Here is a 56045-nt window from a genome sequence, read left to right as displayed (position 1 = left end):
ACCAGGACATTTTTCACCCGCCGTTTCTTTTGTGCGGCAATTTCGCAAGCTGCGTCGGTATTTGCCTTGAGCGGAATGGTCCTGCCGCCGCGCAAGCCTTCATCCGCGGTGATGACGTAGCTGGATTTGCAGTCGATGATGCGCTGGGCAAGGGCATCCGGCGAGAAGCCGCCAAAGACGATCGAGTGGACGGCGCCGATGCGGGCGCAGGCGAGCATGGCGTAGGCAGCCTCCGGAATCATCGGCATGTAGATGGTGACCCGGTCGCCCTTCCTGACGCCGTGGGACTTCATCACATTGGAGAGACGGCAAACCTTGTCATAGAGTTCGTTGTAAGTGATCTTCTTGTCGTCGAAGGGATTGTCGCCTTCCCAGATGATGGCGGTCTGGTCGCCGCGTTTTTTCAGATGGCGGTCGATGCAGTTGTAGGCGACGTTGGTAACGCCGTCCTCGAACCATTTGATCGACACATTGCCGGAGAAATTGGTGTTTTTCACCTTCTTGTACGGTTTGAACCAGTCAATGCGCTTGCCATGCCTGGCCCAGAATTTCTCAGGGTTCTTAACGCTCTGATTGTACCATTTAAGGTAAGTATCGTTGTCGATCAGGGCATTCTTCTTCCATGCCGCCTTTACCTTGTGCTTCTTGACTTCAAACATGTTTTTCTCCCCGACCATCACCCGCAACCGGGCATCTCAGTGTTTCCTCGGTATTCAAACGGATAATCTGCTTTGAATGCAAGCCCGATTGGATTTCCGCGCAACCTATTGCCTGTCAGCCGGTGCGTCCATAAGACAATCGCAGAATACGGGCGCAGAATACGGGCGCAGAATACGGGCGCAGAATACGGGCGCAGAATACGGGCGCAGAATACGGGCGCAGAATTGCCTGCCCAGGATCTGCAGGCCGGCGTATCGGAATTACAGCCTAGCCTTCGTTCCTACCAGTTGCTTCCCACAAGTCTTAATCCAATCTTAACGCGGTTGTTCCAAAATGGCCGCGTCTGTTAACCGGCTGCAAACCTGCCGGCCTGTTTGTATTGCGTAAGGACCGGGCATGACGACTTTCTCCGTCAAATGGCCCTGCGGGGGCATTTCCCGAGCGATTATACTGGTGCTGCTTGCAGTGATGCTGAGCGGCTGCGCCCTGTTTCGCCCCGCTCCCATCACATGGAACGATACCCGCTGGTGCGTGCCGCCGAGGCTGAAGGTCGTTCTGCGTCAGGTGGCGCGCAAATTCGGGCCTGTGCGGGTCCATTCCACCCATCGCTGGCCATTGGAAAACCGGCGCAAGGGCGGCAAACCCAAGTCATATCATTTGACCTGCCGGGCGGTCGACTTCAGTGTCAGGGGCGATCCGGGCGGCGTGCTGGCGTTCGTCCGCGGCCACCGCAATGTGGGCGGTTATGCGCGGTATCCCCAAGGCTTCTACCACATCGATACCGGTCCCAAGCGAACCTGGTAACCTGCTTTGCCTTACAATCCCATCACGGCCATGACGAGTGCCTGAATCAGCATCACGCCGAGCCAGTGCCCGCTGTCGATTAGGGTCAGCGACCATGGTTTCATGGAATAGCGGTGGTTGATCGTCTGGGTTGTGAACACGAAACCCAGCCAGAGAATGAACGCTGCCACCAATGCGCTTGCCAGGCTGAAGGAACCGTCGGAGGTGTGCAGCAGCAACACGGCCAGCACATAGGCCATGATGAATTCGAGTATGAACGAGATGATGAAGGGAGAAGGATCGACCTTTCCGCTCTTTCCCTTGATGTCTTCCTCGCTCAGGCCGGAAGCTGCCATCCAGCGTTTGCCAAGCGCCCCGTACCATATGGAGCCGAATATCCAACTGGCGATGGTTGCGACCAGAATGGTGACAAGGCTTGCGCCCATAGCTGCCTGCATTTTTCTCCTCCTGATTTTTCTGCCGGACGGTGCATTGTGGGCAATGTCGCGGTTCATCGCAAGCCGGTCACCCGCCAGACCCGCGTTTGCTTGATTGAATTGTCCTCCAGTGCCCGGGTGACGGGAACCTGGTATTCCGCCAACAGGCTCAAGCCTTCTTTGGGCAGGTAGGTACGGCCGGGATCTCCGGCCAGGATTTCAATGCCCGCCTCTGCAGCCGTGCAGAACAATGGCCACAGGCGATGTGCCATCTGCCGGTCGTAGAAAACGTCACCGGCAAGGATGCAATCGAACTTTGCCAGCCATGCGGCGCCTGCCTCAGGTTCCAGAGCCAGCAGGTCGCGGTCCGTATAGGCAATTTCAACCCCGTTCAATGCGCTGTTCAGTGCGATGGCGTCTTTGCAGAAAGGATCAATGTCCATGGCGAGTGCGCTGGATGCGCCGGCCTTCATTGCCGCTATTGATACCAGGCCGCTGCCGGCAGCAAAGTCGGCGATCCGCTTTCCCCGCACGGTTTGCGGATGATCCAGCACAAAACGTGACAGACCCTGGCCGCCTGCCCAGGCAAACGCCCAGAAGGGCGGCGGCAGGCCTATCGCCTCCAGTTCCTCTTCGGTTTTGTGCCAAAGCCCGTGTGCCTCGCCGGCCAGATGCAGGTCAAGTTCGGGCACATGGGGCGGCGAGGCTATCGTGGTGTTGGCGAGAATGAATGCACGCCTTGAAGCGGTGGTTATCACAATGGCTTCAGGGATTTCCCGTTTAGCCCGCCCATGCGGCAGACTTCCATCCATTCATCCTCGCGCACCGGCTGCACCGACAGCCGCATGGAGGTGACAAGCGCCATTTCCGAGAGTTTCGGATTGGCTTTTACGTCTTTCAGGGTGACGGGGTTGGGCAAGTCGCAAACGGCCTTGATGTCGACGCACTCCCAGCGCTCGTCGTCGGTGGTGGAATCGGGGTGCACGAGTGCGCAAACCTCGACGATGCCGACCACTTCAAGCCCTTCGTTGGAGTGGTAGAAAAAGCCGCGGTCACCAAGTTCCATCGCCTGCATGTTGTTGCGGGCCTGATAGTTGCGGATACCGTCCCATTCCTCGCCCTTGTCGCCCCGGGCCTTCTGGTCCTCCCAGGACCATTTGAACGGTTCGGACTTGAACAACCAGTACTGCATCATTCCTCGCTTTCGCTCCTAAGTGGCCGTGCGAGCAGTTCCCGCAACGCCTCTCCGGGAGTTATCGCGCCATCCACCAGTTTGGCAACCGTGGAAATCAACGGCGCCTCAATGTTGTTTTCAGCGGCGATTGTCGCTGCAACCCCGGCGGTAAAGGCGCCTTCGGCGAGTGCAAGTCCTGCAACACCCCTATCCTCGCCAAGAGCCAGGCCATAGGTAAAATTGCGCGACTGGGTGCCCGAGCAGGTCAACACCAGGTCGCCCAGGCCGGACAGTCCCATCAGGGTCTGCGGCTTTGCACCAAGATGGGTGGCCAAACGCGAAACTTCGGCAAACCCGCGTGCGGTAAGCGCGGCCTCCGCACTGGCGCCAAGCCCCATGCCCCGGCAGACACCAACGCCAACGGCAATCACGTTCTTCAATGCACCACCCAGTTCGACGCCCTTAAGATCGGTCGCGGCATAGACCCTGAAGGTTTCCGACGAGATGATGGCGGCAAGCTGTGCAGCTTTTTTACCATCGGTATGTGCAAGGGTGACAGCAGTCGGCAGGTCGCGGGCGACGTCATGAGCAAAGCTCGGGCCGGACAGGGCTGCCAGGGACTGACCCTCGAACCGTTCTGCTAGAATCTGGGCAGGCAGTTTGCCGGATTTGCGGTCTATGCCCTTGGCGCACAGGATAAGGGGCGTAGAGGGGCTGATCTTTCCGGCAAGCAATCCCGCCATTTCAGGAATGGTCTGTGCCGGCGTTGCCAGCAAAACGGTTTGAGCGCCTTCAAGGGCCCTGGCGATATCCCTGGTTGCCGCCAACCCTTCCGGCAGGTTTATGTCCGGCAGGTATCGCGGATTTTCCCCTCTGGTGTTGATGGTGTCCACCGTTTTTTGATCGCGTCCCCAAAGCTGGACATCGTGCCCCCTGCGGGCAAGCACGCTGGCCAGCGCCGTGCCCCAGGCACCCGCGCCCAATACGGCGATGCGGTGTAGAGCTTCGCTCATGCCTTCACTCCCCGTTTCCCCGAGCCGATCAATCCGGCGGCATCTTCATCGAGAGGCCAACGTGAGCGCGGCGCCAGATCGAAGCCAGAGGGCGAAAAGCGGTCGCTGCGTTCAATGGCCGCCCAGGCGATCATCGCTGCATTGTCTGTGCACAGTTGCGGTGGCGGTGCGACCAGGCTCCAGCCATGTTCATCCGTCAACTGTTCCAGCGCGAGCCGAATCGCCTTGTTGGCTGCAACGCCACCGGCGATGACCAGGGTGCGATCGTGTTTTCCATGGACGTTGTCGAACTGCCGTATCATTTTGGCTGTGCGGTCGAGCAGAATGTCGATGATAGCCTGCTGAAAGGAAGCGCAAATGTCGGCGGCGTCGTGATTGGAAAGGGGCGCCAGTTTGTTGGCGGTTTGCCGGATGGCTGTCTTCAAACCGGAAAAGGAGAAGTTGGTTTCCTCCTTTCCCGATAGCGGGCGCGGGAAATCGAAACGCCGCGGATTTCCTTCTTTCGCTGCCTGTTCCACCTGCGGGCCGCCGGGATAGCCGAGCGACAGCAGTTTGGCCGTCTTGTCGAAGGCTTCGCCAAGGGCGTCATCAATGGTGGTTGCAAGGCGCCGGTATTCGCCGGCGTCGCGAACCTCGACAAACTGGGTGTGGCCGCCGGAAACCAGCAGCAGCAAATAGGGAAATTCAAGGGCGTTGGTGAGGCGGGGCGTCAGGGCATGGCCTTCAAGGTGATTGATGCCGAAGAAGGGAAGCCCGGTCGATGCCGACAGTGCCTTGGCGGTCATCACGCCGGTCAGAAGACCGCCAACAAGGCCGGGTCCGGCAGTTACGGCGATGGCGTCCAGTCCGGACCAGTTGCAATCGGCTTCTTCCATGGCCTGTGTAATAAGCCCGTCGAGGCGGGCTAGGTGGGAGCGGGCGGCGATTTCCGGCACGACACCGCCGAAAGCTGCATGTTCGGCAATCTGGGAATGGATGCAGTTGGACAGGATGCTGCCGCCCTTTCCGGTTCGCTGCACTACCGCTGCCGCAGTTTCATCGCAACTGGTCTCAATGCCCAATACAAGCATGAAAATCTGACCCGCACCCTCGATCGGCCTGTCTGGCCTGTCTGGCCCGTTTGGATTGTACGTGCGATGAAAAACGACTACACCGGCACGCGCAAGGCCAGAGGCCTTTTTATAGCGGTTAACAGGAGTGGAGCGCAAAGCCAATGGCCGGCCAGAGGGCAGATGACAACGGCAAGACCGTTCGGATCGGGACTCGCGGCAGCCCGCTGGCGCTGGCCCAGGCGCATGAGGTGCGTGACCGGCTCGTTGCAGCGCACGGTGCGGATATTGCCGTGGAAATCGATGTCATCAGCACCAAGGGCGACCGTATCATCGACCGCTCCCTTTCGCAGATTGGCGGCAAGGGCCTGTTCACCGAAGAAATCGAGGAACGGCTGACAGATGGCCGGATCGATATCGCGGTACATTCATCCAAGGACATGCCGACAAAACTGCCGGAGGGTCTTGCGCTGTCCTGTTTTCTGGAACGCGAGGCGCCTGAAGATGCGTTTATTTCCCACAAAGTCTCAAAACTGTCTGAGCTGCCGAAGGGCGCGGTCATGGGAACCTCGTCTTTGCGGCGCAGGGCGATGCTGCTGCGCCTTCGGCCCGATCTTCAGATCGTGGAGTTTCGCGGCAATGTGCAGACCCGGCTGAGGAAGCTTGAAGAAGGTGTGGCAGAGGCGACCCTGCTCGCCGTGGCCGGGCTCAACCGGCTCGGTATGGCCGATGTGGCAGCCTCCGTGTTTGATCTGGAGGAATTTCTGCCGGCGCCGGGACAAGGCGCGATTTGTGTGGAAAGCCGTATCGGCGATGAACGGGTAGACAGGCTGCTTTCACCCCTGAACGATGCCGATACTGCAACAGCGCTGGCCTGTGAGCGGGCCTTTCTCGATGCGCTGGATGGCTCCTGTCGCACGCCGATTGCCGGCCATGCGGCAGTGGGCGCCGACCGGATTGATTTTCACGGCATGATCTTGAGCCCCGACGGAAAGCAATGGCATGCGTGCCGTGAAAGCGGGAGGCTTGATGATGCTGCAGCATTGGGGCGGGCCTGCGGCAACCGGTTGCGGGCAGAGGCGGGCGATGCCTTCTTTGCCGATTGGGGCGGGTCCGGCTGAGGAAGTGCGATGAAGGTACTGCTCACCCGCCGTCCGTCCGACAATGCCCGCATGGTGCCAATGCTCAAATCGGCCGGCCTTGAAGCGGTGCAACTTCCGCTGATCGAGCTGGAAGATACCGGGCACGACCTGCCCGGGGGCAGATTCGACTTCTCCGTTTTTACCTCCGCTGCTGCTGTCGAAGTGCTTTCTGCCCGGAACGAAGGCCGTTTGCTTGGCGTCCCCGCCTATGCAGTGGGGCCGCGTACGGCCGGCCTGTTGAAGGAAAATGCGTATCTTGATGTACGCCAAAGCTCGGGTGATGTGGAAAACCTCGCTGCTCGTATCTCGGCGGATTTTGGCGGGCGATCCGGCATTTGCGGCATCTATCCGTGCGGCGAGAAACGGGCCAGAGACCTTTCAGCAATGGTGGAACCTGCCGGCATTGCGCTTGAGAGCGTCGAGACATACCGGCTCAAGGAGAAAGAGGTCAGCCGCGATGCCCTTCGAGCTTCACTGAATGGCGCCGAGGGTGGCGCCGTGGCTGTTTTCTCCACTGAAAGCGGCAGAAGGTTGCTGGAACTGGTGCAACGCCACAGTCTGGAAAAGGCGCTCGCGAACCTTTCTGCCGCAGCGCTTTCGGAGGGAATTGCTGAAACGCTCGACGCGCGTCTGTTCCAAAACATACATGTGGCGGAACGCCCGGATGCTGAGGCCATGGTGAAATTGCTGGCTGAGCTCGACAGGCAGCACTAATCCAAAATCGTATTTGTATGTACGGTTTTGGCTTTCCTGCGCTGTGACGCAAAGTACCGTTGCGCGCCGGGGCAGGCTGTGCTTGTCTGTCGGGCGGATGTCCCAAGGTAAGGTTTGTACCTGCTGTCGCCAGCCAGGCAATAAAACGGGCTAAGGAATACAGATGGCCAATACAAGAAAGCCGCAGCCGCGCAAGAGAAGCCGGCGTCAAAAACAACCTGCCACCATCGATCTTGAAGCCAATCCGCCTGAGGAGGCGGAAAAGGAAATAAAAGCGCAATCAGTTTCCGGGGATGATCCCAAGAAAGGCCCCAAGGTTGATTCCAGGTCTGCCGACGTGTCCGTGCCCGCCGAAGAACCTGCGAAAGAAAAACCGGCCAAGGACGAAATGACCGAAGGCGCTTCAACCGCTGAAGACCCTGATGGTGCTGGGTTGCCGGAAGGTTCTGAAACCACCGAAACTCCACATAAGGATAAGCGCAGCGGCGCTGGTTCCCTCATTCAGGCGGGTATTGCTGCGGTGGTAGGCGGCGGGATTGCCCTTGGCGGCGCCAATCTGATGGGCAAGCTTGGGGCACCAACCCTGCCTGGCGGCGCCGATCCGGCGGCCCTTGCCCAATCGCAGGAAGAAATACAGTCACTAAAAGCGCAGCTCAATGCCTTGCAGCAGCGTGTTGCCGACGGCGTTCCCCAGACCGATGAAACCTTGTCGGCGCGCATTGAGGCGCTTGAGGCGGCATCGGGTAGTGGCGGTGACTTCAGCGGTGAATTGCAGGCGGCAAGATCCGCCGCCGATACCGCGCTTCAGCGCTCTGAGGAACTGGAAACGCGGCTGGAAGACATCAACGCGGCGCTCCTTGAGGGGGGTGCAGGCGATGGAGAAGGCGCGGCGGCGGCCTTGAGCGGTATCGATCAGCGGTTGGCCGCATTGGAAAGTGAAGCCGGAAAGCTGTCTGCCGATCTTGAAAGCAGGCTGGAACAGTTGGCGGCGCAAATGCCGGGCGGGGAGGAGATAGAAGCTGCCATCGACGCAAACCGTCAGGAGATTGCCGCACTCAAAACCGGTTTGACCGCAGCAACGGCGCAGATCAACGAAAAAATCCTGCCCGCCATGCAGCAGGTGGAAGCGGCTGCGCAAGCTGCCGTATCGGGCCAGAAGGTTGCCCGGTCGGTCAGTGCCCGTGCCCTTTCCAATGTTCTTGAGCAGGGCGGTACGTTTGCAGCCGAACTTGCCTCCGCCGAAGCGCTGACCGGTGGCGCGCCCGAGTTTGATCAGTTGCGCCCCCTTGCCGACAAGGGAATTCAGACTCCGGCGCAATTGCTGGGCGGATTCGATGAAACCGCCAACCGCATTCTGGCGGCAGAAAACCGGCCGCAGGAAGGCGCGGGCATCGTCGACCGCTTCATGGCGAGTGCCAAGTCGCTGGTCACCGTGCGCCCTGCCGGACCTGTTGATGGCGACAGCGTTGGGGCCATCCTGTCGCGGGTGGAAGCCGCTCTGGCGGCGGGCGATACGGCTGAAGCGCTTTCCCAGTGGGAGACGCTGCCGGAGACGGCACGGCTGATGGGAGCTGATTTCGAACAGGCCCTGCGCGAGCGCATCGAGGCCGAATCGCTGATTGGCAGCGTCGTCGGCAAGCTTTCCGCCGGTCAAAACTAACAGGAGAAATCAACATGTTGCGCATACTCCTGTTTCTTCTGCTGGTGTTTGCCGTTGGCTTCGGCTTTGCCTGGTTTGCCGACCGGCCCGGCGACGTGATGTTGCAATGGCAGGGCAATTCCTACCAGACCAGCCTGATGGTGGTGCTGGTGGGTGTGGTCGCGCTGGTCGCGCTGGTCATGATCACCTGGTGGCTGTTGAAGTCGGTGCTGGATTCACCGCGTCTTGTCAGCCGCTTTTTCCGCCGACGCAAACGGGACCAGGGCTATCAGGCACTAACGCGCGGCCTGATTGCCGCCAATTCCGGCGATGCGGGCACCGCCCGGCGCTACACCAAGGAGAGCGCCCGTCTGCTCGGCCGCGGCCCGCTGGTCGATCTGCTCGATGCACAATCTTCCCTGCTGGAAGGCAAGCGCGAGGATGCGCGGGCCCGGTTTGAAGCCATGCTGGAAGACGATGAAACGCGGCTGGTGGCATTGCGCGGCCTTTACCTGGAAGCAGAGCGCCAGGGTGCCAGCGAGGCAGCCCGGCATTACGCGACCGAGGCCCACAAGGCAGCGCCGACGCTTGCTTGGGCGGGCAATGCCAAGCTGCGCTATTCAAGCCTTGATGGTGACTGGGAAGGGGCGATTGCAACGCTGGAAGCCAACCGGTCCGCCGGTCTTGTCAGCAAGGAAGAGGCAAAGCGCCAGCGCGCCGTGCTGCTGACGGCACAGGCGATGTCGGAAGAACCGGCCGATCCGGTGAAGGCCGCCAAACTTGCCCGCGAGGCGCACAAGCTGGCGCCCGATCTTGTGCCTGCCGCGGTAATCGGTGCCAAGGCGCTTGCCCGAAACAGCGATATCGGCCGCGCAGCGGGCATGATCGAAACGGTCTGGAAGAAATCGCCGCACCCCGAACTTGCCGATGCCTATGTGCATTTGCGCATCGGCGATTCGGCAACCGACCGGCTGAAGCGGGCGAAGAAACTGGCAGCGCTCAGGCCAAATCATCCTGAAGGCAGTTTTGCGATTGCCGAATCAGCGATCGACGCCAAGGAGTGGAAACTGGCGCGCGACACCATGAAGGGCATTTTGTCGACCACGCCGAGCGAACGGGCCTGTCTGCTGATGGCGGAGATCGAGGAAGCGGAGTTTGGCGACAAGGGCCGCATGCGCGACTGGCTGTCACGGGCCGTGCGCGCACCAAAGGACGCGGTCTGGACGGCAGACGGCTATGTGTCGGAGAAATGGCTTCCGGTCTCGCCCCTGTCCGGCCGTATCGATGCCTTCGAATGGAAAGTTCCGGTCGAACAGCTTGGTGCGCCGCAGGCTGCCGCCCTCGATGCGGAAGGGCTGGAAGACCTGATCAACGAACCGCCGGTGGCACCGGTGGCAGAATCTGCCGAACCGGTGGAAGCTGCGGGCGAAGTGGCGGAAGAGGAAACAACCACGAGGCCTGATACCAAGGCGGATGAGAAAGCCGATGGAAGCGAGACGGCGGAGGATGAAGCCGGAAAGCCTGAGGAAGCAACCATTGGAGAACAGGCCGCTGCGGTGGAAGTTGAGGAAGCAAGCGCCGCACCAACCGATGCTGCAGCTGATGCTTCTGGGGAAGATGCCGGGCCCGCCTCAGGCGGTGGCAAGGCTGAGGAAGCGCAGGAAAGCAGCAAGGCCGCTGGAAAAACCGCCAGCGAAGCCGTTAATGGGAAAGCAGCACCGGACGAGGGCGGCACTGAAGCAGCCAAAGCCGATGTGGAGAAAGCGGCAGACAAGGATGATGGCGAAACGATTGTCTTTCCGCTTGACCGCCGGCCGGACGATCCCGGTGTTTTGGACGATGAACCTCAGCCGGAACGCAAAAAGCGGTTCGGGCTGTTCTAGGCTGTATTGACCTTCAGGTTTCGGACGCGGCGCGAGACGGATTTCATCTCTGGCAAGGCGAAAAATCCGCCGCGTTCTGCAAGAATAGGGTGAAAATCGCCCACTTCGGCGTCGCGGAACCTCGAAAGGATAGCGACCTGTCATCGGTCCCGCTCCTGGAATTGAACGATTTTTCCCCATACCGCGCTCCAAATCCTGAATGTCGATACGGCCTAGGTCAGGACCGTTTCCCCGTTTTGCTAAAACGGGACTACGATTTTAACCGCCGATTTCCTTCAGGCACTCCTACTCCGCCGCCACGCCGTCAAGCTCGCCATTGGCAATCTGTTCGGCTTCAATGGATTCAAACAGCGCCTTGAAATTGCCCTCTCCAAAACCGTCATCGCCCTTGCGCTGAATGAACTCGAAGAAAATCGGGCCAATCACGGTTTTGGAAAAAATCTGCAACAGGATTTTTGTCTCGCCGCCACCCACGACGCCCTCACCATCGATCAGGATGCCGTGTTTCATCATCCTGTCCTTGGGTTCGTCATGGCCCTTCACCCGCTCATAGCTCAAGTCGTAATAGGTTTCCGGCGGGCCGGGCATGAACTTCAGCCCCTGTTCGGCAATCGCATCGGTGGCGGCATAAATGTCGTCTGTGCCGACGGCGATATGCTGGATGCCTTCACCATTGTATTTTTTCAGATAGGCAACGATCTGGCCGTTTTCGCTGCGGTCTTCGTTGATCGGAATGCGGATTTTCCCGCAGGGCGATGTCAGCGCCCGGCTGTAGAGGCCGGTATATTTGCCCTCGATGTCAAAGAAGCGGATTTCCCTGAAATTGAACAAGTCACCATAGAAGTTGAACCAGACATCCATATTGCCCTGGTAAACATTGTGAGTGAGGTGATCGAGATAGTAAAAGCCAACCCCTTCCGGCTTCGGGTCAGGTTCGCCCAGCCATTCAAATTCCTCGGCATAAGGTGACCCCTTTTCGCCATAGGTATCGACAAAGTAGATCAGGGAGCCGCCAATGCCGGTGATGGCCGGAACGTTCAGGGTCTTGTCATCACCATCATAGGGCTTCGCGCCATTTGCTACCGCATGTTCAAACGCATGTTGAGCATCGACAACCCGCCAGGCCATCGACGGCGCACACGGGCCGTGTGCCTCGACGAAGCGTGAGGCAAAGGAGCCGGGCTCTGCATTGATGATGTAGTTGATGTCGCCCTGGCGCCAAACCGTAACGGCCCTGGTTTTGTGTCTTGCCACCGGTACGAAGCCCATGCGGGAAAAAAGCGCTTCCAGCTCTGCCGGTTCGCGATGGGAAAACTCGACGAACTCAAACCCGTCCGTGCCGGCCGGATTCTCCCTGGAAATCTTCGCCACTGGCGCGTCGTGTGGAAACGGTCCCATAATGCATCCTCCTGTTAGCAATGCCTCGCCCCCAAGATAGTGCATATGAAACGCATATTTCTTGCAAAGTCCTCGATCTTTTCATGCAGTATGCAGTCATCTTGCATTCATACCCACAAAATCGCATAGTTTGTGCACATGGATCATTTCGATATCAGGATATTGCAGGCGCTTCAGGAGGATGGCCGCCTGACCAATCAGGAACTCGCCAGCCGGGTCGGTCTGTCGGCCAGCCAATGCTCGAGGCGGCGGATGAAACTGGAGGCCGATGGCGTCATCACGGGCTATCGGGCCGTTATCGACCCCGGCAGCGTCGGTTTCGAGCTTCTGGTCTATATCGATGTCACGCTGAACACCCACAATCCCGACAATTCGAGGCATTTCACCGATCTCGTCAACCGGATTCCACAAGTGCGCGAAGCCGCGGCACTGACCGGAGAAATGGATTACCGGCTGAAAGTGCTGGTCAACGGGCTTTCCGATCTCAGCGGAATCATCAACGAGCGGCTGCTGCCGGACCCATCGGTGCAAACCGTCAAAAGCACCATCGCACTCAAACAGTTGAAAACGGCACCGGGCATTCCTCTGGAACTGCTCTGATTCTCCCTTGCCGGCAGTTGTCGGGACGCTCAGTCAGGAGGCTCTTTCAGGAAGCGGGCATCAGCGTTTCCACCAGCTTCGCCCAATAGGACGTGCCGTGCGGAATGGCCTCGTCGTTGAAGTCATAGGCAGGATGGTGCAGGCCTGCGGTATCGCCATTTCCCATGAAGATGTAGGCACCGGGACGGGCATTCAGCATGTAGGCGAAGTCCTCGCCGCCCAGCGTGGCGCGCACTTGCGGATCAACGCCGCTATCGCCTGCCACCTGCTTTGCCACCTCGATCGCCTTGCGCGTTGCCGCACCATCATTGACCGTCACAGGATAACCGGCCCTGAAATCCAGTTCGAAGCTGGCCCCCGCCATCTGTGTCACCAGGTCGATCATCGAGCGCAGGCGCTGCTCGGCAAACTTCCGCGTCTCGTTGTTCAGCGAACGGATCGTCCCGTTGATCATCGCGGTTTCAGGAATCACGTTATAGGTATTGCCGGCATGAAATTGCGTAACCGAAACGACCAGCCCGTCCAGGGGATGGACATTGCGCGAGGGGATGGTCTGGAATGCGTTGACCAGCTGCGCGCCGGCAACGATCGGGTCGACCCCCTGATGGGGCATGGCCGCATGCGAGCCCCGCCCCTTGATGGTGATGGTGAATTCATCCGTCGACGCCATGATCGGCCCTTCACAGATCGCGAATTTGCCAACATCCAGCCCCGGCATGTTGTGAAGCCCGTAGACTTCTTCAATGCCGAAGCGCTCCATCAGCCCGTCCTTGACCATGGCTTCACCCCCGGCGCCGCCTTCCTCCGCGGGCTGAAAGATGACGATTGCCGTCCCGGCAAAATTGCGCGTCTCCGCCAGGTACTGCGCAGCGCCCAGCAGCATCGCCGTATGGCCGTCATGGCCGCAGGCATGCATCTTGCCGTCATTCTTCGACGCATAGGGCAGGCCGGTTTCCTCCCGGATGGGAAGGGCGTCCATGTCAGCGCGCAGCCCGACCACCCGGCCGCCCGCCTGACTGCCGCGGATCACCCCGACCACCCCGGTTCTGCCGATGCCGGTTACCACCTCATCGCATCCGAACGCCTTCAGTTTTTCAGCAACATCGCCCGCCGTATCGTGAACGTCATACATCAGCTCCGGATTGGCGTGATAGGATCGGCGCCATGCCGTGATTTCATCATGAAGCTCTGCCATGCGGTTGATTATGGCCATTCTGCCCTCTAGATCGTGTCTTGTTCCCCGCAATGCCGGCCGGCAAACGGGCCTGTCATCAAACCCATACCGTGAACCTGAATCAAGGCGAAGTAAACAATGACCGCAGCGTTCCGGACAATATTCGCATTCGCATTCCGGCGGCTTCTTTCCGGTTTGGCGGACTGCCACGCTGCCGCCCTGGCATTTTTGATGCTGCTCACCATTACCATACCCGCAGCTGGCCAGCAGGGCGAACCCGGCTTTCCAGACATCCCCTATGTGCTGGTTGACACCGACGGCAACCAGGTCATTGCAGCAAACCGCATGGATGACCGCTGGCATCCTGCTTCCCTGACCAAGCTGATGACCGCCTATGTCACCTTCCGGGCGATCGGGCGGGGCGAGATTTCACCCGGCTCACCGGTGACCATCACTGCCAGTTCGCTGAAAGCGCCCCCCAGCCGAATGGGATATCCCAAGGGCACCCGCCTGCGCTTCGACAACGCCCTTCGCATTCTCATCGTCAAGAGCGCGAACGATGTCGCACTGGCGCTCGCCCAGTCCCTTGCCGGCACCACGGCTGCCTTTGTCGCACGCATGAATGCGGAAGCTGCGCGGCTTGGTCTTGAAAACACCCGTTTCGTAAACCCCCACGGGCTGCACGATCCCGGCCAATATGTCTCCGCCCGGGACTTGGTGATCCTCTCCAGCGCAATCTGGAACGAGTTTCCCCAATTTCGCGATCTGTTCGAAACCCCGACCATCAGGGCAAAAGGGCAGCTTTACACATCCTATAATCTTCTGCTGGAGCGCTTTGAGGGCGCCACCGGCATGAAAACCGGCTTTGTCTGTGCTTCCGGCTACAACATCGTTGCGAGCGCCGAGCGCGATGGCAAAAGGCTCGTCGCCGTCGTGCTGGGCGCCGCTTCCCAGACCCAAAGGGCGGAACTGGCCGCCCGCCTGCTGATGAAGGGATTCAAGGCGGCTGGGGGCCAGCCCATGGCAACCCTCTTGCCGCCGCAAACCCCGGCAGAACCGGTAAACCTGAGGCCGGTCCTGTGCACCGAAAAAGCCCGCCAGAGCCGGTATGATCCGGCATCGGAGACCGCCGTCATCAAGTCGAAATGGCTGCATCCGCGCCGGGTAACGCGGGACCCTGTCCTCGTTGCCACCGGCGGAATTGATGGCGATCCGAGCCCTGCATGGCTTGCCCGCGCCTTCATGCCTTCGCGCGTTCCCCTGCCGGTAAAACGTCCGGCCTATGCTGTGGTCAGTGTCGATGGCGAAACCCTTGGCAGCGATGCCCTGCTTCGCGGCTCCATTCCCGTTCCCGTGCGCCGGCCGGCGGGAGAAACGCTGCAACAGGCGGTCCAATGATGAGCCGGTCCGGCATAGAGCCTGCCTTAGGAACCCCAATCCCGGTTCTCGTTCTCAGCGGTTTTCTGGGCAGCGGCAAAACCACCTTGCTCAACGCCATGCTAAAGCTGCCGGCACTTGCCGGCACGGCTGTCGTCATTAACGAGTTCGGCGAAGTTTCGCTGGATCACCATCTTGTGCAAAGCGCAGATGACGGGGTCATCGAACTGACAAATGGCTGTCTGTGCTGCACCGTTCGCGGCAAACTCATCGACACGCTGGAAGCTCTGCTCACCCGCGATCCCGCTCCCGCCGCCATCATCATTGAAACGACCGGCCTTGCCGATCCCCTGCCGGTGCTGGCGGCGATCATGTCGGCACCGAAAATCTGTGACAATCTCTCCCTGCGGGGACTGTTTACGGTGTTTGATGCCGCCGCCGGCAGCGATACGCTCGATCGCTTCGATGAAGCCAGGCACCAGATCATGCTGGCGGACCGCATCATCCTTTCCAAGACGGATCTGCTGAACGGTCCCGAAGGGCACAAACCGGCAGTTGACCTGCTCGCCGCGATCAATCCTGAATGCACCATCCAGACCCCGGCAGAACTCCTGGATGAGATCGCCGCCTGCACCAGCGGCAGCTGGCTTGAGGAAACTGCTCCCGCCGCCCGATCGGCCGGACAGCCGGATAATCACGTTCACCACCACGGGCACGACATAAACCGCCACAGCGAGCGCATCTGTTGCGTTACCCTGCGCGCCGATAAACCCGTCAAGCGGTCACAGCTCGACCTGTTCTTGGAGCTGATGCTGTCGGCCCATGGCGATCACGTATTGCGAATCAAGGGTCTGGTGAAGGTTGAAGGCAAGGAAAAGCCACTCCTCGTTCAGGCCGCCGGGAGCAGGCTTTCCAGTCCGGAATTTCTGCCAGCCTGGCCGGGTGATGTCGAACATACCAGTCTTGTGGTCTTCCTGGAGGACATGGACCCCGGCTTTGTTACAGATCTTTTCGCCAGCGCAACAAATCGGCCATTGGTCGATCGCGCCGATCACCAGGCACTGGCGGACAATCCTCTCGCCATTGACGGCTTGCGCCTTGGCAATCCCAAGTAAGGGAAGCCGCGCGCTTAGCCCTGTTTGCGCAGGAGGTAGCGCTGAAACTCCCCGGCTTCCTCGGTCTTCACCAGATCGTGGCCGTCATTGCTGCAGAAGGCAGGAATATCGATCGCCGACAAGGGATCGGTGGTTTCCACCCAAAGCAGATCCCCTGCAGCCATACTGCGCATGGCCTTCTTCGCCTTCAGGACCGGCAGCGGGCAATTCAACCCGCGCACGTCCAGAATATCTATCTCGTCATCCATAACGTTCCAGCAATCCGCCTGCGCTTCGGTCTTGCCAACACATAGTTGTGGGGTGAATGATAGGCAATATTCTTGATGGAAAATAGGGACCGCACCATGAGCCAGTGGAAAGATGTTTTGACCTTCTGGAACGAGGCAGGCCCGGAAAAGTGGTTCACCAAGGATGATGCTTTCGACCGCGAGCTTGAAGAACGGTTTCTGGCCCTCAACGAGGCAGCCGCCGATGGCAAACATGACGACTGGATGAACGATCCGCAGTCCTGTCTGGCGCTCATCCTGGTACTCGACCAGTTCTCCCGAAACCTGTTTCGCGACAGCAGCAACGCATTTTCGCGGGATGCAAAGGGACTGGAGGCTGCCCGCCATGCCTTGAAGAAAGGGTTCCCGGATCAGGTTTCAAAAGATCTCCGCTTTTTCTTCTACATGCCCTTCATGCACAGCGAGAGCATTGCCGACCAAAGAACCAGTCTTTGTCTGCAGCACAGCGTGCAGGGTGCCGGCGGCATGAAATATGCCTGCGAACATCATGAGATCATCGCGCGGTTCGGCCGGTTTCCGCACCGCAATCCGGTTCTGGGCCGCCATACCACCCCCGCCGAGCAGGCTTTCCTCGATGCGGGCGGGTTCAAGGGTTAGGTCATGAACTCGTAAACGGGGCCAGAACCCCAAGCCAATCCCAGAACCATGTCCGGGTTTCGAACCTCATGGTTAACAGGGCTACCCCGACCGTTAACTAATGAAACGGTTTCGAACTCTTTTTTAAGCGCTTATCGGTATAACTCCGCCGTGTAACCGCGGAGCATGCCTTGAACCTCAACTTCATACCCAGACTGGCCCCCCTGGCAGAACGCAGCTTGCCCAGAAATCTGGCACTGCGTGCTGTGCCGCACCTTGAGCGCGTTGATGCGATCGTTAGCGGCAATAGCGACAGCGCCGTCTCGGGCCGGATTGCCCTGTTTGCCTTCGCCATCCGCATTCTGAGTGCTGTTATTGCCTATATAAGCCAGGTGCTGCTTGCCCGGTGGATGGGCCAGTTCGAATACGGGATTTTCGTTGCTGTCTGGGTTGCGGCCGTCATTCTTGGCGGCATTGCCTGCCTCGGCTTCCAGACCGGCATCATCCGCTTCATTTCCGAATACCGGGAACAAGGCGAAGCCGAGTATCTGCGCGGCGCGATCTCCGGCTCCCTGATCTGGGCAGTGCTCGCCGCAACGCTTATAGCTGCTCTCGGGTCGGCCGGTGTCTACTGGATGGACGGCCTGTTTGAAAACTACTTCGTAATCCCGATCTACCTGGCTGCCGTTTTCCTTCCCATGCTGGCCCTTCAGGAGGTGCAGGACGGCATCGCCCGCGCCCATAACTGGGCCGGTGTTGCACTGGCGCCCACCTTCATTCTCCGGCCGATCCTGATTCTCGCAGCCATGGCAGCCGCCATATTGCTCGGATTCCCGGCCACAGCCGTAACCGCCATGATCTCGGCTATCGTCGCGGTCTATGCGGCCAGCATTCTGCAATTCGTATTGCTGGTCTTCAAACTGCGCAAGGCGGTGCCCAAAGGCCCCCGCAAATTCATGCCGGCAAAATGGCTTGCCATTACCATGCCGATCTTTCTGATCGAAGGCTTCTACAATCTGCTGACCAATGTCGACATTCTCTTTGTCAGCCACTACATGCGGCCGGAAAAAGTCGCGGTTTATTTCGCCGCTGCAAAAACGCTGGCCCTGGTTCACTTTGTCTATTTTGCAGTCAAGGCCGCCGCCGCACACCGCTTTTCCGCCTATCGAACGGCCGGCGACCGGCAGCGCTACGAACAATTCATACAGGAAACGGTTCACTGGACGTTCTGGCCCTCGCTTGTGCTGGCACTGCTGATGCTGGTGGTCGGCAAGTATTTTCTGATGCTGTTCGGCCCGGCATTCGTCGAAGAGGGCGTACCGGTTATCTGGATACTGACATTGGGGATCATCGTACGCTCATCGGTCGGCGCTGCCGAAAGCGTGTTGACCATGTCCGGCGAACAGAAGGTCTGTGCATTTGTCTACGCGGCAACCCTGTTGTTCAACCTGATCCTGAACTGGCAGCTAATTCCCGTATACGGTCTGAACGGGGCTGCCATGGCAACATCCGGCGCCCTGTTCTTTGAGGCATTTGCCCTTTACGCTGCAGCCCGGCGCAGACTCTCGCTCCACATCTTCATTCTGCCCATGCGCGGGAATAAAGCCCAGACACGGCCAGCGGAGTAGGCAGATGGTCAAGCAGGATGTCTCCCCGCCAAGACCTGACCGGAGAAAACCGGCAAGGGCCACCGCCTGGCCGGCCTCCAGGGATGCAGACGCTGCCGCCACGCGAGAAACGCTCGCCGAACTGCCAGCCATCGATGGCGCCCAATGGCTGCTTTGCCTTCATCCCTTCAGCCACCGGCGGGACCATAACCCCGATCTCTCCAGCTTGCTGGGCAAGGCCGGAGAGGATGGCACGGTGGATGGGTGCAGAAGGGCAACCAACGTCTTCTTCAACCCGGCCTTTCTGGCCGCCAGCCGCGGCCGCATCACCAAAAGGACCATCTATCAGCTGGTGGCATGGGAGCGCCGCGATGATGTTGAGATCGCCCATTTCTCAATGCCGGTGGTTCATTTCCCCGCCTCCTTGCTGGTTGCAGAGCATTACCGTGCGCTGGTTCACCCGTTTGCCCCATTGGGCACTCCGCTGCAGTCCTCGTTGCCGGAAGCAGACCTTGCCGCCCGGCTGGCCGATTTGTTCGAAACCGCATTCGAAAACGGCCTGTTTCCCCTGCTGGTGGAGAACGTTGCTGCGCAAACCGTTTTCGAGCAGCTGGCCACCGGGATAAAAAGGCGCAGCCAATTGGGCGTCTGCCAATTACCGGCCGGCGGCCGGGCAGCATTGATGGCTAATTCCGGCACTCGCTATCCCGGCAAAAAACGTCAGCGTGAGCTTAATCGCCTGCTTCGCAAACTGACCGAGCTGGGCACGGTTGATTTCGAGCTTGCCGAAACACCGATCGACGTCATGCTGCGGTTCGAGGAATACTTGCTGATCGAAACCCGCAGCTGGAAAGGGCGCCGCGGCACTTCGATACAGGCGATAAAACGCCACGCCGCCTTCGCCCGCCAGGCGGTCAGCGACCTTGCCGGGGAAGGCCGCTGCAGGGTTCTTTCCATGCGCCTGGAAGGAAAACCCCTGGCCAGCATGATCCTGCTGTCGATGAACGGGTGCTATTACCCCTGGAAAATCGCCTTCGACGAGCACTATGCGCGCTTTTCTCCCGGTGCACTGCTGATGGCCCGTCTGAGCGAATATCTGCATTCACTCCCCGATTTCCGCATGGCGGACTCGTTGGCCAAAACCGGAAAATCCTGGATGGATTTGTTCTGGTGCGAAAAGATCGAGCTGCAGAACGTGGCACTGGCCGCGAGCGAAAAAGAAGCTGAGAACCTTGTCCGGCGGGCCGCCCTGCCGGAAAAACTTCGCAGCATGCTGCGCCGGATGCTGGGGCATTAATCCACCTCCACCAGATGCGCGCATTCGGGCACCGGCGTTGTTACCCGGCCCTGCTTGAAGAACCGCTGGAGATTCTCAACTGTCAGATCGCCCATGGCCTGCCGGGTTTCCACCGTGGCGCTGCCCACATGAGGAAGCAGCACCACATTGTCCATCGCAAACAGTTCTTCCGGCACGTGGGGTTCTGCCTCAAACACATCCAGGCCGGCATAACCCAGCCTGCCTTCGCGCAGTGCGGCTACCATGGCTGCTTCATCGACAACCGAACCCCGCGCCACATTGACTAGCGTGCCGTCCGGTCCCAGCGCATCAAGCACTGCCCGGTCTATAAGGTGACGGGTCGCAGCCCCGCCCGGCGTTATGACAATCAGGTAATCGGCCGCCTTTGCCATCGCCACCAGATCGGCAAAATAGGGATAGGCAACATCGCGCGGATTGCGGCTGTGATAGCAAACCTTGCAGGAAAACGCCTGAAGCTTTGCTGCAATCGTCTCGCCGATCCGGCCAAGTCCCACAATGCCCACCGTCTTGTCCTCAATGGATCGCGTCAGGGGTGCTGCGCCCTTCACCTTCCAGTTTCCGGACCGTACCCAGCAGTCATCGCGCACAAGCTGCCGGCTGACGGCAAGCATGAGCAGGATTGCAGTATTGGCCACATCATTGTTGAGAACATTCGGCGTGTGGGTGACCACGATTCCCCTTTTGACCGCTGTCTGTGTATCGATGCCGTCATAGCCAACGCCGTAGCAGGATATGATCTTCAGATTGGGAAGGCCGTCCATGACCTGCTGGGGCACGGTTTCCGCACCAAAGGTGGCAATCGCCTCGATACGCTCGCCGGCTTCATTGAGAAAACCGGGAATATCATCGATCCCGGACAGTTCATGCACCGTAAAATCCCGGGCAAATGCCGCCATCATGCGTGGCGTCATTTCGCCGATCACCAACAGTTCGCGCTTGTTCTCCATAACCAGCACCAGCCTCCTGACGGATTACGCGGCGCTTTTACCGCAGATCAAATCTGATACACCAGAAAATGACTTCGCACAGGCAGTCAAGCAGGAAGGGAAGTCCATGGGCAAACCGGATATTGCATTTTTGGGAACCGGGCTGATGGGAGCGCCCATGGCGGCAAACCTGCTCAAGGCCGGGTATGCAGTCAGGGTATGGAATCGCACGGCCGAAAAAGCCCGTCCGCTCGCCAGTTCCGGAGCGGTGATTTGCGATCATCCCTTACAAGCCGTTGCATCGGCGGATGTGGTCATAACCATGGTTAGCGACGGTGCAGCCGTTTGCGATCTGCTGTTCGAATTGCAGGTGTCCAAGGCCATGGGATCCGGATCGATCTTCATCGACATGAGTTCGATCAAACCGGCACAAGCCCGTGATCACGCCGCAAGGCTTGCCGGCAGAGATATCGATTGCCTGGACGCGCCGGTTTCCGGTGGCACAAAGGGGGCAAAGGCCGCCACCCTTGCAATCATGGTAGGTGGAGCGCAATCAGCCTTCGACCGGGCAAAGCCGGTGTTGGAAGCAATGGGACGCCCGGTACGGGTTGGCGAGGCAGGCGCCGGGCAATTGGCCAAACTGGCCAATCAGGCAATCGTCGCTTCGACCATCGGCGTGGTGGCCGAAGCCATGCTGCTGGCAGAAAAAGGCGGTGCCGAACCCGCTGCCCTGCGTAAAGCACTGAAGGGCGGGTTTGCCGACTCCATCATCCTGCAGCAGCACGGTGAACGCATGACCACCGGGAATTTCACCCCAGGGGGACGCTCTGCCACCCAGCTCAAAGACATTGACAATATTGTAGAAGAGGCCACCACCCTTTCCCTGAGCCTTCCACTCACCGAACAGATGCAACACCGCTATCGCCGCCTGGTGTCAGAACTGGACGGCGGCAATTGCGACCATTCGTCAATATACCTCGAACTGAAGGATCGAAACGGGCTTTCCTGAGCACCGGTTTTACCCGACGATGCGCAGCTCCCGGGGAAAGGTGGTCAGGCATTCCATGCCGTCTTCGGTAACCACCACGTCATCCTCAATGCGCACGCCGCACTCATCCTGCCGGTAAAGGCCCGGTTCGACGGTAAATACCGTGCCTGCCTCCAGCTTTACGTGATTGCCGCGCATGATCTGCGGCGCTTCGTGAACGTCGAGCCCCAGGCCATGACCGGTCTTGTGACGAATGAAGGCGGCGAACTGCGATCCTTCCAGCACTTTCTGCACCGCATCGTCCACATCATTTGCGCTGACCCCCGCCCGCGTAGCCTCCTTGCCACGCTCATTGGCCGCCAGCACGGTATCGTAGAAGGCGCGGTCATGCTCTGAAACCTCACCGACAAAGAAAGTCCGGGTGATGTCCGCATTGTAGCCCTGATAGCTCGCCCCGAAATCGAACAGCAGCGCATCACCGCGCTTGATCCGGTAGTCATCCCGTGCCTGGGCATGAGGCTGCGCGGAATTATCACCAGCCGCCACGATGGGTTCAAAGGCGAGGCCGTGTGCCCCGTGGGCAAACAACTGACGCACCAGAATGGCCTCCACCTCGCGTTCGGTAAGACCCTCCCTTACTTCGCCAAGGGTGGCTTCGAGCGCGGTCTCGGAGATACGGATTGCTTCCTTCAGCTTCGCGATCTCATCCGCCGTCTTGCAAAGCCTGATCGAGGAAATGGCGCCATGGGCATCGACAAAGCGAGCCCTGGGAAATACCCGCTGCAGCTCCATCTGCTCGAAAGCCCGCATGCGCTGCGCCTCCAGTCCGAAGGAGTTTGCACCGGCGAGCTGCGGCAAGGCCGTAGCAGCCTTATCAAAGGCCGCCGCATAGCCATCCTCGTCGCGCCAGTCGAACACCGGGCCGGGAAATTCGAGGGGCCGGAAGGAAGCCATTTCAAGCGCTGGAACAATCGCTGCCGGCTCCCCATCAGCTGGAACGATGATGATGAGCGGGCGCTCCATCAGATGAAAGTCGCGCCCGAAAATCCGCTGGAAATTCGCTCCGGGGACGAAAGCAATTGCCTCAAGTCCCTCCCGCTTCATCATGCCGTAAAGCGGCATAAAACGCTGATCACCCATCACAAGCCTCACAATCGACAAACCGTATGACTGCGATTGGTAGAGCCGGTTCAGCGGTTGCGCAAGCGCCCTTCGACAAGATCGATGACCGCACGGGCCGCTTCCAGCACATTTGTGCCCGGGCCGAAGATTGCCGCCACGCCGCGCTCCTTGAGGAAATCGTAGTCCTGGCGCGGAATGACACCACCGGTAATGACGATGATGTTTTCAGCTCCCTGCTCTTTCAGGGCATCCACCAACTCAGGAAGCAGGGTCTTGTGGCCCGCGGCAAGGGAAGATGCGCCAATGACATGCACCTTGTTCTCAATTGCCGAGCGGGCAGCTTCCGCCGGCGTCTCGAACAGATCGCCGGGAACAACCTCAAAGCCGATATCGCCAAATGCGGAGGCGATCACCTTGGCGCCCCGGTCATGACCATCCTGGCCGAGCTTTGCCACCATGAGGCGGGGTTTTTCACCCAGATCCTTCGAAAACGATTTCAGCCGCTCCACCAGCGTGGCATATTCGGGGTCATCGCCATAGGCTTCCTCATATACCCCGGAGACGACTTCCGGCACGGCCTTGTGGCGGTTGAAGGCGCGCTCCAGGGCATCGGAGATCTCGCCCACCGAGGCGCGCGCGCGCGCTGCCTCCACCGCTACTTCCAGAATATTGCCTTCGCCGCTTTCAGCCACCTTTTCGAGCGCGCTGATGGCAGCTTCATACTGCTTGGGATCGCGCTGCCTGCGCACCCGCTCCAGCCGGTCGATCTGCGCCTTGCGCACCGCCGTGTTGTCGATTTCCAGAATGTCGATTTCGTCCTCGGTCTCAAGCAGGTATTTGTTGACACCGACAATAACCGCTTCGCCCTTGTCGACGGCGGCCTGTTTGCGGGTTGCGGCTTCCTCGATGCGGCGTTTCGGCAGGCCGTCCTCGACCGCCCTGGTCATGCCCCCCAGTTCCTCGACTTCCTCGATCAACTTCCAGGCTTCATCGGCAAGCTGCTGGGTCAGGCTTTCCACATAATAGGAACCGGCCAGCGGATCGACGACCCTGGTTACGCCGGTCTCGTGCTGCAGGATCAACTGGGTGTTGCGGGCAATCCGTGCGGAAAACTCCGTCGGCAGTGCAATCGCCTCATCGAAGGAGTTGGTGTGCAGGGACTGGGTTCCCCCCAGGGCAGCACTCATCGCCTCAAAGGCGGTGCGCACCACATTGTTGTAGGGATCCTGTTCCTGCAGGGAAACGCCAGAAGTCTGGCAGTGGGTGCGCAGCATCTGCGAGCGCTCGCTGGCGCCGAATTCCTTCATCATCTTCGCCCACAGCAGGCGGGCTGCGCGCAGTTTCGCTGCCTCCATGAAGAAGTTCATGCCAATGCAGAAAAAGAAGGAAAGCCGGCCGGCAAATGCGTCCACATCCATGCCCTTGGCAATGGCCGCACGAACATATTCAAGCCCGTCCGCCAGCGTATAGGCAAGCTCCTGCACCAGCGTCGCGCCCGCCTCCTGCATGTGATAGCCGGAAATCGAAATCGAATTGAACTTCGGCATTTCCTTCGCTGTATATTCGATGATATCGGCGACGATCCGCATCGATGGCTCCGGCGGATAGATGTAGGTATTGCGGACCATGAACTCCTTCAGGATATCGTTCTGGATGGTTCCCGACAGCTCCGCACGGGTGCAGCCCTGTTCCTCACCCGCCACGATGAAGCTGGCAAGGATCGGAATCACCGCCCCGTTCATGGTCATCGATACGGAAATGTCCTTCAGCGGAATTCCGTCGAACAGGATTTTCATGTCTTCGACCGAATCGATCGCCACCCCCGCCTTGCCCACGTCGCCGGTAACCCTGGGATGATCCGAGTCATAGCCGCGATGGGTGGCAAGATCGAAGGCAACCGATACGCCCTGCTGTCCGGCTGCCAGCGCCTTGCGGTAAAAGCGGTTTGATTCTTCTGCTGTCGAAAAGCCGGCATACTGGCGGATCGTCCAGGGCCGCCCGGCATACATGGTCGCCTTCGGCCCGCGCACAAAGGGCGAAAAGCCGGGCAGGGAATCAAGATGTCCGACCTCTTTCAGGTCGTCGGCGGTATAAAGCGGCTTGACGGCAATGCCCTCATCGGTATGCCAGATCAGGTCTTGCGGGCTCTTGCCCTTGCGCTCCTTCGTGGCAAGGTCGAGCCAGTCCCTTGGGAAGCTTTCAGCCATCACTCAAACTCCATGATCACATCGTCCACCGCGAGGCTGTCCCCGGCTGCGGCGTTGATTTTCGCCACTTTTGCCTTCTTCTCGGCGCGCAGGATGTTTTCCATTTTCATTGCTTCCACCGTTGCCAGCGGCTGGCCTTCTTCTACCGCTTCTCCTGCGGTGACGGCAATGGAAACCACCAGCCCCGGCATCGGGCAAAGCAGCAGCTTGGAGGTATCGGGCGCAATCTTCTCGGGCATCAGCGACAGATATTGTGCCTGGCGCTTGGAGACGAGCTGTACATTCATGTCCGCACCGCGCCAGCGGATGCGGTATCCCGTATGGGTCGGCACGACCTTCAGCGCCAGCCGTTCCTTGCCGACCTGAACCAGCGCCAGCGGTTTTCCCGGCCGCCAGCCGGTTTCAACGTCATACCGGGTGCGCCGGTAGCGGAACTTCAACGTTCCCTTTCCGGCGTTTTCGATTTCCGCGCCATACTGGCGCAGCCGGTCGATGGCGCTGCGGACTTCTTTCTCCGAACATCCAAGTTTCTTGGCCACCTGGTCGATATAGATTGCGCCGCGTTCCAGCATCGGCAGCAGCTTGGCCGCCGTCTCGGCAGTTTTTGATCCGCCCCCGATCGCTTCTGAAACCGAGCTGGCGGTTTCCGACAAGGTTACCACCGCCCCTTCATTGCGCATCTTGCGCAGCTTCAGCGGCACCTGTTTTCCATCGATGACGGCAACCCATTCCTTGGACACCTTGCGCTTGTGATTGGCGAGAACACCGGAGATGCGCGTGCGGCGCAATTCAGCAATCATGTTCAGGACCGCAGCCGCAGCCGCAACCTTGCCGAGGTCTTCGTCGCCAATTGTTACGCCCTCGAAACCATCTGGATATTCTTCGGCGATAAAGGCGGTTGTAATGTCGCCGCTGATGAATTTCTCATGCTGCATAACCGCTGACAGGAAGGGCAGGTTGTGGCCGATGCCTTCCAGTTCGAAAGAATCAAGGGCGTCCACCATCGCATCAATTGCAGCCTTGCGATCCTTCCCCCAGCTACACAGCTTGGCGATCATCGGATCGTAATACATCGAGATCTCGCCGCCTTCATAAACCCCGGTATCATTGCGGATGATGGCGCCTGTATCGGTCTCGCCCTCGATCGGTGGGCGATAGCGGGTCAACCGGCCGATGGAGGGCAGGAAATTGCGAAAGGGATCTTCGGCATAAAGCCTGGATTCGATGGCCCAGCCATTGAGCTTAACGTCTTTTTGCCTGATCGCCAGCTTCTCGCCGGCGGCAACGCGGATCATCTGCTCGACAAGATCGACCCCCGTGATCAGTTCGGTTACCGGATGCTCCACCTGAAGGCGGGTGTTCATCTCCAGGAAATAGAAATTCCGCTCGCCATCGACGATGAACTCCACCGTGCCCGCCGAGCAGTAGTCGACGGCCTTGGCCAGCGCCACGGCCTGTTCGCCCATTGCCTTGCGCGTTTTTTCATCGAGAAAGGGGGAGGGCGCTTCCTCGATCACCTTCTGGTTTCGCCGCTGGATCGAGCATTCCCGTTCGCCAAGATAGATGACATTGCCATGGGTATCGCCCAGCACCTGGATTTCGATGTGGCGCGGCTGGGTGACGAATTTCTCGATGAAGATGCGGTCATCGCCGAATGACGACTTGGCCTCGTTCTTGGAGGACTGAAACCCTTCCCGTGCCTCCTCGTCGTTCCAGGCAATGCGCATGCCCTTGCCACCACCGCCTGCCGATGCCTTGATCATTACGGGATAGCCGATCTGGGAGGCAATCTTCACCGCCTCGTCGGCATCCTCGATGAGCCCCATATGGCCGGGAACGGTGGAAACACCCGCTTCGTCGGCAAGTTTCTTCGAGGTGATCTTGTCACCCATTGCCTCGATGGCGCCTACCGGCGGGCCGATAAAGGCAACGCCCGCTTTTTTGAGGGCTTCGGCAAACTTCGGATTTTCAGACAGAAACCCGTAGCCCGGATGCACCGCTTGCGCGCCCGACTGCTTGATGGCGTCCATGATCCTGTCGATGACGATATAGGATTGGGCAGCCGGCGGCGGTCCGATGTGAATGGCTTCATCGGCCATGGAAACATGCAGCGCATCCCGGTCGGCATCTGAGTATACCGCTACCGTTTTGATGCCCATCTTGCGAGCGGTCTTGATGACACGACAGGCAATTTCACCGCGATTGGCAATCAGTATCTTCTTGAACATGCTTGCATCCGTTTCTTTCTATCCGGGCCGGTAAGGACCCACTCTCAGTGCTCCGGCCAGGTCGACCGCACCATGATGCCGATGCCCATGGCGATCATGCCAAGGGTTGAAGCGAGCCCGCCGACCAGCAATGCGGTATATTCTGCCCAGTTGCCGGAACGGCCAATCATCGATCCGATGCCGTTGATGTCGAAGCGCAGTACTGCCCAGGCCGACACGGCGCCCAGGGCAATGCCGCCAAGCGCGCACAGGGCAATAAAGCCGAGCCAGTCCCAGTGCTGACGGGCAAGGCGCTCTTTTTCCGCTTCGCTCATCCTGCGCTTCAGCTGGCGGTGTTCGTCTTGCCCGCCGGGGTGATCTTCATCGCCTGGCGGCGTCATGAAGAGCTTCAGGTCTCCAGCCATGCGCGCGCCTCCTTTTCATCCTTGTGGGCAAAGGACTTGATTTCGAAACCCGGGATCAACACGCCTTCCCACTCGGCCATTGCCCGCATCCATGGCTCTTCCGCCAGCACCGCAGCCTTGTCGAAGCGGGACAGCAGCCCGAACAGATTTGGAAGCTTGCGCAACTCCACCATCACTGCCCCGATTGAGGGCATCTCGAACTCGCGGATGTCGTAAAGCAGCCTGCCACCCTTGATATCCTTCGACAGTTCAATCAGCCGGTCGAGTTCGGCATCCATCTCCTCTGCAGTCACCTGGCCATTTACCTGGATGGTAAAAAGTGTGTCGGCTTCCCGGTTGATTTTCAGCATGGCATTTCCCTTTCGTCTCTCATGGACATTTCACACCTCGAGAACGTCCCCGAAGGCTTCAGGGTAGTTGGCTTTCGCCACCTCCACATTGATTTGCAGCAAAGCTTCATAGCTTTGCGGATCGAACGGATCCTCCGCCGCAATGACCTCTCGGCCAAACAGCCAGGACAGCCGCCCTGCATCCAGATTGCCGCGCTCGAATGGCTCCTCGCCGAAGTGATGCCACAGCGAATGCAGGAAAGCGGTGTCAGCCTTGATGTCCACCGGCGCCCGGTCGGCATGGCGTTCCCGGCGGATGATCTTTGTGGCTCCCTTGGGATTTGCCCGGCGAATGGTGAACTGGAATCCCGTTCCGGGCATGCCGGAGGGGAACCCCCTGTGCTTCACCATGTCGGGCAGGGTCGCCATCAGGTGAATACTCCAGCTTTTTTCTGCGGAATTTCCGTTTCCTTAAGGGAGGAGTGGGCTCCCTGCTTCGTCATCCTCGGCCTTGAGCCGGGGATCCGGAGGGTGCCGCTCTTCATACTGGACCCTCGGGTCGAGCCCGAGGGTGACGACAGCTGATTGGTCAGCCTCCTGCTCACCCTTCCGCCCCCTTGTTGAAATCGGAAGCATCGTGGCGCTCCCGCAATTTGCCCTCCCCGGTCAGGTTGACGATCGAGCCGCGCTGCGCGCCAGGACGTTCCTTGATAAGTGCAGTCCAGCGCTGGACGTTTTCGTATTTTTCGACCTCGAGGAACTTGCCGGATTCGCCATAGGCGCCCCCGGTGGCAAGCCGCCCGTACCAGGGCCAGATCGCCATGTCGGCAATGGTGTAAGCATCGCCCGCGATGAATTCGGTTTTCGCAAGCTGCCGGTCGAGCACGTCCAGCTGCCGCTTTACTTCCATGGCATACCGGTTGATGGCGTATTCGATCTTGATCGGCGCATATTGGTAGAAATGGCCGAACCCGCCGCCCAGAAACGGCGCTGCACCCATCTGCCACATCAGCCAGTTGATCGTTTCGGCCCGCCCGCGCACATCGGACGGCAGAAAGGCCCCGAATTTCTCCGCAAGATAAACGAGAATGGAGCCGCTCTCGAACAAGCGTACGGGTTCGCCGCCACCTTTGGGAGCATGATCCATCATGGCGGGAATTTTCGAGTTCGGATTGATGTCGACAAAACCGGAGCCGAACTGGTCGCCCTCGCCAATGTCGATCAGCCAGGCATCGTATTCAGCTTCGCCATGCCCTGCCTCCAGCAATTCCTCGAACAGGACCGTAACCTTCACCCCGTTGGGCGTGCCGAGGGAATAAAGCTGGTGGGGATGTTTGCCGACCGGCAGTTCCTTGTCATGGGTCGGCCCGGCAATGGGACGGTTGATCGAGGCAAACGTGCCGCCCGAAGGCTGCTCCCAGGTCCAAACTTCCGGCGGCACGTAACCGGCAGGGAGATTATTTTCGGGTGGAAATTTTTCTTCGTCAGACATTCGTACTTCTCTCCGTAGTCATCCTCGGGCTTGACCCGAGGACCCAGCAATCCGCAAACCGGAAAGCTGCGTAAGGGTTGCGCGCGCAAGCCAACAAATAAACGATCCGATTGCCAGACAAGATTACGTTACCCCCACCCGCTCTGGTTCAGCTTTGAACCTTGCATTTGCATGCCTTCCTACGAGTAGCCAGCTTCCTTTCGCAAACATCTCAACCCCTAACGGCGACCTTAAAGCGGTATGTTGTCGTGTTTCTTCCACGGGTTCTGCAGATCCTTGTTACGCAGGGAGGCAAAAGCCCGGGCGATGCGCTTGCGGCTTGAATGGGGCATGATCACATCGTCGATGAAACCGCGCTCGGCCGCCACGAACGGATTGGCAAAGCGCTTTTCATATTCCGCCGTGCGCCCGGCGATCTTGTCCTTGTCGCCAAGTTCGGAGCGGTAGAGGATTTCAACCGCGCCCTTTGCTCCCATCACCGCAATCTCGGCAGAAGGCCAGGCATAGTTGACGTCGCCGCGCAGGTGTTTGGAAGCCATCACGTCATAGGCCCCGCCATAGGCCTTGCGGGTGATCAGTGTCACCTTGGGCACCGTTGCCTCGCCATAGGCAAACAGCAGCTTGGCGCCATGCTTGATGACGCCGCCATATTCCTGGCTGGTGCCCGGCAAAAAGCCCGGCACATCGACAAGCGTCAGGATGGGAATGTTGAAACAGTCGCAGAAGCGCACAAACCTTGCCGCCTTGCGTGAGGAGTTGATGTCGAGCACCCCGGCAAGAACCAGCGGCTGGTTGGCAACAACGCCCACGGTCGACCCTTCCAGCCGGATAAAGCCGGTGATGATGTTCTTTGCGTAGTCTTCCTGCAGCTCGAAAAAGTCGCCCTCGTCTGCGAGCTTGGTAATCAGCTCCTTCATGTCATAGGGTTTGTTCGGATTGTCGGGGATCAGCGTGTCGAGCGAACGGTCCATGCGATCCTGGGAATCAAAGAACGGCCGGCTCGGTGGCTTCTCCTTGTTGTTGAGTGGCAGGAAATCGAAAAAGCGGCGCAGCGCCATAAGCGCTTCCATGTCGTTTTCAAACGCACCATCGGCAACCGAACTCTTCGACGTATGGGTCTTGGCGCCGCCAAGCTCCTCGGCAGTAACGATCTCGTTCGTTACCGTCTTGACCACGTCGGGGCCGGTGACGAACATGTAGGACGTGTCCTTCACCATGAAGATGAAATCGGTCATCGCCGGCGAATAGACCGCCCCGCCCGCGCACGGTCCCATGATCATCGAAATTTGCGGCACCACGCCACTGGCCAGCGTGTTCATCTGGAAGACATCGGCATAACCGCCCAGGGAAGAGACCCCTTCCTGGATGCGGGCGCCGCCTGAATCGTTGATGCCGATCACCGGTGCGCCGTTTTTCATCGCCATGTCCATGATCTTGCAGATCTTGGCCGCATGGGTTTCCGAAAGCGACCCGCCAAAGACCGTGAAATCCTGGGAAAACACATAGGTCATGCGGCCGTTGATCGTGCCCCAGCCGGTAACGACGCCATCGCCCGCCATCTTGGTATCCGCCATGCCGAAATCGGTACAGCGGTGGGTAACGAACATGTCGTATTCCTCGAACGACCCCTCATCGAGCAGCAATTCGATGCGCTCGCGTGCCGTCAGCTTTCCCTTGGCGTGCTGGGCATCAATCCGCTTCTGGCCGCCGCCCATGCGCGCCTGCTCACGCCGGCGATCGAGTTCATCGAGAATTTCGTGCATGTTTCCCTCCCGCCGGATTTATGCGGCGACTTTCGCGAATGATATCACCGCGTCTTACTGTGCAACAATTCGACCATCGTTGGTTCGTTCATCCAGCCGATTGTGCATTGCTGCACAGCTCACAATGTCTCAAACCCGTTCCCATTAAACCCGTTCAATGGCCATTGCCGTCCCCTCGCCGCCGCCAATGCAGATGCCGGTCATGCCGCGTTTGAGATCGTGGGTTTCCAGCGCGTTGAGCAGCGTCACGATAATGCGGGAACCTGAAGCGCCGATGGGATGGCCAAGCGCACAGGCGCCGCCGTGAATGTTGAGCTTTTCCCGCGGAATGCCCATTTCACGTTCCGCCGCCATCGGCACGACCGCAAAGGCCTCGTTGATTTCCCACAGATCCACATCGTCCATGGTCCAGCCGATCTTCTCCATCAGCTTCGTCATGGCCGGGATTGGCGCCGTTGAAAACCAGGCCGGTTCCTGGGCATGGGAAGCATGGCCGAGGATACGCGCGCGGATGTTGAGCCCGCGCTTTTCCGCCTCGCTCCGGCGCATCAGCACCAGCGCCGCCGCCCCATCGGAAATCGAAGAGGAATTGGCCGCCGTCACCGTGCCGTCCTTGCGGAAAGCGGGCTTCAGATTCGGGATCTTGTCGGGGCGTGCATTGCGCGGCTGCTCATCGGAGGAAATGACGGTTTCCCCCTTGCGTCCTGAAACCGTCACCGGCGCAATTTCCCTTTTGAACCGGCCTTCTTTTTCCGCCTTTAAGGCGCCTTCCAGTGAACGGATCGCATAGGCATCCTGTTCGTCACGGGTGAACTGATATTTCTCCGCGCAATCCTCGGCAAACGTGCCCATCAGACGCCCCTTGTCATAAGCGTCTTCCAGCCCGTCGAGGAACATGTGATCCTTGACCTCGCCATGGCCAAGCCGGGCACCCCCGCGCATTTTCGGCAGCAGATAGGGCGCATTGGTCATGCTCTCCATGCCGCCGGCGACCACAACCGAGCCGTTTGCGGCCATGAGCTGATCATGGGCCACCATCGTCGTTTTCATGCCGGAGCCGCACATCTTGTTGAGCGTGGAGGCGGGCACCTCCTTCGGCAGGCCGGCGGCAAACGCGGCCTGCCGCGCCGGCGCCTGACCCTGTCCGGCGCCCAGAACATTGCCCATGATGATTTCATCCACCTGATCGGGCGCGATGCCGGCGCCTTCGAGTGCCGCCTTTACCGCAGCCCCGCCCAGCTCCGCTGCACTCATGGCGGACAGTTCCCCCTGAAAACCGCCCATTGGTGTTCGGGCAGCTCCTGCAATGACGACAGGGTCGGATGCGGACATGGATTTCTCCTACTTGTTCCTGAATTCCGGCGGACGCTTTTCGCTGAAGGCGCGCATGCCTTCCTTCTGATCATCCGTGGCAAACAGCGAATAAAATACCCGCCGCTCGAACCGCAGGCCTTCATTGAGCGTTGTCTCGAACGCGCGGTTGACCGCTTCCTTGGCAATCATCACCGACGGTGCGCCGAACCCGGCAATGGCCTTTGCCGCCTCCATCGCCTCCTGCATCAGATCGTCATGGCTAACAACGCGGGCAACAAGCCCGGACCGCTCGGCTTCCGCCGCATCCATCATCCGGCCTGTCAGGATCAGGTCCATCGCCTTCGCCTTGCCGACAGCTTTTGTCAGCCGCTGCGAGCCGCCCCAGCCGGGGATGACGCCAAGCTTGATTTCCGGCTGGCCGAACTTCGCCTTTTCAGACGCGATGATGATGTCGCACATCATGGCGATCTCGCATCCCCCGCCAAGCGCAAAGCCGTTGACGGCAGCAATCATCGGCGTACGGGTCGCGGCGAATGCTTCCCAGCCAGCCTGCTTGTCGGCAAGAAACATGTCCATATAGGACTTGTCCTGCATTTCCTTGATGTCGGCACCGGCAATGAAGGCCTTGCCTTCTCCGGTGATCAGAATGCAGCCGATTTCCGGATCGGCATCGAACTTGGCGGTGGCCGAGATCAGGCCGTCCATCACTTCGGAATTGACCGCATTAAGCGCATCCGGCCGGTTGATCGTGATGAGGCCAACGCCGTCTTCGGTCTTCGTTTCTACAAGCGTCATTACGCATTCCCCCGTTCGGCATGTTTGAGATATTCGATAATGCCGGAGAAATCCTTGCCTTCGCCGCCATTGGCAAGAAAATGCCGGTACAGCATGGCCGCATACTGGCCCATGGGCGTTGCCTGACCCGCCTCGGTTGCCGCCTGCTGGGCAAGAGAGGCATCCTTCAGCATCAATTCAGCTGCAAAACCCGGCTTGTAGTCGTTGTCTGCAGGTGATTTCGGCCCGACGCCCGGTACCGGGCAATAGGTGTTGACCGACCAGCAGGAACCCGATGAGGTCGACATTACATCGAAGGCTGCCTGCGCGGAAAGCCCGAGCTTTTCAGCAAGGGCGAATGCTTCGCATGTCCCGATCATCGAAATGGACAACAACATGTTGTTGCAGATCTTGGCAGCCTGTCCCGCACCGCCATCACCACAATGAATGACCTTGCCGCCCATGATGTCGAGCACGGGCTTGGCCTTGCCGAAAGCCTCTTCGCTTCCCCCGCACATGAAGGTGAGCGTTCCTGCTTCCGCACCACCCACGCCACCGGAGACCGGCGCATCAAGCGACAACAGCCCGGCAGTGCCGGCCTGTCCGTGCAGGCTCTTTGCCGTGGAAACATCAATGGTGGAACTGTCGATCAGCAATGCACCCTTGGTCGCAGCCGGAACAATCTGGCTGTAGACAGCAGAAACGATCTCGCCATTCGGCAGCATGGTGACGACGATGTCCGCGCCCCGCGCTGCATCCGTGGTGGAAGCGCAGATCTCCATTCCTTCCGCCTTCGCCTTTTCCAGCTGGGCGGGAACGGTGTCGAAAGCCTGGATCGCGTGCCCGGCCTTCTTGAGGTTGATGGCCATGGGCAAACCCATATTGCCAAGGCCGATAAATCCAATGATGCTCACTTCAGTTTCCTCCGGCGAGATCGAGTTCGTTTTCGTTCAATGGTGCCAGCATGGCAGCAATCTGTTCTTCCGTCACCTTTTCCAGGGGCGCGGTCCGCCATTGCGGATTGCGGTCCTTGTCGATGATCTGCGCCCGCACGCCCTCGACAAATTCCCCGTCAGACATCGAGCGGTAGGTGAAGCGGTATTCTTCTTTCAGGGCGTTCTCGATCGATGGATTTTCGCGCACCCGGCGCACAATCTCAAAGGCACAGGCAACCGACAGCGGACAGGCCCGGCGGATGAGTGTTGCGGTCTTTTGCGCCCACTCACTGCCATCGGCTTCAAGCGACTGCAGGCAGGAAAGCGCGGTTTCCTTGCCGAAGTGATGGTTGATCGCATCAAGGTGCGGCGCCAGCGCAGGCGCTTCGGCGGGCCCGGCAAATCCTGCAAGCGCCGCCAGATCGGCGGTTTCCTCAAGCTGCAGGACAAGCGCCGGCATGTCGGCGCTGTCCATCTGCACATCGGCAAACCCCGAAAGAACTGCATCCCCCGGCCCCATCCGGTAACCGGTCAGGGCAAGATATTCGCCCAAATGGCCCGGCGCCCCGGCAAGGATCAGGCTTCCACCCACATCGGGAATAAGGCCGATCCCGCATTCAGGCATTGCGATCATCGAGCGCTCGGTGACTATCCGGTCGGAGCCATGCGCTGAAATGCCCACGCCGCCGCCCATGGTAATGCCGTCCATCAGCGCCACATAGGGTATGGCCAGATTGGCGAGTTTGGCGTTGAGGCGGTATTCATCGGACCAGAACCGACGTCCGAAGGCGTAATCTTCCGATCTGCCCGAGGCATACAGATCGGCGATGTCGCCGCCGGCGCAAAAGGCCTTTTCGCCCTCGCCATCGATCAGGATGAGATTGACGTCGCCCGCCTCCACCCAGTCATCGACCGCCTTTTCAATGGCGAGGCACATCTCATAGGTCAGCGCATTCAGCGCCTTGGGCCGCGTCAGGGTGATGCGTCCGGTCTTGCCGGTGCGGCGGATTGAAATGTCATCTGCAAGAGCCATTCGTCAGGCCGCCAGCAAGGCCCGCGAAACGATCACGCGCATGATCTCGTTGGTACCTTCGAGAATCTGGTGAACGCGCAGATCGCGGACAATCTTTTCCATGCCGTAATCGGCGAGATAGCCGTAGCCCCCGTGAATCTGCAGCGCGTCATTTGCGGTTTCAAACGCCGCATCGGTGACGAACTGCTTTGCCATGGCGCAGAACTTGGCGGCATCCGGCGTCTTGTTGTCGAGTTTCCAGGCAGCCTTGTAAAGCAGGGCTCGGGCCGCCTGCAGCCGGGTTTCCATGTCAGCCAGCTTGAACTGCATCGCCTGAAAATCGGCAAGATGCTTTCCGAACGCCTTGCGTTCCTGGGCATATTGAAGCGCCTTTTCCAGCGCCGCCTGGGCTGCCCCCAGGGCTGATGCGGCAATGTTGAGCCGCCCGCCGTCAAGTCCCGCCATGGCGTATTTGAAACCCGCACCTTCCTCGCCGAGCAGGCAATCTGCCGGAATCTTGCAATCGTCGAACTGTACCTGCGAGGTCGGCTGCGCGCGCCAGCCCATCTTGCGCTCATTGGCACCGAAGGAAAGCCCGGGCGTCCCGTCTTCCACCAGCACCGCCGAGACTCCTTTTGGGCCATCCTGGCCGGTTCGCACCATGGTCAGATAAAGATCCGAATGCCCGCCGCCGGAAATGAAGGCTTTCGCACCGTTCAACTTCCACATATTGCCGTCCTGCTCGGCTTTCGTACGCAGCGCGGCAGCATCAGAGCCCGACCCCGGCTCGGTCAGGCAATAGCTGGCGAGCAATTCCATGGAACACAGTTTCGGCAGCCAGGTCCGGCGCTGTTCCTCGGTGCCGAACTGGTCGATCATCCAGGCGACCATGTTGTGGATGGAAATGAAGGAGCCGATCGAGGGGCAGCCATGGGCAAGCGCCTCGAAGATCAGCACCGCTTCCTGGCGGCCAAGGCCGGAGCCGCCCACATCCTCGCGCACATAAATGCCGGCAAGGCCCAGTTCGCCAACCGAGCGCACCACATCCTCCGGAAAATGGCCGGTCTCGTCCCATTCAAGCGCGTTCGGGGCCAGATTGTCTTCGGCAAAGGACCGGGCCATCTCCTGAATGGCCTGCTGTTCCTCGCTTAGCGCAAAATCCAACGGGGTTTCTCCTCCTGTCAAATGGGAAAGGCGGGCATTGCCCGCCTTTCAATATGGATCAGTCCATCGCCTTGAAGTGGAACTCGCCGCCTTCCTTGATGCCGGAGAACCAGCGGGCGGTAACCGTCTTCGTCTTGGTATAGAAGCGGAATGCGTCGGGACCGTACTGGTTGAGATCGCCGAAGGCCGACTTCTTCCATCCCCCAAAGGTGAAGTAGGAAAGCGGAACGGGGATCGGGAAATTGACGCCGACCATGCCGACATTGACCCGGTTGACGAAATCGCGCGCCGTATCGCCATCGGCGGTGAAGATCGCCGTGCCATTGCCATACTCATTGTCCATGGCCAGCTTCAGGGCATCCTCATAGGAAGAAGCCCGCACGGTGGACAGCACCGGACCGAAAATCTCTTCCTTGTAGATGTCCATGTCCGCCGTGACATTGTCAAACAGGGTCGGCCCCACAAAGAAGCCGTCTTCATAACCCTGCAGGGAGAAATCGCGGCCATCGGCAAGGAGCTTTGCGCCCTGGTCAGCGCCCGAGGAAATCAGGCCCGTCACCCGTTCCTTGGCTGCGCCGGTCACCAGGGGACCGTAGTCGACATCATCGCCGGCTGTATAAGGGCCGACCTTCAGTTTCTCGACCCGCGGCAGCAGACGCTCCAGCAATCCGTCAGCGGTCTTGTCGCCGACCGGAACGGCAACCGAGATCGCCATGCAGCGCTCGCCGGCAGCCCCAAAGCCCGCGCCCACCAGTGCATCGGCCGCCTTGTCGAGGTCGGCATCGGGCATGATGATCATGTGGTTCTTCGCCCCGCCAAAGCACTGGGCGCGCTTGCCATTATTGGCGGCCCGTCCGTAGATGTATTGCGCAATCGGCGTTGATCCGACGAAACCAACGCCCTGGATGGTTTCATTGTCGAGAATGGCATCAACCGATTCCTTGTCGCCATTGACGACCTGCAGCACCCCATCGGGAAGACCTGCCTCCTGAACGAGTTCGGCCAGCATCAGCGGCACAGTCGGGCAGCGCTCGGAAGGCTTCAGGATCATGGCATTGCCGCAGGAAAGGGCAGGGCCCATCTTCCACAAGGGGATCATCGCCGGAAAATTGAACGGCGTAATGCCGGCAACCACGCCCAGAGGCTGGCGCATCGAATAAAGGTCGATGCCCGGGCCGCCATCATTCATGTACTCGCCCTTGAGCAGTTGCGGGGCGCCCATGCAGACCTCGATGACTTCAAGGCCGCGCTGTACGTCGCCGCGGGCATCGGGCAGCGTCTTGCCGTGCTCTTTCGAAAGTGCTTCGGCCAGCTTGTCCATGTCGCGATTGATGAGTTCGGCGAACTTCATCATCACGCGCGCCCGGCGCTGCGGATTGGTCGCCCCCCAACCTTTCTGGGCGGCAGCAGCTCCAGCAACCGCTTCGTCGAGTTCCTGGGTGGTAGCCAGCGCCACCTGCGCCTGAACTTCGCCCGTGGCAGGGTTGAAAACATCGGCGAAACGCCCGCTGGTGCCCTCCACCATCTTGCCGTTGATGAAATGCCCGATCTTGCGCATCTTTGAAACTCCTCCGTGGGAAATGGAAACTGCGTCCCGGTTTTTCAGGCAGGGTATCAGCCCAAAAAAAGCCAGACAATGTTGGAAAATCCTTCCTTGTTGTGCATATACGCACATACTGCTGTGCTGTATGTCCAGTGCAAAGAATTCCCCAAGCCAGATTTTTCGGCCTGGGACAGGCGGAATGATACAGCAAAGCCGCAAGGGGGTTGCCGTGAACTGGGACGATTACCGATTCTTTTTGTCGGTCGCACGAACCGGCCGGTTGAGCCAGGCAGGCCAGCAGCTTGGAGTCGACCATGCGACGGTGGGCCGGCGCATGAAAGCGCTGGAGACGGCCCTTAACATCAACCTGTTTGACCGTTCGCCCCAGGGCTACAGCCTGACCGATGCCGGCCAGCGTCTGGTGGACATTGCCGAGGCCATGGAATCCAGCGCCATTCACGCCCAGGCTGAAATCGGCGGTCAGAACCAGATGATCTCCGGTGTGGTGCGGGTCGGCGCGCCCGAAGGGGTTGCTTCCTATGTCCTGACCGACATCGCCATCGAACTGTGCCGTACCCACCCCGAGCTTGAATTGCAGATTGTCGCCCTGCCACGCACCTTTTCGCTTTCAAAGCGCGAAGCGGACATTGCCATTGCGGTGTCCGCGCCAACTTCCGGCCGGCTGAAATACCGCAAGATTGCCGACTACACACTCCATCTTTATGGCACACAGGAATATCTCGATTCCCACCCCAAGGTCGAAAAGGTGGAAGATCTCAAGCAGCTTCGCGGCATCGCCTATGTCCCGGATCTGATCTACGACAAGGAACTGGACTACATTCCCCTGCTTGGTCCCGACATCAAGCCGCATCTGACCTCGACCAGCGTTCACGTTCAGCTTGAGGCAACGCTGAGACATGGTGGCGTTTGTATCATCCATGATTTCATCGCCAGGCAATACCCGCAACTGCGCAAGGTGCTGGAAAAGGAAATCAGCTTTACCCGCTCCTTCTATTTCATCGTTCACGAGGACTATGCCAGGCTCGAGCGCATCCGGGTTGTTTCCGATGCCATTGTCGATGAAATGCGGCGCAAGCTTCTGGCAGCCGGGTAATGGCCAGCCAGGCCAAGACTTTGCCGCCTACTGGTTGCGGGATACGATATAGCGGGCACAGCTTTTCAGCACATCGGCGCGATCGCCAAACCCGTCCAGCAGCGCATCTGCCTCTTCAACCAGTCTTTCCGCTGTCTGCCTAGCACCTTCCAGGCCAAGGGTCGCAACCAGCGTTCCCTTGCCCATCGCCACATCCTTGCCGACCCGCTTGCCCATGGCTTCGTCGCTTGAAACGACATCGAGAATGTCGTCGGCAAGCTGAAACGCCTGACCGGTTTTCTCCCCGAAAGCACGCAGAACGGCCCGTTCGGCAGTCGCAGCGCCGCCGAGAATGGCACCTGCCTCGCAGGCAAAGCGCAACAGGGCTCCCGTCTTCATCGCCTGTAGGGTTCGGATGGCGGCGTCATTGGGCGGCTGAACGCTCGCCTGCAGATCAAGCATCTGCCCGCCAACCATGCCCCCAAGCCCGGCAGATCGGGCCAGTTCAACCACCAGTTCGCAGCGGATGGCCGCATTGTGATGGCATTCATCATCGCCAAGCAGTTCGAAGGCCAGCGTCAGCAGCCCGTCACCGGCAAGGATGGCCGTTGCCTCGTCAAAAGCCTTGTGCACGGTCGGCTGGCCACGGCGCAGGTCGTCATCGTCCATGGCCGGCAGGTCATCGTGAATGAGGGAATAACAGTGCACACATTCCACCGCCAGTGCCGCCGGCATGGCTTCATTCTCGCTCACGCCGAACAGGGCGGCGGTTTCCAGGACCAAAAAAGGGCGCAGGCGCTTTCCGCCGTTGAGCGCACCATGGCGCATTGCCGACATAAGTCGTTCGGGCCTTGAGATTTCACCCTGCCGGCGCTGTGAAGCAAGCTGGTCGTCAAGTGCATCACTGACCCGGCTGGCGGTCGCCAGAAGCCTTTTTTCAAACCTGTCCATTGCCCTGCCTGCTGCAAACACGCACTTCCACCCCACGCATTTGCAGGCTGGCCAGCGAAGGTCAAGCAGGCTGGCTCAGCGTTGGCGCGGTTGATGCAGGCTGGATTCCGTCTCCTGCACGGGGTAGAGCCATTGTGGAACCTGATGGGATCAACAAACAGAAACCTGCCACGCCGCCATGGCAAAAAAACCGGGACGTGCGAAAAGACCAGCATTCTGGCGCCGGTGGCTTGCAAACCGGCGGATACGCCCGCTCGTCTGGCTGGTGGCGATCCTGCTTCTGCTTCCGGCAGCCTTCACGCTGGTTTATGGATTGCCCGGCACCAAGCCCGTTTCAACGCTCATGGTGGGAAGGGCGCTCCTGGGCAAGCCTGTGGACCGGCAATGGGTGGCGCTTGAAAACATTTCGCCCTTCGTTTTCCAATCCGTGGTCATGTCGGAAGATGGCCAGTTCTGCTCCCATTACGGCGTTGATTTTGCCGAGTTGAACGCGGTGATTGAAGACGCATTGGACGGCGAACGCCCCCGTGGTGCCAGTACAATTCCCATGCAGACGGTGAAGAACCTGTTCCTGTGGCCGCACCGCTCCTTCATCCGCAAGGTGTTCGAAGTCCCTTATGCGATCTTTGCCGATCTTGTCTGGTCAAAAAAACGCCTGTTCGAGATATACATCAACATCGCAGAATTTGATGAAGGCGTGTTCGGCATTGAGGCTGCAAGCCGGCATTACTTCAACCGTTCCTCCGCCAAACTGACCCGGCGCCAGGCCGCCCTGCTGACGGTTGCCCTTCCCAATCCCAAGGACCGCAATCCGGCAAAGCCGACAAAATCGCTTTCCCGGCTGGCCCGGGTGATCGAAAAGCGCGCAAAGCGCTCCGGCGCCTATGTAAAGTGTTTTGAATGAACTGTTTGCACTGGCGGAAAAAATTGCTTTCGCCCCCTTCTCAAAACGGCCTGAGGCTAGTATAAGCCGCGCCGGACAAGGTTGCCGGGATCCGTTGGGCGTTGAAACGCCGTGCCTTGAAGGCTGGATCCGCTTTTTTCCGATGACCGAACAAAATGGAATTCCTCGATTGGGCCCGCACCGATCCATGACCGGAATTAAAATGGAGCAAGACCATGGCTGTACCAAAGAGCAAGATTAGCCGTTCCAAGCGCGGCATGCGCCGTTCGGCCGATGCCCTGAAGAAGCCTGCCTATGTTGAAGACAAGGATTCCGGCGAACTGCGCCGTCCGCACCACATCGACCTGAAAACGGGCATGTATCGCGGCCGCCAGATTCTGGAGCCGAAAGACAACATCTGACTTCTTTGAAGTTTCCAGCATATCAGACGCAATGAAGGCCGGTTCACCGGCCTTTTTTGTTGCCTTTGGGGCAGATGGCCATTTGCTACTGTCGCTGCATCGGCTAACTTCATGCCATCACCGGACCACAAGGAGCAGAGCATGCTGGCCAACATTCCCCTGATGATCGTACCCTTCATCATCTACAACGTGCTCGCCCTGGGAATTTCTGCAACATCGGGCAGCAACGATGTCTGGCAGAACGAGATATTCTCCCTCGGCATGCTGTCCGGCGCCACCTGGGTCATGACGCTGGGCGAACTCATGATCACCTTCGCGCTGATACTGCTGTTCGTTGAAATCCTCAAATCGACCCGCATCGGCGCCAATTCCATCATCGATCATCTGCTGTCGACCTTTGTATTCATTGCATTTCTGGTCGAGTTTCTGCTCGTGCCGTCGGCGGTCCATTCGGTGTTTTTCATCCTGATGATGATCGCACTGGTCGATGTGATTTCCGGGTTTTCAGTTTCCATCCGGTCCGCAACCAGGGACGTCTCCGTGGGAGGTGGATATTGATCCCGTCCCCGATGCCGCCTGAAAGCAATGCCTGACACCGTGTCCCGCAATTTCGATCAGCCCGGCCGATCCCCGGTCTATGCCGCGAATGCGATGGCTGCGACATCACATCCGCTGGCAACCAGCACCGCCTTGACCGTGCTGCGCGAGGGTGGAAACGCCGTGGATGCAGCCATCGCCGCCTCTGCAACCCTGTGTGTGGTGGAACCGCACATGACCGGCATCGGCGGAGATTGTTTCGCCTTTGTTGGCGAGCCCTCGGGCACCATTCATGCCCTTAACGCTTCGGGCCGTGCCGCAGCGGGCGCAAAGCTCGCCTGGTATCTTGAAAACGGAATTTCGGAAATAGCCGATACTTCGCCCCACGCAGTGACTGCACCCGGTGCATTGCGAGGCTGGGAGTTGCTCCACCGCAAGTTCGGCGCCATGGACTGGGCGCGGCTGTTTGCCGATGCCGTGGATTACGCCGAGGGTGGTTTTCCCGTTGCCCCGCGTGTTGCCCATGACTGGCATGGACTTGCCGGCAAACTCGCGGACAATGAAGGCGCCGCAAAACACCTCCTGTTCGACGGCACATCACCGGGTGTAGGGCAGAAAATCCGGCTTCCCGCTCTCGGTCAGACCCTTTCGCGGATCGCCAGGGAGGGCGCGGATGCATTCTACCTGGGCCAGATTGCGGCGGAAATTGCCGGCACCGTTCAGGCCCTGGGCGGCTTTTTGAGCGAGGAAGACCTGGCGAAATGCAGCGCCGAATGGGTGGAACCAATCCGCACCACCTACCACGATCACGAAGTGCTTCAAATTCCGCCCAATGGCCAGGGCATTACCGCGCTCATCATTCTCGATCTGCTCACCATGGGCGGGGGGCGTCATGACGCGCTGTCTGCGGAGCGGTTCCACCAGTCGATAGAGTTCGCCCGCCTCGCCTATGCCATGCGCGATGCTCATGTCAGCGATCCGGCTACGGCGAAGACCGGTGTGAAGGCCATGCTTTCGGAAGAAACGACAATGGCGCTGTTGCGCCAGTACGATCCCGAAAGGCGTAATGATGATATCACCCTTCCCGAACTGCCCGATGCCGATACGATCTATCTTTCGGTTGTGGACCGCGACGGGCTGGCTGTTTCCTTCATCAATTCGGTCTATTCGGGCTTTGGAACCGGCATTGTGACCGGCAAATCGGGCATTGCGCTGCAAAATCGCGGCTCATGCTTTGTGGTAAGGGAAGGTCATCCCAATGCCATCGGCGGCGCCAAACGCCCGATGCACACCATCATTCCCGGCATGGTGCTGAAAGACGGCCTGCCTGCTTTTTCCTTCGGGGTAATGGGCGGCGCTTATCAGCCTGCCGGGCAGGCGCACGTGCTGCAGAACATGTTCGAATACGGCATGGACCCGCAACAGGCGATCGACTTTCCTCGCCTGTTCTGGCGGCCCGATGGCGTGCTGGCAGCTGAATCGGGCATCGGTCCGCACATTAAGGCAGGGCTTGCCGGGCGCGGTCATGAAACTGCCCCGGGCGGCCTGCATGGCGGCGGGCAGATGGTGGCCATTGACCGTCAGTCAGGCGTTCTGATCGGTGCTTCCGACCCCCGCAAGGACGGGCATGCTGCCGGCTACTGACATCACGGCATCTTCCCCAAGGAGATTTTCCCGCTGTTAACAAATCTCAGGCATGATTGCCCCGGGGTTATTCCGGGAAACAGACATGCCAAGCAACAAAGCCGCCACCGCGCCTGAACACAGTAAGCAGCAAACGGTACAATCCGGCCTTTCGGCAAAGGGCATTTCCAGTGCGCTGGCCAAACTGCATGAAGCAGCCGAAACCATTGTCGCAGCAACGGGGCAAGCCTTTTATGTCTGGGACATCCGCTCCGACCGGATCGAATGGAGCCGCAATTTTTCCGGCCTTTTAGGCTTGCCGGAAACCGAAACCCGCCACCTGAAAGGCCGCAGTTTCGAGTCGATGCTGTCTTCTCAAAGTCAGCAAACCCGTTTCGGCGTCATTGTTTCCGCAGCAGGCACCGGCAAGAACGATGGCCCCGTCCCCTATCAGTGCGTTTACCTGTTGCACCCGGCCACGAAGGAAGACACGCCCCTGTGGATCGAGGACACCGGCTGCTGGTATCCGGACGGAAACGGCAAACCCCGCCACGCGGAAGGATCGATCCGCATCATCAACGACCGCCGCAAACGGGAAGAGGACCTGCGCCGGCAGACGGATTTCGATGACCTGACCTGTCTGCCCAACCGGCGTTCACTGGAAAAATGCCTTGTAACAACCATCCGGGATGCGCAGAACCGGGGTTCCATTTCGACATTCCTGATCATGAGCCTTGATCACATGGACACGATCAACGACGTTCACGGGTTTGAAACAGGCGATGAGGTATTGCGCGAAGCCGGCAAACGAGTGGCTTCCCGCCTTCGGGGCGACGATGTGGTCTGCCGCTTCTCCGGCGCAAAGTTCGGACTCATCCTGCGGGATTGTCCTCCAGCGGAGGTTTTCGATGCAGCAACGCGTCTGTTGAAGGCGGTTTCCGCCGAGCCGCTGGAAACCGCAGCAGGGCCGATCAGTATCAACTCGGTCATCGGCGCCTGTTTCCTGCCCCGCCACGGTAACACGCCCAGGGAAGTGATCGGCAACGCCTACAAGGCCCTTCGCACGGTACGAAGCGACGTGGCCCACCGCGTCAACGTCTATTCGGCAGACCCTCTGAAACTTGAGGAGAACCGCCGCAAAGCCAGGCTTTCAGCAAAGGTGCTGGCGGCAATTCGCGAAGATACCGTCGAAACCTGCCTCAAGGACGCAGGGGTGACCTTCGGCGGGGAGCGGCTTTTTGAGCTTAAGATGGGCTTTGCAACCTCCGGTAAAGAGGATGCCGGTTCTGATGCAGAACGCAGTTTCTTCGATCTTGGCCGCGAGCTCGATCTGACACGGCATATTGATCTGAAGGCGCTGGACACCGTTTTGGCCGCGCTGGAACAACCCGGTTCGGATGTCTACCTGCTCAACGTCTCCCGTGATACAATTCTGGACTCAGACTGGATGGCAAAACTGTCCACTGGTCTGGCTGCCACCGGCAACGCAGCCCCGCGGCTGGTTGTTGGAATATCCGAAGCCTTCGCCCTGAGCGGCAAACCGGAAGCCGTGAGCTTTCTCAAATCCGTTGCTTCCCTTGGCTGCCGAATAAGGATTAACCGCTTCAGCGCCTCGCCTGCCGCCTTTGACCGTCTGCGCTCGGTCCCGGCCGACATCGTGATGCTGGATGAGACGGTCCTCAACTGGGCCGAAAACGGCCCGCCGGACAATGATTGCCTCAAACACGTGGAAGCCCTGGCCTCGGCAATGAACCTGGAAGTTCATTTGCCGGCATAACCGCGCAAGCCCACTAAGAGATTACACTTCGTTACGGTAGCGGTTTAACCCTGCCCAAATCGTTTCTCGATATAGGCATGCACCATCGTCTCGAATTCCGACGCGATATCCGGTCCGCGCAGCGTGGCGGCCTTTTTGCCGTCGATGAACACCGGTGCAGCGGGCTGCTCTCCCGTGCCGGGAAGCGAGATGCCGATATCGGCATGTTTTGATTCTCCGGGACCATTGACGATGCAGCCCATCACGGCAACGTTCAGCGCTTCCACACCCGGATATTTTTCCCGCCAAACAGGCATGTTGCGTCTCAGATCGCCTTCGATCTTCTGGGCAAGCTCCTGAAACACCGTCGACGTGGTGCGCCCGCAGCCAGGACAGGCGGCAACCACCGGAACGAAGGTGCGAAACCCCATGGTTTGCAGCAGTTCCTGGGCAACCTGTACCTCGCGGGTGCGGTCCCCCCCCGGCTCGGGCGTCAGTGAAATGCGGATCGTGTCGCCAATGCCCTGCTGCAACAGAATGCCCAGGGCGGCCGAAGAAGCAACTATGCCTTTCGAGCCCATGCCGGCCTCGGTCAGCCCAAGATGCAAGGCATGGTCGGAGCGCTCCGCCAGGCCGGTATAGACTGCAATCAGATCCTGCACCTGGCTGACCTTTGCAGACAGAATGATCGCCGAACGGTCCAGCCCGATCTCCTCGGCAAGCTCGGCCGAAAGCAGCGCCGACTGGATGACCGCTTCGCGCATCACCTCACGGGCCGACAGGGGCGATCCGCTCTTCTTGTTGTCATCCATCAGCCGGGTCAGCAGGGACTGGTCAAGCGAACCCCAGTTGACGCCAATGCGCACCGGCTTGTTGTTGCGGATTGCCGTCTCGATGATCGCGGCGAACTGGCGGTCCTTCTTTTCCCCGAAGCCCACATTGCCGGGATTGATCCGGTACTTGTCGAGCGCTTGCGCACAGGCCGGGTGATCTGCCAGCAAGGTGTGGCCGATATAGTGAAAATCGCCGATCAGCGGTACATCGACATTGCGCGCCAGCAGCTTCTCGCGGATATGCGGCACGGCAGCGGCGGCCTCGTCACGGTCCACCGTGATGCGAACCAGTTCGGAACCGGCAGCCGCAAGCGCGGCGACCTGCTCGACCGTCGCACTGATATCCGCCGTATCGGTATTGGTCATCGATTGCACCACAATCGGAGAACTGCCGCCGCAGGTTACTTGTCCGATCATCACCGGAACGGTTTTTTTTCGGGGCAGGGGATGGGTAAGATAGCCGCTGGTCATGATCTCAATGCATGGCAAGACTGCAGGAATAACCGGACAGAAAGTTTAATTGGCATGGATCGGAATTCATGTCACACAAGACATTTCAACGGCGGGATCCGGCTCAAATCCGGTCTTGCCCGGCAGGTTACCACACATATGGCTGAACCGAGGGTCAATTACAATGAGCAGTAAAGAAGCAATCGTCATCGCAAGCGCCGCACGCACACCCGTGGGCGCGTTCAACGGATCGTTTGCCAATGTTCCGGCACACGATCTGGGATCGGTGGCCATTAAAGGTGCGCTGGAGCGCGCCGGCGTCGATGCAAAGGAAGTCGATGAGGTCATCCTCGGCCAGATTCTTTCTGCAGGACAGGGGCAGAATCCAGCCCGTCAGGCTGCGCGCAATGCCGGATGTCCCGATGAAACCACAGCCTGGGGCCTTAACCAGCTTTGCGGATCGGGCCTGCGTGCCGTTGCCATTGGCATGCAGCAGATCGCAACGGGCGATGCTGATGTTATTGTCGCGGGCGGCCAGGAGTCCATGTCCATGGCACCCCATTGCGCCCATTTGCGCGGCGGTGTGAAGATGGGTGATCTGAAAATGGTCGATACCATGATCAGGGATGGCCTGACCGATGCCTTCTACGGCTATCACATGGGCAATACGGCGGAAAACGTGGCCCGCCAGTGGCAACTGACCCGCGAGGAACAGGACACATTCGCGGTTGCCTCACAGAACAAGGCTGAAGCCGCCCAGAAGGCGGGCAAGTTCAAGGACGAAATCGTTCCCTTCACGGTGAAAACCCGCAAGGGCGAAACCGTGGTGGAAGATGATGAATACATCAAGCACGGCGTCACCATGGACAGCGTCGGCAAGCTGCGCCCTGCCTTCGACAAGGAAGGAACGGTAACCGCAGCCAACGCATCGGGGATCAATGACGGGGCTGCGGCCGTGGTGCTGATGACCGAGGCGGAAGCCGAAAAACGTGGCATCACTCCGCTGGCACGTGTCGTTTCATGGGCCACTGCAGGCGTCGACCCGCAAATCATGGGAACCGGCCCGATCCCCGCTTCGCGCAAGGCACTGGAGAGAGCCGGCTGGAAGGTGGAGGACCTCGACCTCGTCGAGGCAAACGAAGCCTTCGCGGCCCAGGCCTGCGCAGTGAACAAGGACATGGGCTGGAACCCCGACATCGTCAACGTCAATGGCGGCGCCATCGCCATTGGCCATCCGGTCGGCGCATCGGGCGCCCGCGTCTTCAACACCCTGCTTTTCGAAATGAAGCGGCGTGACGCGAAGAAGGGACTTGCCACGCTGTGCATCGGCGGTGGCATGGGTGTCGCACTCTGCGTAGAGCGCGGCTGACCGTCCAACTTCCGTTGGTTGAAATTGCGCCCGCGGGCTACGCAAAGCCTGCGGGCTCTTTTTGTGCTTCGGGCGAAAGTGACTTCACGCCTGCAGGAAACCACCCCGTTGGCATTCCCCTTCCACTGGGGTATGGCTGACCGATCCTGCAACAGCCGGTGGCATTGGGGGCTGTAACTGCCGTCCCAAAACGCGCTCCAGGGGGAATATGCCTGACCTCGCGATCCTGATCATTATCGCTGCCAGCGCCATTGCGCTGATCTACGGCGTTTTCATCATCCATCGTCCTGAAAACGCCTTCCGCAGCGCAGCAAAGACGGTGCCCGTTGCATTGCTCACGCTCGCCGCTTTTTTGGCCGGCCTGCCGGTGCAGGTGGTTCTGGCGCTTGCCGCCTGTGCCGCCGGGGACTGGTTTCTTTCCCTCGAGGGGGAACCCAATTTTCTATTGGGGCTTGGAGCATTCCTCCTCGGGCATCTGCTGTATGCCGCCCATTTTGTTTCCCTGATTTCACCCGATCATCTCCTGACGGGCGACATGGCTCTGCTGGCCCTGATCCTGCTGGCGCTGATCGCTTCTGTGCTGTTTCGCCTGTGGCCGCATCTTGATGGCCTGAAAGTCCCTGTCGTGATCTATGCCTTTGCGATTGCCGCCATGGCGTTTACCGCAAAGGCAGCCGATCCCGGCCAGATCGTTCTGGCAGGAATTGCCTTGTTCATGGTGTCGGACATCATCCTGGCACAGGAAAAGTTCACCCCGCTCACCAACACCTTGATACGGCGTTCCATGCCCTATCTTGTGTGGTTTCTCTATTTTGCCGGCCAGGCGCTGATCGTTTATGGAATGATCGGCTGAAACGTCATGTCCGGCACAAAGCCGCCATCCTTTGTACAAAGCAGGTCCGGTAACTGAACCATGTCCGTTGACGTCGTCGATCTGAGAGAATTTTATGCCACGCCGCTGGGGCACCGGGCGGTAGCCTCGATGGTCTCCGCCCTGCAGCGCAATGGCGGCCTGCCCGCAGACATTGATGTCGTGGGGCTGGGCTATCCGGTGCCGGTTTTCAACAAACTGCTTAAGACCACGGACAAGGCCGTTATATTGATGCCCGCCCGCCAGGGTGCCGTGCAGTGGCCGCTTGGCACTGCAGGCCGGACCGCGCTGGTGGATGATGACGAGTTGCCGCTTGCAACGTCATCGGTGCAATGCGCCGTGTTGTTGCATGTTCTTGAGAACACCTTTGACCCCAGCCTTGTCCTTGATGAAGTCTGGCGGGTTCTGGTCCCGGAGGGAAAGCTGATCCTGATAGCCACAAACCGGCGGGGCTTGTGGACCCGCTTTGAGCATACGCCCTTTGGCAACGGGCGCCCTTTCTCGCGCGGACAGTTGGCGACCCTGCTTCGCAAGGCCAGACTTACCCCGTCGAAATGGGACGGCTGCCTTGATTTTCCGCCAATCCGCATTGCCTGGATGCTGCGCCTGTATCCGTTCATCGAGCGCATCGGCCGGAAAATCTGGCCGGTTTTCTGCGGCGCTCATGTGGTGACCGCCAGCAAGCGGCTTTACCAGGGAATACCGGCAAAAGCCCGCAAGGCCAGAAAAGTCCCCGTTCCCGTTCTTGCGCCCCAGGGCGCCCGCATCGGGCAACGCGCAAGGCCGAGTGCGCGCACTGAAAAACGGGCAATCGCAGGCAGTGGGCACCGCTTGCGCTGATTCATCCTTTGATTTTGCCAGCGTGTTGTCCTAAAGCCTTTCGCGCCTGTGCAAACAGATTTCCGGCTGCGCCGGAACACAGCAACCAGTGGAAACAAGCCATGCATTCTGGTCAATTGCAGCCAAAGCCGGGCGTGATGGACATCGACATCTACGTACCCGGCAAATCCGCGGCGCCCGCCGGGGTAAAGCTGCACAAGCTTTCTTCAAACGAAACACCGTTGGGAGCCAGCCCTGCCGCACAGCAGGCAATTGCAGGCATTGCGTCAAAAATGGAACTCTATCCTGATGGTTCCGCATCCGAATTGAAGCAGGCGATCGCCGATATGCACGGCCTCAATACGGAGAACCTTGTCTGCGGCAATGGTTCGGATGAACTGCTGTCATTGATTGGCAGCACCTATCTGCAGCCCGGCAACGAGGTTATCTTCACCGAGCACGGTTTCCTGATGTACCGCATCGTTGCCCTGTCAAACAGCGCCGTCCCCGTTTCGGTAAAGGAAAGCCGCGAGCGCGCCGATGTCGATGCAATTCTAGCTGCCGTGACGGATAAAACCCGGCTGGTGTTTCTGGCAAATCCCAACAACCCGACCGGCACCTATCTGCCGATCGATGAAGTGCGCCGGCTTCATGCCGGACTTCCGGGAAATGTTCTGCTGGTGCTGGACGCCGCCTATGCGGAATATGTCCGCAGAAACGATTACGAATCGGGTATGGAACTGGCAGCTTCCGCAGACAATGTGATTGTGACCCGCACCTTCTCCAAGATACATGGTTTGGCGGCCCTGCGGGTCGGCTGGGCATTTGCCTCACGGCAGATCATCGAAACCCTTGAAAGGGTGCGCGGCCCGTTCAACGTCAATGCAATGGCAATTGCTGCAGGGGCGGCAGCCATGCGCGACCGTGCCCATGTCGACCGCTCCATCGCCCACAACGACAAGTGGCTGGCATGGCTTACTGGCGAACTGGAACAGCTGGGCCTGCGCGTTACCCCCTCTGTGGGTAACTTCATCCTCGTCCATTTCCCCGATGATGAGCCAGGAAAGAGTGCCAGTAAAGCGGATGCCTTTCTTACCCGGCGGGGACTCGTGCTGCGCGCCGTCGGCGGCTACGGTTTCCCCAACGCCCTGCGCATGACCGTCGGTCTGGAAGATTCCAACCGCGCCGTTGTCGGGGCGCTGAAGGAATTTCTTTCCGGATCGGGGAACTGAACCATGCGCCCGGTTATCGGCAGGCTTGCAATCATCGGTCAGGGATTGATCGGCTCGTCGATCACCCGCGCCGTCTATGAACGCAAGCTGGCGCGCGAAACCGTTGTCACCGATGCTTCGCCAAAGGTGCGCAAGCGTCTGCTCGAACTGGGCCTGGGGGAAGCCCGCATCGTCAAAACCGCCGCCGAGGCTGCCAGCGGCGCCGACATGATCATCGGCTGTGTTCCGGTACGCTCCTTCAGCCAGGTCGTCGGCGAGATGGCGCCGGTGTTGAAACCGGGCGCGATCTTGTCCGATGTGGGCTCGGTCAAGCAGGGCGTGGTCGCCGAATGCCTGCCGATCATTCCTCCTGGCGTTCACTTCGTCCCGGCCCATCCTCTGGCCGGCACCGAATTTTCAGGCCCGGATGCCGGACTGCCCCGTCTCTTCGTAAACCGCTGGTGCATTTTGACGCCGCCGGAAGGAAGCGAGGAAACCGCCATAGACAGCACCCGGCGTTTCTGGGAAGCGATGGGATCCAGGGTCGAGGTCATGAGCCCTGCCCGCCACGATATGGCCCTGGCGATTACCAGTCACGTTCCCCATCTTGCCGCTTTTTCGATCTTTCACACAGCCCTCGCCCAAGAGGACAAGGATCACTCGCCGGTCATCCAGTTTTCCGCCGGTGCCTTCAAGGATTTTACCCGCATTGCTTCTTCCAATCCGGTCATGTGGCGCGACATTTTCCTGATGAACCGGGAGCCCGTTTTGGAAGCGTTGCGCAGTTTCATCACCGACATGGAGGCTTGCGCCAGGGCAATCGAGGAAGGAGACGGAGACACACTGGAAAAGCTGTTTTCCGTCAGCCGCTCCACCCGCCGGAAGGTGATCGAAAAGGAGCATATCTCCCAGCAGCCCGATGAACCGGACGATGCGCTGAAGGACACACTGTTCCGGCCTTACTCCCAGGACAACTGAGATTATCAGTACAAACGCGGAAGTTCGGCAAGTTCGATAAAGCCGAGCAGGACCTTGTTGTCGCGCAAGGTCAGTTTCAACCCGCGTATCTTTGTGCGTCCTGCCGTGTTGGAAGCAAAGGCATCAAGATAGGATACCACATCGCCGAGCACGTCACGCGCCGGCGGAAAGATGCTTGCCGCATATTCGACGAGTTTTTGCGGATCGTCGAGATCGAGCTCAACCTCGCCGGACAGTTTTCCGTTCCGGCCAAGTTGCAAAGGCCCGCGCGCTTTCAGCCTGCCCCCGTCACCGGTTGATATTTCAAGCTCTGCCAGCCTGATCTCGCCACCGCGCGACCGCAAGATCAAAAGCGGATCCTCGCCACTCATGGCCATGGCAAGGCCATCGCGTACGTCCAGCAAAAGAGCCAAATCCAATGGCTTAATCTGACCCAAACCGCCATCATCAATCCGCCAGCCATCAATATCCGCGCTGGCAACAAGGTCCTTGGGTGTGCCGCTTCCGCTCTCGTCACCGGCAAGAACGTGCAACTGCACGGCGTCTATCGTTCCCAGCAGATCAGCTAGTCCCAGATCATCCGCAGACACACGGACACCTTCAGTGACCAGCGAACTGCGCCGCAGACCGGACATGGAAACGCGCATGCTCGACCGCAGCTTCTCCCAATCGATCAGAAGCGGCACCAGTCCCGGCACCGAGACCTTTAGCGGGCCATCGGTTTCGCCAACGACATGGCCGGGCCGGTAGAATTGGGCCGCCGAGCGAATTGCATTTCCCGAAACGGTTACGCCATTGACCGGGTCGGCATAAAAAAACGCCTTACAGAATACGCCAAGACGGAAAGGAAATCCGCGAATTTCCTGCCCTTCACAGCCGGCGGCAACGCCCTCATTGGAAAGCCGCTGTTTGAGCGAAGCGATTTCCTGTTCAAGCCGGTTGGCGCCGTAAAACCAGGCGCCACAAAGCCCCGCCGCAAGAATGACAATGACGGCGGCCAGCAACCAGACCTTGCCCGCAAGGATGCCGGTTCTTACCATTTTGGTTTCGGCCTTGTTTTCCTTCATCGCATGGCTCATCCATTGGGTTTCCGGATTCGGTGCAAATCGGCTGCCGGCAACAGTGATTCCAGCGCCGCATGGCAGGGTTATGGGTGATTTTTGGGTTTTTGGCTACGGTTCGCTGCTCTGGCGTCCCGGCTTTGAGTTCGTCGAGGAACACATGGCGACATTGCATGGCAAACACCGTGCGCTGTGTGTGCATTCCTGGGTTCATCGCGGAACGCAGGAACGCCCGGGCCTGGTTCTCGGTCTTGATCATGGCGGCTCCTGCCACGGCATCGCGCGCCGCGTCAGCGGCGAAAAACGCGATGTGGTCATCGCCTATCTGCGCGAACGCGAACTGGTGACCCATGTCTATCTGGAGAAATGGCTGAAAATCCGTCTGTTGGACGGCAGAAAGGTCCGGGCGCTTACCTATGTGGTCGATCGCAAGCACGAACAGTATGCACCACCGCAGCCCCTGAACGAACTTGCCGGAACAATTGCTGGCGCAACCGGAAAATCCGGTGCCAACCGGGACTACGTGCTCAATACGGTCAAGTCCCTCAACCGGCTTGGCATTCGCGACCACGTGCTGGAGAAACTGTGCAGTCAGCTATAGTCCATCGATACATGACCTAGGCCGCCACCTGGCCGGATCGCACCAGTTCAACCGCCAGCGGCGGTGGGTGATCGGACGCTGCAGATTCTGCAATCAGACGGTTGGAAGCTGTTTCGATCATCTGCTCCAGCCGGGCGGAAAACGCTTCGCCGGGCAGGCCCGGCTCGATCATCGGCAGAAACTCCATAACAATGGTGCCCGGATGTACCACCAGTGAGCGCCGTCCCCAGTACAGGCCGGAATTCAGCGCCACCGGCTGCACAGGCACCTTGAGATCGCGGTAAAGATGGGTAATGCCGTATTTGTATGCCGGCTCGGCGCCGGGCTGTTTGCGGGTACCTTCCGGATAAATGATGATCTGCCGCTCGGTTTCCGCCATGTAGCGGCGGGCATTGGCGGTAATGGATTTAAGCGCTTCCTTGCCGCGGCTGCGGTCGATCGGAACCACCCTCATTTTGGCGGCATACCAGCCAAATACCGGAATGAAGATGAGCGAGCGCTTCAGGATGTAGCTCACATCCTTGAAAAACAACACCATGGTGTAGGTTTCCCAGGCCGACTGGTGTTTGGAAGCAACCAGCTGATTGGCGTTGGGCCGGATGTTTTCAAGCCCCCTAAAGTCATAGCACGTGCCGCAGATCCTGTTTTGAAGCCACAGGTGGCTGTAGGCCCAGCACTTGACCACCTTCCACGCTTCCATCCTCGGCATGATGAAAAATACCGGCGCCCAGAAAATCATCTGGGCCGCATTGCTGAGATAGAACAGGACAGTAAAAAGCGCAGAACGAATATAGAGCACGGTTCGGTTCCATATGAGACCAGCCTGTGGCCTATCGCCTTTCGCTCATTTTGAAAAGAGCCCGCACCATTCCCGTCTGCGGCGAAAATCAGGATTTCAGCCCGTAGCTTTCCAACTGCCCCACATGGCGCATCACCGTGAAGCGTGACGTCAATCCGGTCAGAACCGCAATGGCCACAGCGACCATGACAATGCCAAGCACTCCCCAGGGCCCGACGGCGAAGGTTCCGAACAAAGCACTGACTTGATCGCCTTGTGGCGTAGCACGGCTCATCGAGGTCCACACACCCAGGCCGATAAAGACGAAAATCGCCGCCAATCCGCCGCCAAGGCCGCCCATCATGCCAACACGCAGAAAATGGGTTTCAAATGCCCTGGCAATAAAGGCGCGGTCAGCACCCACGAAGTGAAGAACCTCCACAACCTCGCGATTGGCCGACATGGCGCCCCGTGTGGCAAAGACGACCGTCAGCACCGTTGCAGCCATGACCAGCAGGAAAACCATGATGCCGGCAGCCACCGTCGTTCCCGCCATGTTGTTGAGGCGATCGACCCAGTTTCGGTGGTCATCAAGTGATGCACCTGGGATTTCAGCCGAAAGCCGCTCCTTGATGGCCGCAATATCCGGTCTGGAATCAGGTTCCAGCCCAACGGTAATCAGGGTGGGTATTGGCAGCTCTTCCACCTGCAGACCAGACCCGAGAAAGGGTTCAAGAAGTTTTGCCGTCGCTTCATCGTTGAGAACGGTGACTTTAGAAATTCCCTCGAAAGACAGCAATAGCTGGCTTGCCTTCCTGATTGAGGCTTCCATATCGACATTTTCAAACGGCCGGATCTGGACGGTCACCTCCTTGGCGATATCGGTCTGCCAGCCGCGTGCGGTATCGCGCACAAGGATCACCGCGCCCAGTGTCAGGCAGGCAAGAAACGCCATGATGGCGATGACCGCCAGCAGCGCCTGACCTGCAATCCTGTCCCGCGGCACAAGCGATTTGCCGCTGTAAAGCGAGGGGACCCGTCCGCCCCTGCGTCCACCCGAAACCTGCTTTGCCGCATCGGCCTGCACATCAGGCTTGGTTTCTTGGTTCCAGACTGCCGGTGGTTGGCGTTGCTCAGTCATAGACATGTAACCTGCCATCGGTCAGCACCAGCCGCCGCGCCTCGTACTGATCCATGAGGGCCAGATCATGGGTGGCGATGACCACCGCCGTGCCCGACCGGTTGAGTTCGATAAAGAGGCGTAGCAGCCGCCGCGCCATGGGAGGGTCCACATTGCCGGTCGGCTCGTCCGCCAGCAGAATTTCCGGCTGATCGATCAGCGCACGGGCAATCGCCGCCCGTTGTTTTTCCCCACCTGAAAGAACCGGCGGTAATACATGCATCCGTTCACCCAGCCCCACCCATTTGAGCAGTTCGGTGACATCGGTGCGGTAGCTGGCTTCCTCCTTTCCCCTGACACGAAGGGGAAGGGCAACATTCTCGTAAGTCGTCAGGTGTCCGAGCAGACGAAAATCCTGGAATACAACACCGATCTTGCGGCGCAGGTTCGGCATGTCGTTGCGCGGAATGCCGGTGGCCTCGCGGCCAAACAGGCGAACCACCCCCCGCGTCGGTCTCAGCGACATCAGCATCAGCCGCAAC

The 56045-nt window shown here is 59.3% G+C and carries 53 protein-coding genes and 2 pseudogenes (2 of these 55 running past the window's edge); 24 read left to right on the top strand and 31 right to left on the bottom strand.

Annotated features, from left to right (window positions below; genetic code table 11):
- Positions 1-659, bottom strand: the 5' portion of a protein-coding gene (acs, locus tag BVL55_RS15375) for an acetate--CoA ligase (RefSeq protein ID WP_075998219.1). 1297 nt of this gene lie to the left of the window's left edge; the window shows 659 of its 1956 coding nt (coding positions 1-659); its start codon is at positions 657-659; the stop codon falls past the left edge of the window.
- 397 nt (positions 660-1056) lie between these two features.
- Here acs and BVL55_RS15370 point away from each other — a divergent pair, with 397 nt between their 5' ends.
- Positions 1057-1464 carry a YcbK family protein gene (locus tag BVL55_RS15370; RefSeq protein ID WP_075997636.1) on the top strand — a complete coding sequence of 136 codons (408 nt, stop codon included), beginning with the start codon at positions 1057-1059 and terminating at the stop codon, positions 1462-1464.
- Between the two features lie 11 nt (positions 1465-1475).
- Here BVL55_RS15370 and BVL55_RS15365 read toward each other — a convergent pair whose 3' ends face one another.
- The 5 genes from BVL55_RS15365 to tsaD are packed head-to-tail and all read right to left on the bottom strand — an operon-like array spanning position 1476 to position 5137.
- Positions 1476-1901: a DUF1761 domain-containing protein gene (locus BVL55_RS15365; protein WP_244530536.1), complete on the bottom strand. Its 426-nt coding sequence runs from the start codon at positions 1899-1901 to the stop codon at positions 1476-1478.
- Between the two features lie 53 nt (positions 1902-1954).
- The gene (locus tag BVL55_RS15360) at positions 1955-2692 is read right to left on the bottom strand and encodes a class I SAM-dependent methyltransferase (protein WP_083649574.1); all 738 of its coding nucleotides are present in this window, start codon (positions 2690-2692) and stop codon (positions 1955-1957) included.
- On the bottom strand, positions 2635-3072 hold the full coding sequence (locus BVL55_RS15355) for an EVE domain-containing protein (protein ID WP_083649686.1): 438 nt from the start codon (positions 3070-3072) through the stop codon (positions 2635-2637). Before BVL55_RS15355 ends, BVL55_RS15360 begins: the two co-directional genes overlap by 58 nt.
- A complete protein-coding gene (locus tag BVL55_RS15350) occupies positions 3072-4067 on the bottom strand; it encodes an NAD(P)H-dependent glycerol-3-phosphate dehydrogenase (protein WP_075997634.1) in 996 nt (331 codons plus the stop codon). Before BVL55_RS15350 ends, BVL55_RS15355 begins: the two co-directional genes overlap by 1 nt.
- Positions 4064-5137: a tRNA (adenosine(37)-N6)-threonylcarbamoyltransferase complex transferase subunit TsaD gene (gene tsaD / locus BVL55_RS15345; RefSeq protein WP_075997633.1), complete on the bottom strand. Its 1074-nt coding sequence runs from the start codon at positions 5135-5137 to the stop codon at positions 4064-4066. The genes BVL55_RS15350 and tsaD overlap by 4 nt, the downstream gene beginning before the upstream one ends.
- A 143-nt stretch (positions 5138-5280) precedes the next feature.
- Between tsaD and hemC the strand changes: the two genes are divergently transcribed.
- The 4 genes from hemC (at position 5281) to BVL55_RS15325 (ending at position 10494) form a co-directional block, all read left to right on the top strand.
- Positions 5281-6237, top strand: coding sequence for a hydroxymethylbilane synthase (gene hemC / locus BVL55_RS15340; RefSeq protein ID WP_075997632.1), 957 nt, complete (start codon positions 5281-5283; stop codon positions 6235-6237).
- A 9-nt stretch (positions 6238-6246) separates the two neighbouring features.
- On the top strand, positions 6247-6972 hold the full coding sequence (locus BVL55_RS15335; RefSeq protein WP_075997631.1) for a uroporphyrinogen-III synthase: 726 nt from the start codon (positions 6247-6249) through the stop codon (positions 6970-6972).
- Between the two features lie 163 nt (positions 6973-7135).
- A complete protein-coding gene (locus BVL55_RS15330; RefSeq protein ID WP_075997630.1) occupies positions 7136-8632 on the top strand; it encodes a COG4223 family protein in 1497 nt (498 codons plus the stop codon).
- Between the two features lie 14 nt (positions 8633-8646).
- Positions 8647-10494, top strand: coding sequence for a heme biosynthesis HemY N-terminal domain-containing protein (locus BVL55_RS15325; RefSeq protein ID WP_075997629.1), 1848 nt, complete (start codon positions 8647-8649; stop codon positions 10492-10494).
- A gap of 285 nt (positions 10495-10779) precedes the next feature.
- On the opposite strand, the gene hppD is transcribed toward BVL55_RS15325, so the two are convergent.
- The gene (gene hppD / locus BVL55_RS15320) at positions 10780-11892 is read right to left on the bottom strand and encodes a 4-hydroxyphenylpyruvate dioxygenase (protein ID WP_075997628.1); all 1113 of its coding nucleotides are present in this window, start codon (positions 11890-11892) and stop codon (positions 10780-10782) included.
- Positions 11893-12030: 138 nt separating this feature from the next.
- On the opposite strand from hppD, the gene BVL55_RS15315 reads away from it, so the two are divergent.
- Complete coding sequence (locus BVL55_RS15315) at positions 12031-12492, top strand: Lrp/AsnC family transcriptional regulator (protein WP_075997627.1); 462 nt, start codon at positions 12031-12033, stop codon at positions 12490-12492.
- Between the two features lie 46 nt (positions 12493-12538).
- Here BVL55_RS15315 and BVL55_RS15310 read toward each other — a convergent pair whose 3' ends face one another.
- Complete coding sequence (locus BVL55_RS15310; protein ID WP_075997626.1) at positions 12539-13705, bottom strand: M20 aminoacylase family protein; 1167 nt, start codon at positions 13703-13705, stop codon at positions 12539-12541.
- 99 nt (positions 13706-13804) lie between these two features.
- On the opposite strand from BVL55_RS15310, the gene BVL55_RS15305 reads away from it, so the two are divergent.
- Positions 13805-15064, top strand: coding sequence for a D-alanyl-D-alanine carboxypeptidase family protein (locus BVL55_RS15305; protein ID WP_075997625.1), 1260 nt, complete (start codon positions 13805-13807; stop codon positions 15062-15064).
- Positions 15061-16158: a CobW family GTP-binding protein gene (locus tag BVL55_RS15300; RefSeq protein ID WP_162841525.1), complete on the top strand. Its 1098-nt coding sequence runs from the start codon at positions 15061-15063 to the stop codon at positions 16156-16158. Before BVL55_RS15305 ends, BVL55_RS15300 begins: the two co-directional genes overlap by 4 nt.
- A gap of 14 nt (positions 16159-16172) precedes the next feature.
- Here the strand turns inward: BVL55_RS15300 and BVL55_RS15295 are convergent, their stop codons facing one another.
- The gene (locus BVL55_RS15295; protein WP_075997623.1) at positions 16173-16406 is read right to left on the bottom strand and encodes a sulfurtransferase TusA family protein; all 234 of its coding nucleotides are present in this window, start codon (positions 16404-16406) and stop codon (positions 16173-16175) included.
- A gap of 96 nt (positions 16407-16502) precedes the next feature.
- Here BVL55_RS15295 and BVL55_RS15290 point away from each other — a divergent pair, with 96 nt between their 5' ends.
- The 3 genes from BVL55_RS15290 to BVL55_RS15280 all read left to right on the top strand — a co-directional run bounded on the left by BVL55_RS15290 (position 16503) and on the right by BVL55_RS15280 (position 19925).
- Positions 16503-17042, top strand: a complete 540-nt coding sequence (locus tag BVL55_RS15290) for a DUF924 family protein (RefSeq protein ID WP_156892572.1) — start codon at positions 16503-16505, stop codon at positions 17040-17042.
- Positions 17043-17212: 170 nt separating this feature from the next.
- A complete protein-coding gene (locus BVL55_RS15285; protein WP_244530535.1) occupies positions 17213-18649 on the top strand; it encodes a lipopolysaccharide biosynthesis protein in 1437 nt (478 codons plus the stop codon).
- Positions 18650-18653: 4 nt separating this feature from the next.
- The gene (locus BVL55_RS15280) at positions 18654-19925 is read left to right on the top strand and encodes a GNAT family N-acetyltransferase (protein ID WP_075997621.1); all 1272 of its coding nucleotides are present in this window, start codon (positions 18654-18656) and stop codon (positions 19923-19925) included.
- Here BVL55_RS15280 and BVL55_RS15275 read toward each other — a convergent pair.
- The gene (locus BVL55_RS15275) at positions 19922-20893 is read right to left on the bottom strand and encodes a 2-hydroxyacid dehydrogenase (protein WP_075997620.1); all 972 of its coding nucleotides are present in this window, start codon (positions 20891-20893) and stop codon (positions 19922-19924) included. The two genes, BVL55_RS15280 and BVL55_RS15275, sit on opposite strands and share 4 nt — an antisense overlap.
- Positions 20894-20999: 106 nt before the next feature.
- Between BVL55_RS15275 and BVL55_RS15270 the strand changes: the two genes are divergently transcribed.
- Positions 21000-21881, top strand: coding sequence for an NAD(P)-dependent oxidoreductase (locus tag BVL55_RS15270; RefSeq protein ID WP_075998215.1), 882 nt, complete (start codon positions 21000-21002; stop codon positions 21879-21881).
- A gap of 9 nt (positions 21882-21890) precedes the next feature.
- Here BVL55_RS15270 and BVL55_RS15265 read toward each other — a convergent pair whose 3' ends face one another.
- From BVL55_RS15265 to BVL55_RS15195, 15 genes and pseudogenes are all read right to left on the bottom strand, one after another.
- On the bottom strand, positions 21891-23000 hold the full coding sequence (locus BVL55_RS15265) for a M24 family metallopeptidase (RefSeq protein ID WP_075997619.1): 1110 nt from the start codon (positions 22998-23000) through the stop codon (positions 21891-21893).
- 50 nt (positions 23001-23050) lie between these two features.
- Positions 23051-25189: a methylmalonyl-CoA mutase gene (gene scpA / locus BVL55_RS15260; RefSeq protein ID WP_075997618.1), complete on the bottom strand. Its 2139-nt coding sequence runs from the start codon at positions 25187-25189 to the stop codon at positions 23051-23053.
- Positions 25189-25584 (bottom strand): annotated as a pseudogene (locus BVL55_RS17350) (DUF2118 domain-containing protein); the annotation flags it as partial. The gene scpA and the pseudogene BVL55_RS17350, both read right to left, overlap by 1 nt.
- 177 nt (positions 25585-25761) lie before the next feature.
- Positions 25762-27417, bottom strand: a pseudogene (locus tag BVL55_RS15250) (acetyl-CoA carboxylase biotin carboxylase subunit); the annotation flags it as partial.
- 44 nt (positions 27418-27461) lie between these two features.
- Positions 27462-27821: a hypothetical protein gene (locus BVL55_RS15245; protein WP_075997617.1), complete on the bottom strand. Its 360-nt coding sequence runs from the start codon at positions 27819-27821 to the stop codon at positions 27462-27464.
- Positions 27806-28171 carry a SpoIIAA family protein gene (locus BVL55_RS15240; protein ID WP_075997616.1) on the bottom strand — a complete coding sequence of 122 codons (366 nt, stop codon included), beginning with the start codon at positions 28169-28171 and terminating at the stop codon, positions 27806-27808. The genes BVL55_RS15245 and BVL55_RS15240 overlap by 16 nt, the downstream gene beginning before the upstream one ends.
- Before the next feature lie 30 nt (positions 28172-28201).
- Positions 28202-28579, bottom strand: coding sequence for a hypothetical protein (locus BVL55_RS15235; protein ID WP_205410816.1), 378 nt, complete (start codon positions 28577-28579; stop codon positions 28202-28204).
- Between the two features lie 172 nt (positions 28580-28751).
- Positions 28752-29642: a glutathione-dependent disulfide-bond oxidoreductase gene (yghU, locus tag BVL55_RS15230; protein ID WP_075997615.1), complete on the bottom strand. Its 891-nt coding sequence runs from the start codon at positions 29640-29642 to the stop codon at positions 28752-28754.
- Positions 29643-29872: 230 nt separating this feature from the next.
- Positions 29873-31405, bottom strand: a complete 1533-nt coding sequence (locus BVL55_RS15225) for an acyl-CoA carboxylase subunit beta (protein WP_075997614.1) — start codon at positions 31403-31405, stop codon at positions 29873-29875.
- Positions 31406-31549: 144 nt separating this feature from the next.
- Positions 31550-32737 (bottom strand): acetyl-CoA C-acyltransferase, encoded by a 1188-nt coding sequence (locus BVL55_RS15220; RefSeq protein WP_075997613.1) that lies wholly within the window; start codon positions 32735-32737, stop codon positions 31550-31552.
- A 9-nt stretch (positions 32738-32746) separates the two neighbouring features.
- Positions 32747-33514: an enoyl-CoA hydratase gene (locus BVL55_RS15215; protein WP_075997612.1), complete on the bottom strand. Its 768-nt coding sequence runs from the start codon at positions 33512-33514 to the stop codon at positions 32747-32749.
- A complete protein-coding gene (gene mmsB, locus BVL55_RS15210) occupies positions 33514-34407 on the bottom strand; it encodes a 3-hydroxyisobutyrate dehydrogenase (RefSeq protein ID WP_075997611.1) in 894 nt (297 codons plus the stop codon). The genes BVL55_RS15215 and mmsB overlap by 1 nt, the downstream gene beginning before the upstream one ends.
- A 1-nt stretch (position 34408) precedes the next feature.
- Positions 34409-35461 carry an enoyl-CoA hydratase/isomerase family protein gene (locus tag BVL55_RS15205; protein ID WP_075997610.1) on the bottom strand — a complete coding sequence of 351 codons (1053 nt, stop codon included), beginning with the start codon at positions 35459-35461 and terminating at the stop codon, positions 34409-34411.
- Positions 35462-35464: 3 nt separating this feature from the next.
- Positions 35465-36562, bottom strand: a complete 1098-nt coding sequence (locus tag BVL55_RS15200) for an acyl-CoA dehydrogenase family protein (RefSeq protein ID WP_244530657.1) — start codon at positions 36560-36562, stop codon at positions 35465-35467.
- Positions 36563-36662: 100 nt separating this feature from the next.
- Entirely contained in the window at positions 36663-38162 is a 1500-nt protein-coding gene (locus BVL55_RS15195; RefSeq protein WP_075997608.1) for a CoA-acylating methylmalonate-semialdehyde dehydrogenase, read from the bottom strand.
- 184 nt (positions 38163-38346) lie between these two features.
- On the opposite strand from BVL55_RS15195, the gene BVL55_RS15190 reads away from it, so the two are divergent.
- Complete coding sequence (locus tag BVL55_RS15190; protein WP_162841524.1) at positions 38347-39261, top strand: LysR family transcriptional regulator; 915 nt, start codon at positions 38347-38349, stop codon at positions 39259-39261.
- Positions 39262-39288: 27 nt separating this feature from the next.
- Here the strand turns inward: BVL55_RS15190 and BVL55_RS15185 are convergent, their stop codons facing one another.
- Positions 39289-40191, bottom strand: a complete 903-nt coding sequence (locus BVL55_RS15185; RefSeq protein ID WP_075997607.1) for a polyprenyl synthetase family protein — start codon at positions 40189-40191, stop codon at positions 39289-39291.
- Positions 40192-40369: 178 nt separating this feature from the next.
- Between BVL55_RS15185 and BVL55_RS15180 the strand changes: the two genes are divergently transcribed.
- The 5 genes from BVL55_RS15180 to BVL55_RS15160 all read left to right on the top strand — a co-directional run bounded on the left by BVL55_RS15180 (position 40370) and on the right by BVL55_RS15160 (position 45433).
- Positions 40370-41095 (top strand): transglycosylase domain-containing protein, encoded by a 726-nt coding sequence (locus BVL55_RS15180; RefSeq protein ID WP_075997606.1) that lies wholly within the window; start codon positions 40370-40372, stop codon positions 41093-41095.
- 215 nt (positions 41096-41310) lie between these two features.
- Positions 41311-41496, top strand: coding sequence for a 50S ribosomal protein L32 (gene rpmF / locus BVL55_RS15175; RefSeq protein WP_075997605.1), 186 nt, complete (start codon positions 41311-41313; stop codon positions 41494-41496).
- A gap of 141 nt (positions 41497-41637) precedes the next feature.
- On the top strand, positions 41638-42054 hold the full coding sequence (locus BVL55_RS15170) for a hypothetical protein (RefSeq protein ID WP_075997604.1): 417 nt from the start codon (positions 41638-41640) through the stop codon (positions 42052-42054).
- Positions 42055-42081: 27 nt separating this feature from the next.
- Positions 42082-43677, top strand: a complete 1596-nt coding sequence (locus BVL55_RS15165; protein WP_244530533.1) for a gamma-glutamyltransferase family protein — start codon at positions 42082-42084, stop codon at positions 43675-43677.
- 85 nt (positions 43678-43762) lie between these two features.
- Positions 43763-45433, top strand: coding sequence for a bifunctional diguanylate cyclase/phosphodiesterase (locus BVL55_RS15160; RefSeq protein WP_075997603.1), 1671 nt, complete (start codon positions 43763-43765; stop codon positions 45431-45433).
- 44 nt (positions 45434-45477) lie between these two features.
- Here BVL55_RS15160 and ispG read toward each other — a convergent pair whose 3' ends face one another.
- Positions 45478-46716, bottom strand: a complete 1239-nt coding sequence (gene ispG / locus BVL55_RS15155) for a flavodoxin-dependent (E)-4-hydroxy-3-methylbut-2-enyl-diphosphate synthase (protein WP_075997602.1) — start codon at positions 46714-46716, stop codon at positions 45478-45480.
- A gap of 163 nt (positions 46717-46879) precedes the next feature.
- Here ispG and BVL55_RS15150 point away from each other — a divergent pair, with 163 nt between their 5' ends.
- The 5 genes from BVL55_RS15150 (at position 46880) to BVL55_RS15130 (ending at position 51943) form a co-directional block, all read left to right on the top strand.
- The gene (locus BVL55_RS15150; RefSeq protein WP_075997601.1) at positions 46880-48064 is read left to right on the top strand and encodes an acetyl-CoA C-acetyltransferase; all 1185 of its coding nucleotides are present in this window, start codon (positions 46880-46882) and stop codon (positions 48062-48064) included.
- Between the two features lie 208 nt (positions 48065-48272).
- A complete protein-coding gene (locus BVL55_RS15145) occupies positions 48273-48917 on the top strand; it encodes a lysoplasmalogenase family protein (RefSeq protein ID WP_075997600.1) in 645 nt (214 codons plus the stop codon).
- A gap of 60 nt (positions 48918-48977) precedes the next feature.
- Positions 48978-49775, top strand: a complete 798-nt coding sequence (locus BVL55_RS15140) for a class I SAM-dependent methyltransferase (RefSeq protein WP_075997599.1) — start codon at positions 48978-48980, stop codon at positions 49773-49775.
- A 101-nt stretch (positions 49776-49876) separates the two neighbouring features.
- A complete protein-coding gene (gene hisC, locus BVL55_RS15135; protein ID WP_075997598.1) occupies positions 49877-50986 on the top strand; it encodes a histidinol-phosphate transaminase in 1110 nt (369 codons plus the stop codon).
- Between the two features lie 3 nt (positions 50987-50989).
- The gene (locus BVL55_RS15130; RefSeq protein WP_075997597.1) at positions 50990-51943 is read left to right on the top strand and encodes a prephenate dehydrogenase/arogenate dehydrogenase family protein; all 954 of its coding nucleotides are present in this window, start codon (positions 50990-50992) and stop codon (positions 51941-51943) included.
- Between the two features lie 5 nt (positions 51944-51948).
- Here the strand turns inward: BVL55_RS15130 and BVL55_RS15125 are convergent, their stop codons facing one another.
- Positions 51949-53010: a DUF2125 domain-containing protein gene (locus BVL55_RS15125; protein ID WP_162841523.1), complete on the bottom strand. Its 1062-nt coding sequence runs from the start codon at positions 53008-53010 to the stop codon at positions 51949-51951.
- 82 nt (positions 53011-53092) lie between these two features.
- Between BVL55_RS15125 and BVL55_RS15120 the strand changes: the two genes are divergently transcribed.
- Complete coding sequence (locus tag BVL55_RS15120) at positions 53093-53605, top strand: gamma-glutamylcyclotransferase (RefSeq protein ID WP_075997595.1); 513 nt, start codon at positions 53093-53095, stop codon at positions 53603-53605.
- 16 nt (positions 53606-53621) lie between these two features.
- Here BVL55_RS15120 and BVL55_RS15115 read toward each other — a convergent pair whose 3' ends face one another.
- From BVL55_RS15115 to ftsE, 3 genes are all read right to left on the bottom strand, one after another.
- A complete protein-coding gene (locus tag BVL55_RS15115; protein ID WP_075997594.1) occupies positions 53622-54404 on the bottom strand; it encodes a lysophospholipid acyltransferase family protein in 783 nt (260 codons plus the stop codon).
- 88 nt (positions 54405-54492) lie between these two features.
- On the bottom strand, positions 54493-55524 hold the full coding sequence (locus BVL55_RS15110) for a cell division protein FtsX (protein WP_244530532.1): 1032 nt from the start codon (positions 55522-55524) through the stop codon (positions 54493-54495).
- Positions 55517-56045 carry the 3' portion of a cell division ATP-binding protein FtsE gene (gene ftsE / locus BVL55_RS15105; protein WP_075997593.1) on the bottom strand. It continues 131 nt past the right edge of the window, so the window shows 529 of its 660 coding nt (coding positions 132-660); the start codon falls outside the window, past its right edge; the stop codon is at positions 55517-55519. The genes BVL55_RS15110 and ftsE overlap by 8 nt, the downstream gene beginning before the upstream one ends.

The sequence above is a fragment of the Salaquimonas pukyongi genome, assembly GCF_001953055.1.
Taxonomy (GTDB): domain Bacteria; phylum Pseudomonadota; class Alphaproteobacteria; order Rhizobiales; family Rhizobiaceae; genus Salaquimonas; species Salaquimonas pukyongi.
This window is presented reverse-complemented; position numbering and strand designations above follow the sequence as displayed.

Excerpts from the sequence above, each read along its gene's own strand:
- BVL55_RS15370 (WP_075997636.1), top strand. The coding sequence starts at position 1,057 with ATGACGACTTTCTCCGTCAAATGGCCCTGCGGGGGCATTTCCCGAGCG.
- BVL55_RS15365 (WP_244530536.1), bottom strand. The coding sequence starts at position 1,901 with ATGCAGGCAGCTATGGGCGCAAGCCTTGTCACCATTCTGGTCGCAACC.
- BVL55_RS15360 (WP_083649574.1), bottom strand. The coding sequence starts at position 2,692 with ATGGATGGAAGTCTGCCGCATGGGCGGGCTAAACGGGAAATCCCTGAA.
- BVL55_RS15355 (WP_083649686.1), bottom strand. The coding sequence starts at position 3,072 with ATGCAGTACTGGTTGTTCAAGTCCGAACCGTTCAAATGGTCCTGGGAG.
- BVL55_RS15350 (WP_075997634.1), bottom strand. The coding sequence starts at position 4,067 with ATGAGCGAAGCTCTACACCGCATCGCCGTATTGGGCGCGGGTGCCTGG.
- tsaD (WP_075997633.1), bottom strand. The coding sequence starts at position 5,137 with ATGCTTGTATTGGGCATTGAGACCAGTTGCGATGAAACTGCGGCAGCG.
- hemC (WP_075997632.1), top strand. The coding sequence starts at position 5,281 with ATGGCCGGCCAGAGGGCAGATGACAACGGCAAGACCGTTCGGATCGGG.
- BVL55_RS15335 (WP_075997631.1), top strand. The coding sequence starts at position 6,247 with ATGAAGGTACTGCTCACCCGCCGTCCGTCCGACAATGCCCGCATGGTG.
- BVL55_RS15330 (WP_075997630.1), top strand. The coding sequence starts at position 7,136 with ATGGCCAATACAAGAAAGCCGCAGCCGCGCAAGAGAAGCCGGCGTCAA.
- BVL55_RS15325 (WP_075997629.1), top strand. The coding sequence starts at position 8,647 with ATGTTGCGCATACTCCTGTTTCTTCTGCTGGTGTTTGCCGTTGGCTTC.
- hppD (WP_075997628.1), bottom strand. The coding sequence starts at position 11,892 with ATGGGACCGTTTCCACACGACGCGCCAGTGGCGAAGATTTCCAGGGAG.
- BVL55_RS15315 (WP_075997627.1), top strand. The coding sequence starts at position 12,031 with ATGGATCATTTCGATATCAGGATATTGCAGGCGCTTCAGGAGGATGGC.
- BVL55_RS15310 (WP_075997626.1), bottom strand. The coding sequence starts at position 13,705 with ATGGCCATAATCAACCGCATGGCAGAGCTTCATGATGAAATCACGGCA.
- BVL55_RS15305 (WP_075997625.1), top strand. The coding sequence starts at position 13,805 with ATGACCGCAGCGTTCCGGACAATATTCGCATTCGCATTCCGGCGGCTT.
- BVL55_RS15300 (WP_162841525.1), top strand. The coding sequence starts at position 15,061 with ATGATGAGCCGGTCCGGCATAGAGCCTGCCTTAGGAACCCCAATCCCG.
- BVL55_RS15295 (WP_075997623.1), bottom strand. The coding sequence starts at position 16,406 with ATGGATGACGAGATAGATATTCTGGACGTGCGCGGGTTGAATTGCCCG.
- BVL55_RS15290 (WP_156892572.1), top strand. The coding sequence starts at position 16,503 with ATGAGCCAGTGGAAAGATGTTTTGACCTTCTGGAACGAGGCAGGCCCG.
- BVL55_RS15280 (WP_075997621.1), top strand. The coding sequence starts at position 18,654 with ATGGTCAAGCAGGATGTCTCCCCGCCAAGACCTGACCGGAGAAAACCG.
- BVL55_RS15275 (WP_075997620.1), bottom strand. The coding sequence starts at position 20,893 with ATGGAGAACAAGCGCGAACTGTTGGTGATCGGCGAAATGACGCCACGC.
- BVL55_RS15270 (WP_075998215.1), top strand. The coding sequence starts at position 21,000 with ATGGGCAAACCGGATATTGCATTTTTGGGAACCGGGCTGATGGGAGCG.
- BVL55_RS15265 (WP_075997619.1), bottom strand. The coding sequence starts at position 23,000 with ATGGGTGATCAGCGTTTTATGCCGCTTTACGGCATGATGAAGCGGGAG.
- scpA (WP_075997618.1), bottom strand. The coding sequence starts at position 25,189 with ATGGCTGAAAGCTTCCCAAGGGACTGGCTCGACCTTGCCACGAAGGAG.
- BVL55_RS15245 (WP_075997617.1), bottom strand. The coding sequence starts at position 27,821 with ATGGCTGGAGACCTGAAGCTCTTCATGACGCCGCCAGGCGATGAAGAT.
- BVL55_RS15240 (WP_075997616.1), bottom strand. The coding sequence starts at position 28,171 with ATGCTGAAAATCAACCGGGAAGCCGACACACTTTTTACCATCCAGGTA.
- BVL55_RS15235 (WP_205410816.1), bottom strand. The coding sequence starts at position 28,579 with ATGGCGACCCTGCCCGACATGGTGAAGCACAGGGGGTTCCCCTCCGGC.
- yghU (WP_075997615.1), bottom strand. The coding sequence starts at position 29,642 with ATGTCTGACGAAGAAAAATTTCCACCCGAAAATAATCTCCCTGCCGGT.
- BVL55_RS15225 (WP_075997614.1), bottom strand. The coding sequence starts at position 31,405 with ATGCACGAAATTCTCGATGAACTCGATCGCCGGCGTGAGCAGGCGCGC.
- BVL55_RS15220 (WP_075997613.1), bottom strand. The coding sequence starts at position 32,737 with ATGTCCGCATCCGACCCTGTCGTCATTGCAGGAGCTGCCCGAACACCA.
- BVL55_RS15215 (WP_075997612.1), bottom strand. The coding sequence starts at position 33,514 with ATGACGCTTGTAGAAACGAAGACCGAAGACGGCGTTGGCCTCATCACG.
- BVL55_RS15205 (WP_075997610.1), bottom strand. The coding sequence starts at position 35,461 with ATGGCTCTTGCAGATGACATTTCAATCCGCCGCACCGGCAAGACCGGA.
- BVL55_RS15200 (WP_244530657.1), bottom strand. The coding sequence starts at position 36,562 with ATGGCCCGGTCCTTTGCCGAAGACAATCTGGCCCCGAACGCGCTTGAA.
- BVL55_RS15195 (WP_075997608.1), bottom strand. The coding sequence starts at position 38,162 with ATGCGCAAGATCGGGCATTTCATCAACGGCAAGATGGTGGAGGGCACC.
- BVL55_RS15190 (WP_162841524.1), top strand. The coding sequence starts at position 38,347 with ATGATACAGCAAAGCCGCAAGGGGGTTGCCGTGAACTGGGACGATTAC.
- BVL55_RS15185 (WP_075997607.1), bottom strand. The coding sequence starts at position 40,191 with ATGGACAGGTTTGAAAAAAGGCTTCTGGCGACCGCCAGCCGGGTCAGT.
- BVL55_RS15180 (WP_075997606.1), top strand. The coding sequence starts at position 40,370 with ATGGCAAAAAAACCGGGACGTGCGAAAAGACCAGCATTCTGGCGCCGG.
- rpmF (WP_075997605.1), top strand. The coding sequence starts at position 41,311 with ATGGCTGTACCAAAGAGCAAGATTAGCCGTTCCAAGCGCGGCATGCGC.
- BVL55_RS15170 (WP_075997604.1), top strand. The coding sequence starts at position 41,638 with ATGCTGGCCAACATTCCCCTGATGATCGTACCCTTCATCATCTACAAC.
- BVL55_RS15165 (WP_244530533.1), top strand. The coding sequence starts at position 42,082 with ATGCCTGACACCGTGTCCCGCAATTTCGATCAGCCCGGCCGATCCCCG.
- BVL55_RS15160 (WP_075997603.1), top strand. The coding sequence starts at position 43,763 with ATGCCAAGCAACAAAGCCGCCACCGCGCCTGAACACAGTAAGCAGCAA.
- ispG (WP_075997602.1), bottom strand. The coding sequence starts at position 46,716 with ATGACCAGCGGCTATCTTACCCATCCCCTGCCCCGAAAAAAAACCGTT.
- BVL55_RS15150 (WP_075997601.1), top strand. The coding sequence starts at position 46,880 with ATGAGCAGTAAAGAAGCAATCGTCATCGCAAGCGCCGCACGCACACCC.
- BVL55_RS15145 (WP_075997600.1), top strand. The coding sequence starts at position 48,273 with ATGCCTGACCTCGCGATCCTGATCATTATCGCTGCCAGCGCCATTGCG.
- BVL55_RS15140 (WP_075997599.1), top strand. The coding sequence starts at position 48,978 with ATGTCCGTTGACGTCGTCGATCTGAGAGAATTTTATGCCACGCCGCTG.
- hisC (WP_075997598.1), top strand. The coding sequence starts at position 49,877 with ATGCATTCTGGTCAATTGCAGCCAAAGCCGGGCGTGATGGACATCGAC.
- BVL55_RS15130 (WP_075997597.1), top strand. The coding sequence starts at position 50,990 with ATGCGCCCGGTTATCGGCAGGCTTGCAATCATCGGTCAGGGATTGATC.
- BVL55_RS15125 (WP_162841523.1), bottom strand. The coding sequence starts at position 53,010 with ATGAAGGAAAACAAGGCCGAAACCAAAATGGTAAGAACCGGCATCCTT.
- BVL55_RS15120 (WP_075997595.1), top strand. The coding sequence starts at position 53,093 with ATGGGTGATTTTTGGGTTTTTGGCTACGGTTCGCTGCTCTGGCGTCCC.
- BVL55_RS15110 (WP_244530532.1), bottom strand. The coding sequence starts at position 55,524 with ATGACTGAGCAACGCCAACCACCGGCAGTCTGGAACCAAGAAACCAAG.